We start from the raw sequence: 57,671 nt of genomic DNA, 5'->3' as shown, positions 1-57,671 counted from the left end.
GCAGGAATACGATCGATTTTCTGCACTGAACCTTCGTAGTATTTCAGGTCGTTGGTCATTACCTGATCCCATAAGCCGCGCTCTTTTAGCTCGCGAACTAGGAACGGGTTTACTACCGTAAATTCACCGGAAAGATTCGATTTTACGTAAAGGTTTTGATAAGTCGGCTCAATGGATTGAGAAACACCCGTAATATTGGCTATCGTTGCTGTGGGAGCAATGGCCATTACGTTGGAGTTACGCATACCTTGTGCTTTTACCTTTTGGCGCAAGCCATCCCAGTCTAGGGTTTGGCTACGATCCATTTGCAGGTATTTTTCGCCACGGTTTTCGGCCAACAGTTCAATAGAGTCAATCGGTAGCTTACCTTGGCTCCATAAAGAACCGTCGAAAGTAGAGTAGGCGCCACGTTCTGTTGCCAATTCGCTGGAAGCAGAGATCGCAAAATAGCTAATAGCTTCCATTGAGCGATCTGCAAATTCAACGGCTTCTGCAGAACCGTAAGCAATGTTTTGCTTATAAAGTGCGTCTTGGAAACCCATCAGGCCTAGACCTACAGGGCGGTGACGCATATTTGAAGTTCGCGCAGTCTCAACTGAGTAATAGTTAATGTCGATAACATTATCGAGCATGCGTACGGCGGTATCGACGGTGCGCTTTAATTTATCGGTATCAAGCTTGCCATCAACAATATGTTGAGCCAAGTTAACAGAGCCTAGGTTACAAACCGCAATTTCTTCGTTTGGCTTGGTGTTTAGCGTAATCTCTGTACACAAGTTAGAAGAGTGCACGACACCAGCGTGTTGTTGCGGGCTGCGAAGGTTACAGCTGTCTTTAAACGTGATCCAAGGGTGGCCTGTTTCAAACAGCATGCCCAGCATCTTACGCCATAGATCTTCCGCCTTAACTTTGCGGTACAGTTTGATCTCGCCGCGTTCAGCCATGGCTTCATACTGGGTGTAGCGTTCTTCAAAAGCGTTGCCGTATAGATCGTGCAAATCAGGAACATCATTCGGTGAGAACAACGTCCACTCTTTGCTTTCAAACACACGCTTCATAAATAGATCGGGTACCCAGTTGGCGGTATTCATATCGTGGGTACGGCGGCGATCATCGCCAGTGTTTTTACGTAGATCGACAAACTCTTCAATGTCTAAATGCCAAGTTTCCAAATAAGCACAAACGGCGCCTTTACGCTTGCCGCCTTGGTTTACGGCAACCGCAGTGTCGTTAGCAACTTTTAGGAAAGGCACAACACCTTGGGACTTACCATTGGTGCCTTTGATATAAGCACCCAGAGAACGTACTGGGGTCCAGTCATTACCTAAACCGCCAGCCCACTTGGACAGCATAGCGTTGTCTTGCATAGCGCCATAAATACCATGCAAATCATCAGGTACAGTTGTCAAATAGCAAGAAGACAGCTGTGGGCGTAGGGTGCCGGCATTAAATAGGGTTGGGGTAGAGCTCATGTAATCGAAAGAAGACAGTAAACGGTAAAACTCTACCGCTTTTTCATTCTTATCTTCTTCTTCGATAGCCAAGCCCATAGCTACACGCATAAAGAATATCTGCGGTAATTCGATGCGGGTACCTTCGGTGTGAATAAAGTAGCGGTCGTAAAGAGTTTGTAGGCCTAAATAGGTAAACTGGGCGTCACGGCTTGAGTCAATGGCTTGGCCTAGTTTTTCTAGATCGTACTCGCGTAGGTTCGGGGACAATAGATCCAGCTCGATGCCTTTTTCGATATACGCAGGCAGGGCCTTGGCGTAAAGCTCAGCCATATCAGCTTGGGTTGCAGATTCTGCGACAGCTAAATAAGACAAGGCTTCAGAGCGTAATTTATCTAAAAGTAGTCGCGCTGTTGCATAGCTGTAGTTTGGTTCTTGCTCGACCAACGTACGTGCCGTAATTACAAGAGAGGTGTTTACGTCTTCTAGAGATACACCATCATAAAGATTGCGCATGGCCTCATCTAAGATGGCCTTAGGCTCTACTTCTTCTAATCCAGCACAAGCGTCATTAACAATGGTGCGAATACGAGCAATATCTAAAGATTCGCTTTCACCTTTGTTATTGATTACTCGAATTGCTGGGTAATCTGGATCTTCAGCTGGCTCTGCTTTATCACCACGTAGACGGGCGTGCTCTTCACGATACAGAACATAATCACGAGCGACTTTTTGCTCGCCTGAGCGCATTAAGGCAAGCTCAACTTGATCTTGAATGTCTTCAATATGAATAGTACCGCCTGAAGGCATGCGGCGTTTAAAGGTCGCACTCACCTGATGACATAGGCTTGAGACGGTTTCATGAATACGCGAAGAAGCTGCTGCTGTTCCGCCTTCTACAGCCAAAAAGGCTTTTGTCATAGCGACAGCAATTTTGCTATCGTCATATGGCACAACAGTACCGTTACGCTTAATAACCCGCAATTGTCCTGGAGCGGTTGCCGAAACGGTTGAGCTGCTCTGCTCGGCAGGAGCTGGAGCGGCTGGGCTAGATTCATTCACTGAAGTGTCAGTTTGCATTTAATTCTCCGCGATAAAGCTGCAAATTCTAATGTGATATATCAGCCATTTTTTTTAATGTGGAAACGGAAAACCACTATCTAAGCTGCCAATACAATTGGCAGCTTAAAAGATAAACTGTATTAAAGTTGTGTTGATCGAAAGATCATAACGCTTTGAAAGAAAGCGCGGGCTTAGCTCAGGTTGGATGCTGTCGATTGACGGCGCCAAAACAAGACTTGGTAGACTAGGGCGCTCACTTGAACTTCCCGTCTCGTCGTTGAATCTATCTGCTGTAGAATAGCTTGCTAAGCTGCTCATTGATTTTGTATTACCCCTGACCCTTCCATTTGCCAACACCATTTACCGCTCTATTTGCTAACAAGCTTACGGTGTTGTGCGGTGATGCTTTTTATACTGCTCGCGACTAACGTGTTCGGCGTAAATTGCGGGCGTACCCCAACAAGCTCTTGCATTCATCTGTTAGCTTAATGGCGGCCAATCAGTATGAGCTGCGCTGTTGAGTCAAGCCTTACGTCTTTCCTTAACGCTGCTTTTCCTCGTTATTATTTCCGCTAGAGTCGTGTTTCATGAAACTGAAATTTCCTTCCAAAATCAGCTCATTAGCCCCTCTTCCACTTATTTAGTGAATATTTCACTTGTGGTTTGTGGGGTGTTTAAACACTAAAACCCCTACATCTAGGGGCTCAACAATCAATACACACAAGATAATGCGCTTGGCCTTGAAAATCAATAGAAAGATTTTGGGGGTATGCTGTGGATAAGTTGTGATTTTATTGCTGTGTCAGTGAGCGCTAATCCCTAGGCCTTAGTCCATCTGGGCTTGAGCCAGTTATAGACTTTATTCAGCCTTGGGGAAAAAATTTATACTTTCTCGATATCAATTTTTGAAAATTTATAATGAAAAATTAGCCTCTGCTGCAGACTTTGAACGCAAACTGAATCGCCGCGCAAATATGGCACTTAAAGTGGTCTTTCTGCAGCTTTATCCTTCCACAATTGAAAGCAGGATAGGGGCCAGTTAAAGCGTAAAGGCGATACCGTGATCGGCGCTGAGTTGGATTTTGAGTTGCTCGCCTAGCTGGCAATCAATGTGGCTACCTAAGGCGGCCTCAACTCGGCTACCCGTCGGCAGTCTTAGGGTGTACAGATTGGCCGTGCCGGTGAATACTTTATGCACAACCTCAGCCAATTGTCCCTGCTCTTGCCCCGGTACGATATCATCAGGGCGCAACAAAACATCAACTCGAGTGCCGGCCGGCTCGCCTAGGGTGCAAGGCACAGGTCCAAGTTCGGTATCTATATGCCCGTTTGAGCTTATGATGCCGGGCACAAAGGCGCCTCGACCAATAAAGTTGGCCACAAAGCGGGTTTGAGGTTGATGGTAGAGTTGGTAGGGGCTGGCCCACTGCTCGATTTTTCCTGCGTAAACTACCCCAATGTGATCGGCAAAAGCAAAGGCTTCTTCTTGATCGTGGGTCACTAGGATGGCCGTTGTTCCTTGTTGCTTTAAAATGTCTCTTACTTCGAGCGCAAGTTTTCGGCGTAACTCCACGTCCAAGTTAGAAAACGGTTCATCAAGCAGTAAAAGCTTAGGCTTAGGAGCCAAAGCTCGTGCTAGTGCAACACGCTGCTGTTGCCCCCCAGAAAGCTCATGGGGGTAGCGCTCTGCTAGACCGCTTAAATTAACTAAGTCCAGTAGCCGCTGGAGTTCTGCAGACTGTTGTTGCTGAGTTTGCCCCTTCAGGCCAAAACAAATATTTTCGCCAACCGTTAAATGTGGAAACAGCGCATAGTCCTGAAACACCATGCCGATTTCTCGTTTCTCGGGCGCTAAGCTGTGCGCGGATGAGCTTATTTGCTGACTGGCTAAGCAAACTTGGCCGTGTGCCAAGGGGTGAAAGCCGGCGATGCTGCGCAGTACCGTGGTTTTGCCGCAGCCGCTTGGGCCAAGTAGACAGGCGATGTCACCTTCTTGCATTTCAAATGATAAGCCATCGACAACAGGTTTATCTTGGTGGCCGTTGTAATAGCAACGCAGGTCTTCTACGAGAAGGTGAGGGCTCAAAGTGGTATCCAGATAAAATAAAGCGAAGGCGAATTATAAACCTATTCTCTTGGCTTAACACGAGCCAAAGTAAAGGTGTCTTCAAGTTTTTAGAGGCATACGCTGAGCGAGTTTTGTCTCAACGAATGCCTCACATGGCCCTATAGCAGGCAGCAGGCCGTGCTATAGAGCCATATTGAAATGCAGGTGTATTTAGTGCTGAGCTAATAAGAATTCCATCAGTGCCTTTTGGGCGTGCAATCGGTTTTCGGCTTCATCCCAGACTACAGAGTCGTCGGCATCGAGGATTGTTTCGCTAACTTCTAGGCCGCGATAGGCTGGCAAGCAATGCATCATAAGCGCATCGCTGTTTGCGAGACTCATAAGCTCTTCATTTACTTGGTAGCCCGCAAAGGCTTTTTCACGAGCAAGCTTTTCTTCTTCTTGCCCCATTGATGCCCAGGTATCGGTAACAACCAGATCGCTGTTGGCGACGGCTTGCTTAGGGGCGCGAAATAGCTCAATACGTTGTTTATTCTGCGCCATAAGTTCGCTATCCGGCTCAAAACCTTCTGGGCAGGCGATGTTCAGTTTGAAATCGAACTGCCTGGCTGCGTTGATATAGGATTGACACATATTATTGCCATCGCCAACCCAGCTGACGGTTTTGCCAGCGATATCACCACGATGCTCCCAATAGGTCTGCATGTCTGCCAGCAGCTGGCAGGGGTGGTAGCCATCGGTTAAGGCGTTAATCACTGGAACGGTTGAGTGTTGGGCAAAGGTTTCTACAATGTCATGTCCGAAGGTACGGATCATAACGATATCAACCATGCGTGATAATACTCGAGCAGAATCGGCAATCGGTTCGCCGCGCCCTAGCTGGGTATCATTGGAAGACAAAAAGAGGGCGCTACCACCCATTTGTGCCATGCCAGCTTCGAAGGACACGCGTGTGCGGGTAGAGGACTTTTCAAAAATCATACCTAGCACTTTGCCGGCTAAGGTTTTTTCCTCAGAGTCTTGCTTGCGAAGTGCTTTAAGTTCAACGGCGCGCTCAATAACTTGTTTCAGTTCGCTTGGGTTGAGATCCAAAAGTGTTAAAAAGTGTCTTGGCTTCATAGGGCTTCTCCGCGTAAATCTTAGTCTTCACGCACTATGTCGTTGATAATGGCGATAATATGGTCGACCTGCTCTTGATTGATAACAAGAGGTGGTAAAAGTCTTATTGTACTGCCAGCAGTAACATTAATAATAAGACCTTTCTGCCAGGCCTTTTCAACCAGCTGGCCGCAGTTTTCATTAAGCTCGATACCCACCATCAAGCCTTTGACTCTAATTTCTTTTAGTTTTTCGCAACCCTTTAGGGCAATAGTTAAGCCTGTTAATAATTGTGCGCTGCGGTCGCGCACATTATTCAAAAGCTCTTCTTTGCGAAGCTCATTGACTGTAGCTAAGGCGGTGGCGCAAACAAGTGGGTTACCACCATAAGTTGAGCCATGGCTGCCAGCTTGTAATAGCTCGGCGGCTTTACCTGCAGCTAAACAAGCTCCGATGGGGACACCGTTACCAAGGCCTTTAGCGGTAGTAAGAACATCGGGTTTTATATTGCTGTGCTGGAAGGCGAAATATTCACCAGTGCGGCCATTGCCCGTTTGGATCTCGTCTAGCATCAGCAAGCAATCATACTGATCGCAGATTTGACGCAAGTGCTGCAGATAATCTTCGTCTGGAACTCTAACGCCGCCTTCACCTTGAACGGGCTCCACCAGAATAGCGACAACATTACCGGTTTTGCATAATTCTTCAATGGCGGCTGGGTCGTTGTAAGGGACGTGATTAAATCCATCAACTAAGGGGGAAAAGCCTTCTTGAACCTTGGGATTGCCTGTGGCCGATAGTGTCGCCATCGTACGGCCGTGAAAACTACCTTGGGTGGTAATCACAACGGGCTCGGCTATACCTTTGGCTTTCGCATATAGGCGCGAGATTTTGATGGCGGCTTCATTCGCTTCAGCACCTGAATTGGAAAAAAACGCTCGCTCCATGCCGCTAATTTCGCACAAGGCCTGTGCCAGCTGCTCTTGTCGCTCGATGTTGAAAAGATTGGAGGTGTGCAGCAGCGTGCCGGCTTGCTCGGTAATTGCTTGGGTGACTGCTGGGTGGCAGTGTCCAAGGCCACATACGGCGATGCCGCTTAACGCGTCTAAATAGCGCTTATTGCTATCATCAAAAAGATAACATCCTTCGCCACGGCTCAAACTATGGTTTCTATTGCCATAGTTGTTCATTAAATATTGACTCATGATTTTTACTACTTGCTATGTTGCGATTAAGTCGCTGTTTTAATTGTTAGTGGCCGTATGAGCATAGCTTACCAGGGGGCAGTATATCTCGATAAACCAACGACCAAGCCCTCCATCATAAATGAAAATAAGTGCAAAAGCATTGAAATTACTGGTTAGTGGGCTTGGCTTTCGGGTAGAATACCGCAGCTTAGTGCTTGGGTATTAAAAGCTGGCGCAATGGGTAGTCTGATTAGATTATTCAAATAGCTAAATAAAGCCCAGCTCACACCCACAAGATATATAGATAGCGTTAAAAAGGTTAGCCCATGGATATTTTGGATACCATCAAACAGCAAATTGAAGAGAACACTGTACTGCTTTACATGAAAGGTTCTCCTAATGCCCCTCAGTGTGGTTTTTCCATGCGTACTTCACAAGCTGTAATGGCCTGCGGCCAGCGTTTTGCTTATGTCGATGTGTTGTCCAACCCAGAGATTCGTGAAAACCTGCCTAAATATGCCCAATGGCCAACATTTCCACAGTTGTGGGTAAACGGTGAGCTTATTGGCGGTTGCGATATTGTTACTGAGATGCATGAAAACGGTGAGTTAAAGCCGCTACTTGAAGAAGCGACAGCGGCCGGTGGTGAAGAGGCTTAATATTCTCACTGCATCGTATTTTATAGCTTAATAGAAGCCGGCTGAATGCCGGTTTTTGTTTATCTAGAGGCTCTTAATTAGGCTCCTACCAAGGTATTGTTCCCCTTGTTTCTCCCAATTGCTGCTGTATGATATTCCTCTTGTTCATATTTATAGAACAAATATAAATAGCGTTAATAAACGTTACTAAAGATAGTGTCATTAGGAGTAAATTATGGAATATTTTATGGACGCCCTTAAGCGATATGCAGACTTTAGCGGTCGCGCAAGGCGTAAGCAGTACTGGATGTTTGTCCTGTTCTACTTTATTTTTTCAATTGTCGTTACGATTGTTGATAGTATTTTAGGTACGGCATTCCTAGGCATGATCTTTGGCTTGGCGATGCTGGTTCCTTCGCTGGCAATCGGCGCGCGCCGTCTGCATGATACGGGCCGAACTGGCTGGTGGCAGTTGATTGCGTTAATACCGCTGATTGGGATGATTGTTTTGATCGTGTTTTACGTACAAGACAGCCACCCGGATAATGACTATGGCCCAAACCCAAAGGCGGGTGAAGCTTAATTATTATCTTGGCGATCTTCACGATGTCGTAGAAGATCGCCTTATATCTGCTGGTCTTATTGTTCTTGAAGCCAGCTTCGTATAACGAAAGCCCCTCTAATATCCCCTAAGCTGTAGCCCGTAGCGTTATCATTTGGGTATAACTCATTGAGCTTTGCAGATAAGCCTGGGGTCAACTGTGAGCTATGGCAGTTAAGACATAAACCTTGTGTTGGTATTGGACTCATAGATTCTATTGCTAATTTGCCTTTCGACTCTAAAACTCTATAGCGAACCCCAGCTTCGCGCCCTTTGCTTTTTATCCGGTCAAAAGCTTGCAGCTGTTCTGCTTGCCAGCCTGTGGCTTGGTTGTTTTCATTTCGGGTCTTTAGTGATGTTCTCCCGGCGCTAATCAGCACTTGGGGGTGTTCTTCTTGAAGCTGTTGTGAAATCTCAGGAGCTGCGATCTTGCACTGGGCGATTCCAGCTTCAAGACCGCCACTTTTTACAGCGGCCATAAGGCGTTTCTTGAGCTTTCCAGCAAGTGCTTTGCTGATGGTCTGATTAAATTCTAAGGCTTGTTCTAGCTGCTGAGGATCAATAGCGGCACTTTTCGGGCTTAGCTCTGAAGCACTAGCGCTAATAGCTTGGTTTGCTAAGGCGCTGCAAAGCAATATCTGGCGAATCACGGTGAATACCCTCTATATTTAATTTAGGGTATTCTAATATATATATTTGTCCGCAATCAATTTATTTGGCGATTTTTAGTACAGGTGGGCGTTTTACGGTTTGTTCTAATAGGCTAATAAAATCCGCTTCGGGCAAAGGGCGGCTTAATAAATAGCCCTGGATCATTTGACAGCTGTGTTGGCTTAGCCACTGAAGTTGTTGGTTTTCTTCTACACCTTCCGCTACCAGTTGGAGTTTTAACTTTTTTGCTAAGTCGACGATAAACTCAGTGACCGTGGGGTTGTCGAGCAGCTTATCGACAAATATTTTGTCGATTTTTAAGGTGTCTAAAGGTAAGCCCTCTAGCTGCCCTAAATTGGAAAAGCCCGTACCAAAATCATCCATGGCAACAGAGATGCCCATATCTCTTAAAACTTGCAATTGGTTTTTTATATCTTCTCCGTGGGCGAGGTAGCTTTCGGTAATTTCAATTTCAATTAAGCGTGGATCCAGCTTATTGTCTTCAATAATACCTTGCACCATATTTAAGAGTGATACGCCGTTTAAAAGGCTGGTGGGGGAGAAGTTAGCGGCAATCTTTATTGGTATGCCTTGTTCTTGTAATTGTTTGCCAAGCAGCCAAGATTTTTCCATGATGACCTTGTCGAGGTCGGCAATCAAATTACACTCTTCAGCAAGCTTGATGAACTCGAAAGGAGAGATGTTTTCTCCTTTATATTGCCAGCGAGCTAGAGCTTCGGCACCCACAATTTTTTCGGGTTGGTGGCAGTCATATTTAGGTTGAAAGTGAACCTGCAAAGACTTGTCGCTAATGGCTTGGCGAAGGCCCTGTTCAAGATCATTTCTTCGGTTAACACTCTCAAGTATAGATTCATTAACGAAGGCGTGATTAAGTTGTTGTGATTCTGCAAACTGTAAAGCCGCTGATGCTGACTGTAAGCACTCGCTGAAACTGTCTTTTGCCGATTCATTGAAGGCTAGACCGCAGTGTATGCCCATACTGACGTTGTGCTTGTCGATTGATTCAATGCCGCGAATGCTGCCTTCTAATTCAGCAATCAATTTATCCAGCTCGGCTTCATTGCGCTCTGTAATAATAACGAATTCCTTGGCAAAGTTACGTCCTAGAAAATCTTTATTGCCGACGGCGGAGATCATTTTACGGCTGGCTACCCAGATGGCGCTATCACCGGAGGAAAAGCCATAGGTATCGTTAATTTGTTTGATGCCATCAAGCGTAAATAATAACAACCAATAACTCTGTTCTCGGTTAGCTAAGGCTTCGGCGTGCTCATTTAGGCAGCGTCGATTCGGTAGCTGGGATAGGGGGTCGCTGTTGGCCTGCATGTAAAGCTGTCGGTTGAGCTGAACAATAATACTCGCAGCAAGAACAAGAGCGAGAGCACTGTAGGCTATTAAATGAAGCCAATAGATATTTTGACTAAAGCTCGTTAGGGCGGTGAGGGTCAATGTTAGGGCGGTACCCCAGCTATAGTAATCACGGGATTGCTCAGATCGTAATAATACTGCCGCTGTAATCAATAGGGTTGCTGCTTCGAAAAATGGTAGCCACGACATTGGAGTCGCAGCAGCGACTGCAATTAGGCAGCAAGCGCTGAGAGCTAACTTGGTATCTGATGTCTCCCATAGTTTAAGTGCGACGTTAGCCAATAAAAGAGTTAAAGCTGTACTGATGAGTAGCTGTGAAAGAAACGTATTGGCAGTTAAAAACAGGCTCAAAAAATAACTGGCAAATGCAAGCCCTGCGCCAAGCAGCAGTTTTCCTTTGAATTCTGTGTGATGTCTGCAACTAATAATTACTAGCAGCAATAGGCCGTATACCGCGATATTGCTTGCGCTTAAGAAGTGCTCTAGCACAACTTGATCTCCAATCTTTTTCGAACAGGCTGATGCCTAAAAGCTTCAGCTTCCATTTTCCCTGATTTGAGTATAGCTAGAGATTTTGTGGGGGAGGTGCGAAGGGATTGCAGTTGGTCGGAAAAAGTTGGAATGTTGAAAGGGGTGACAAGAAGGCCCGGCATTACGGCCGGGCTTACGGAGATTAGCTGGCTTTTGACTGTATGTAGTTTTGTAGGCCCATCTTGCCAATTAGGTCTAGTTGGGTTTCAAGCCAGTCTACATGCTCTTCTTCTTCACTTAGGATCTTTTCTAGCAGATCGCGACTTACGTAATCTTGTACGGATTCACAATAAGCAATGGCTTCGCGAAGGTCGGGAATGGCTTGCAGCTCAAGGCGCATATCGCACTTCAGCATTTCCTCGGTGTTTTCACCGATCATTAGTTTGCCCAGATCCTGTAGGTTGGGAATGCCTTCCAAGAACAAGATGCGCTCGATAATGTCATCGGCGTGCTTCATCTCTTCAATGGATTCTTTGTACTCGTGTTCGGCCAGCTCTTTAATGCCCCAATCTTTGAACATTCTTGAATGTAAAAAGTACTGATTAATGGCAATCAGTTCATTGGCCAAAACCTGGTTCAGGTGCTCAATTACTTTGCTGTCGCCTCTCATAGTGGGATTCCTATCTAGCTATCGGTTTATCACGGCTTGCGGTATAACGCGGTCGACTCTGCCTATCAGCTGGCAGATTAGCTTAGTGTGGCCCTCGCCACCTCGTAAGTCAAGCTTGCGCTGTCTCTAAGTTGTTGATTTTCAAGTAAAAATTAATGATATTGAATATGATTATCAGGTGCTTTTAGCTTAATGAGCTGTGCTGTTTATTTAAGTGACAGCGGCAACTCAAAACAAAATACGAGTAGTGGTGAAGGGGGGGCTATTAGGAGAGCAGTTTTAAGTCGAGTTATGAGGGTGAATGTGTTGGTAGTGCGCGCGCGAAGAGGAGTTTTATTAGTTGGCTGCGTAAAACAGAGACTCGTTGGCGTCTAGATTGCGCTGTTCTACGGTTTCCTGCACGATTTCTCTAGTCAGAATACCGCATTTTCCGCATTGGGACATAACGCCAAGCTGTTTACGTACCTGACGCAAGGAGCTGGCACCGGCGCAAACCGCATCGCGGATCTGGCTATCGGTAATTCCTTTGCAAAGGCATACGTACATGGCGGAAAAAGCTCTAAGGATCAAGTTGGCGCTATGTTATTGTTAATGATAATGAGTGTCAATTAATTTTGCATTTAATTCTGACTTGCATCAACACAAATTGATAAGCGGATCTATCGATACTATTAAAAAAAACAATGGGACAGGAAATATAAGGGGTGTATTATAGTTTTCAGCTATTACACAACCTGTGTTTGATTGTTTTTTGCGCGACAACTACTTGCTGTTTTAAAGCTGTAACAAGGCTTTTGATAACATCAGGAGGACGCTTAAGGCTAGCAGGCGATAGCACACTGTATTTTCGGGCTCAGCGTTGGCTGGGCCTTTTGTATATTTCTTTATTAAGGGAGAACGAATATGGGCGTTTTAGTTGGTAAGCAAGCTCCAGACTTTACAGCACCAGCGGTTTTGGGTTCTGGTGAAATCGTGGATAGCTATAACCTAGCTGAAGCTACTAAGGGCAAGAAAGCGGTTGTTTTCTTCTACCCACTGGACTTCACCTTTGTATGTCCTTCTGAGCTATTGGCTTTCGATCACCGTATCGCTGAGTTTGAAAAGCGTGGTGTTGAGGTTATCGGTGTTTCTATCGATTCACACTTTTCTCACAACGCATGGCGTAACACTCCAGTAAACGAAGGTGGCATTGGCCCAGTTAAGTACACCTTGGTTGCTGATATGAATCACGCTATCTGTCAGGCGTATGACGTTGAGTCTGCTGGCGGCATGGCTTTCCGTGGTTCTTTCTTGATCGACGAAGATGGCTTGGTTCGTCACCAGGTAGTTAACGATCTGCCTCTAGGCCGTAACGTTGACGAGATGCTACGTATGGTTGACGCTTTAGCATTCCACCAGGAGCACGGTGAAGTTTGTCCTGCTGGCTGGACCGAAGGTGATAAAGGTATGACTGCCTCTCCGGACGGTGTTGCTGCTTACTTGAGCGAGAATGCTGATAGCTTGTAATAAGCTCAAGCAAAACTCCTCTAAAAAGCCGCTAGCGAAAGCTAGCGGCTTTTTTATGCCTTGAAAACCACCCAAGTAGCTGCTCGTCCTGTATTAATAGAGGAGGGTTAAATTGTCCGGTGGGGGGGTAGGTTAAATTTGCCTAAATTGCGGCTGAATACGACTTGTTAAAGTAGTGATCAGTTGAAACTGCCTAATAATCAGGCGTTTGTGTGGGAAATTCGGTTTTAACTTACATATGACGACAAAAGTAGCAAAAAAGTTCCAAAATTTAATATTTTTTTTGAGGACGAGGTTTTTACTTTCGTTAAGTTTACGTTAACCCTTTATGAAATTTTTGTCATGTCATATTTGGCGAGGTTATATAAGGGGCGAATAACAACTATAAACATCGGAGAGTATGTATGATCGATCGTCATAAGACCGCAATGTGGCAGCTAAAGCCTCTAGCGGCTGGTGTATCTGTTGCAGCGTTAATCTCAGCAGTATCTTTCCCGGCTTATGCCCAGGAAATTACCCAGCAGCAGGTTGAAGCACAAGCTGAAGAGCAGGTAGAGCAAAGCTCTGGCCGCCTGGCCAAAAATCGCGACATCGAAGAAGTGGTAGTAACCGGTTCGCGTTTGAAACGTGACACTTTTAGCAGTGTATCGCCATTACAGGTGATCAACGCTGAAGGCGCTAAAGATGTGGGTTTGATTAACCCAGCTGATATTTTGCAATCCACTGGTGCTGCAGCGGGTCAGCAGATCGACTTGACCTTCTCTGGCTTCGTTTTGGATAACGGTCCTGGTGCGACTACAGTGGACCTACGTGGTCTGGGTGCTGGCCGTACTTTGGTCATGCTAAATGGTCGTCGCCTTGCACCGGCTGGTGTAGAAGGTGCGCCTGCCGCAGCTGATTTGAGCTTGGTTCCTTCTGGGCTAGTGCAGCAATATGATTTGTTGTTAGACGGTGCGTCATCTATTTATGGTTCTGATGCGGTAGCCGGTGTGGCCAACATGATCCTGAAAAAGGATTTTGATGGGTTAGAAATTAGTGGGTTTACCACTCAGCCTGAGCACGGTAATGGTGAAGAAAACACTTTAACCGTAACTTGGGGTAAAAACTGGGATCGTGGCTTTATCGGTTTCGGTTTAGATTATTTCAATGCTGACTCTACAGCGGCTGATGATCGCCCATGGACTGCTGGCTGTGATAAGCATCGTGAAATCGGCTTAGATGGAAGTATATATTCAGAAGAGCGACGCTTTACTGAAACGTTGAACATGGTAACAACTGGTGGTTGTAAAGCTACTCAAGGTTTGACAGGTCGAACCATTGTCCCATCAGCGGGAAGTATTTATTACACCCCTGGAAGTTCAAACGGTGGTTGGGGTAACTTTACTGAAACCAATTTGTTTGGTTTAGGTGTAGATCTCGATGGTGATGGAGTAGCTGATACTTCCTATCAAGACTATAGTCGCAATGGTACTCAGGGCTATCGCCATTTGTTCCCAGATCAAGAGCGTACCAGTGCTATGTTTTATGGTGAGTACACTTTTGATGGTGATATGAACTTAACACCATATTTTGAAACTTTGTACTCGAAGCGCGAGACGACTATTCGTGGCGCAGAGTTCCCTATTTTCCCTGACGTACCTGCAAACAACCCATTTAACTTGTGTAACCCAGATGGCGTTAATGGTGTTGATTGTGGTTTAGCTTATGACGAGCTGCTAACTAACCCTGCATTTGCTGAGCAGGTTCGAGTTCGATATGGCGGTACACCTGCTGACTTTGGATTGCTAGTTGGACCAATCGGTGCAGCGGAAACAACACCTGTTGTTACTGTTAGAGGTGATCGCAACTACACTCGCGTTGAGATTGAACAGTTTCGCTTCGTAGGTGGTTTGCGCGGTGATCTGCCACAGCTGAATGTTGGTAGCTTAAGTGATTGGACCTTCGATACTTACTGGTCGTATAGTAAGTCAGAGGGTGATTCAAGTCGTACCGGTATTCGTGGTGATCGTTTAGAGCACTCCTTGGCAACAACTCGTGAAGATCCAAACAATCCAGGTCAATATATCTGTGGTAATGGTTCTGACGGCTGTGTGCCCATCAACATGTACGCTCCCTCTTTGTATACAGTTGGTGTAGGCGACTTTGCTACGCAGGCTGAACGTGATTATCTTTTTGATAGTCGTGATTTTAAAACCGAGTACTACCAGTCGATATTTTCTGCCTTCATGACAGGTAATTTATTTGAGTTGCCTGCTGGTAATGTGATTGCTGGTGTTGGTGCTGAAGTTCGCTACGACCGTATTAAATCTATCCCTGATGAAGTAGCTCGTGACGGTCTATTTTTCGGCTTCTTCTCTGATGGCGGTGCTACTGGTAGTAAGTACACGCGTGAGTTGTACGGTGAAGTTGAAGTGCCTCTTCTAGCCGATAAGTTCTTGGCTACTGAGTTAACTGCTAACTTGTCTGCTCGTTATACAAAAGATCAGTTGTACGGAAGTGCCTCTACTTACTCGGGTAAAATCGCATATCGTCCAGTAGATTCATTACTGCTACGTGCCACTGTTGGTACTTCTTACCGTGCGCCAAACTTGAGAGAGAACTTCTTACGAGCTCAAACAGGGTTTAACACTGTGTTTGACCATTGTGTGGTGCCTGAAGATGCGGTTGATCCAATCCAGGGTGGTTATGATCCTTCACGTGATTCGCGCGATCCTGTTGTTTTAGCGAACTGTCGTGCGCAGGGTGTGGATCCAACAACTCTTGGTGCGAATAGTAATAGCTCTTACAGTGTTGAAGTCGCTCGTGGCGGTAACCAGGGGCTGATTGAAGAAACTTCAGATTCATTTACTGTTGGTTTCAGCTTCGAGCAGCCATTCTTTGATGAGTTTGATTTAACTCTAGGAATGACTTACTACGATATTGATATCGACAACTCGATTATTGAGCCGTCTTCTCAATTCTTGATTAATGATTGTTACGAAACCAATACAGTTAGTACGTTCTGTGGGAACATTCAACGTGATTCAGACGGCTTCCTAGACTATATCGATGCTGGTTTTATCAACCGAGATAATGAAACTGCTCGTGGTGTTGATATCAATGTTGAATGGAAACAAACAGTGACCATGTTTGACCTTCCGTTTGATCTAAGTATTGATGCACGCTTCAATCGCTTAATTGAGCGCTCTTTGACGTTCACCGGTGATAATGGTGAGACAGACTTCGAAGATTATGTAGGTGAGTTTGGTTTTGCTGAATGGCGTAGCACTACAGCGTTCCGAATCGAGTATGGTGATTATCGCTTTACTTGGGCGACTCGTTACGTAGGTTCTGTTGAGCAAGCCGTTGAAGATATCGATGAATACAGTGATGTCTTCGATACGAATGGCACTGGCTTCACATCAGACACTTGTGTAGGTGTTGCAAATGGTGGAACTGATTGTCGTGATGTAGGTTTCGCTGATAACTATTTCAAACATGATGTTTCGTTCTACTACAATGGCGATGTTTGGACCATTGGTGGTGGTATCCGCAATGTGTTTGATGAAGAGCCGCCACAAGTTGATGGTAACGAAGTTACTGCTGTAAATAACACTCCAATTGGTGTTGGTTACGACTTGCAGGGACGTACTGTCTTCTTCGAGCTAGGTCGTAAGTTCTAATCTTGACCTATAGAAAAGCCCGCTCTAGCGGGCTTTTTTTTCCTTTGCTTTCCTAAAAATGCCATTTTTGGCGTCAAAATAACAATGGTGTGATGTATGAAAACACTAAGATTGGCTCAGTTATTATTACTGTTCTTTTCTGTGGTAGGGGCTGCGCTACTGAATGCAGCAGAGCCTTATCCTTTAGATTACTTTGCTGTGCGATCAGCAGTCTCTAATGTTGAAGTGTCTCCGAACGGTAAGCATGTAGCCATGCTTTCTAACCCATCGAAAGATGGAGATCCGTATATTGAAGTTTATAAAACTGATAATTTAGACGGAAAGCCTTTTCGCTTAAATGCGGACCCAATGGAAATTACCAGCTTTTATTGGGTTACAGACGACGTGATCGTTTTTCGTGCACGTCAGCAAGTGCGCGATAAAATTGATGGCTTTAATCAGGGTGTGTATGAGTTTGTTCTGGCTTCGGTAAATATCAAAAAGAAGAAGATCAAAAAGTATGAACAAGCTGGCGCAAGTATTTCCAATATTTTGCCGGCCAAAAAGAACAAGGTTATTTACTCCTTTGTTCCTGGAAACTTCAAAAGCTCTAAGCTTTCAAGTGCGTTCCGTCCCCGCGCTTATTACGAGTTAAACCTAAAGACCGGTGCAAAGCGATTAATGTTTCGCGGCAAAATTTCTATGGGTCAAGTTGAAACCAATGGTGAAGGTAAGCCTTGGTTAGCACGCGGTTTTGACATTCAAACTGGAACCTTAAGCTGGTTTGCTCGTGTTAATGGTGAAGGAGAATGGGAAGAATTCTATAGTCAGCATGAAGATAGCTTTGAAGAGTTTAGCGTTAAAGGCTATGACACAGAGAAGCCCCACATCTATTTCGTAGTTGCAAACAACGGCAAAGATAAAGCTGGTCTGTGGGAATATGACGTTAGAGCAAAGAAATTCGGTGAGTTGATCTATGCTCGTAAAGACGTCGATATCGTTGGTACCTTATCCCATAGTAACTACTGGACTGATCCAGATAAACAGGTTGCTGTAAGCTATACAACTGATCGAACTCATCGTGAGTTCTTTGATGGTCAAGAAGCCGCTGTTTATCAACAACTCCAAGGTATTGTGCCTGATGCTTACTACATTCGAGTGAATAGCCGCTCGCGTGATGGTAATACCTTAACGGTTTATAACCAAGGCCCTCGCGATCCAGGCTCTTATTACCTTCTTCATAAAGGTAATTTCAACAAAATTGGTAGCACTTATCCTTTGTTGAAACCAGAAGGCCTGGCCGATGTTAAATATATTAAGTACAAAGCTCGTGATGGTCGAACCATTCCTGCTTACATCACGGTTCCTAATGGTAAGCCTCCTTTCCCAGCTGTGGTAATGCCGCATGGTGGTCCGTTTGTTGCCGAAGGTATCCGTTACGATGAGTGGGCCCAGATGTTAGCCAACAATGGCTACCTAGTTCTGCAGCCGCAGTATCGTGGTTCTCGTGGTCATGGCATGGAGCATTATCTATCGGCATTTAACACCGAGGCTGGTGGCCAAGGTGGTTACAAAATGCAGGATGATAAAGATGATGGCATGATGTACTTGGTCGAACAGGGCTTGGCTGATAAGGACCGCTTGGCTTTTTATGGTTGGTCATATGGTGGTTATGCGGCGCTAATTGCCGCTGCACGTGCGCAGAATATCTATCAGTGTTCTATAGCAGGTGCGGCAGTAACCGATAATCAGTATCAGGTGAATCATTACCGTGCGCGTATTCGTGGCTCGGGCAAACTGGAACAGCTTCGTTTTTGGGATGACAGTATTTCACCCATTGAAGAAGTGGATAAAGTGAATATTCCATTGTTGGTAATTCATGGTTCTGTGGACCAGCGTGTACCACCTGCCCATGCACATAAATATATGAGTGAAGTGAAAAAGCTAGGCAAAAAAGTATCTTATGTCGAACTTGATGGTGCGGATCACTTCTCTAATACTTTATTCTACAACCACCAAAAGCAGTTGTATGATTCAATCATAGGCTTCTTGAAGAACGAGTGCGGCCCAGGCGGATTATAAGCCATAGGCATCATTCTGATTAAAAGGGGCTTTTAGCCCCTTTTTTTATGTGTTCTAGATTGATACAGTGATTGTGTATAAATTCTACGATTTATCAGCAATGGAGGCTGTATGGTTAAATTTATTTCTCTATTCTGTGCTATTTGTGCAGCTATATCTTTTTCGCAGAGCTCATTCGCAAACGATCCTTACCCTTTGGACTATTTTGCCCTTCGCGAAGTGGTAATGGATGCTCGTTTATCACCTGACGGTAAGCGCCTGGCAATTCTTACTATTCCCTCAAAAGAGGGTGACCCCATAGTTGAGGTATACAAGACTGACAATATGTCGGCCAAGCCCTTTCGTTTAAATGCCGACCCAATGGAAGTGCGGAATATCTATTGGGCAACGAATGACAATATTGTGATGAGGTTGCGACAAAAGGTCCGCGACAAGATTGAAGGATTTAATCAGGGGGTTTTTGAGTCTAAGCTGGCCTCGGTTGATCTCAAGACAAAGAAGTTTAAAGAATACGATCAAATTGGTGCCTCGATTTCTCATCTCTTGCCCGAAAAGCCAAAGAAAGTCATTTATTCATTTATTCCGGGCGAATTTGAAAATAATCGCTTGTCTGAGCCGTTTAGGCCAACAGCGTATTATGAGCTAGACCTGAAAACAGGTCGTAAGCGCCTAATATTACGAGGCAAAATCTCTCTAGGGCAGGTGGAGTTTGATGGTAAGGGTAATCCTTGGTTGGGGCGTGGCTTTGATATCGCTAAGGGCGAATATGTTTGGTATTACCGTCGCCCTGGAGAGACAGACTGGAAAGAGCTGCACCGTTTAAGTGAAAATAGCTATGAAAATTTCAGTGTAGTTGGCTTTGATGTTGGTAACCCCCATTTATTTTTCGTCGTGGCCAACAATGGCAATGATAAAGAGGGATTGTGGGAATTTGACTCGAATAGCAAGAAATTCACTGAGTTAATTTACCGTCGCAATGATGTAGATGTACGTGGTGTGCGTAGCCATAGTAATTCGTGGACCTCATATGATGAGGTGGTTGCAGTTAGCTACGCGACTGATAAATTGCATTATGAGTACTTTAATGCGGAAGAGGCTGCTATTTATAAGCAGTTGGAGCAGCTTGTCCCTAATGCCTATCGCACTTCGATTTTGAGTCGCACTAAAGATAGTCAATCCTTGGTAATTTACAACACGGGGCCAAGAGATCCCGGCTCTTATTATCTGCTTCATAAGGGCAAATTTAGTAAGGTTGGTAGTGAGCAGCCATTGCTTGAAGCGGATAAATTGGCGGACCTTAAGTACATAAAGTTCAAAGCTCGCGATGGCCGTGATCTAGCTGCTTATGTAACGGTGCCAAATGGAGAGCCTCCATTCCCAGCGATAGTACTTCCACATGGTGGCCCATTTGTTCCAGAGTTAGTAGTTTATGATGAGTGGGCGCAAATGTTGGCGAACAATGGCTATATGGTTGTTCAGCCTCAATATCGTGGTTCTTTTAATTACGGAATTGATTTTCATAAAGCTTCCTTCATCAATGGAAGTGAAGCCGGCTATAAAATGCAGGATGATAAGGATGATTCTGCGCTAGAGCTGGTTAAGCGAGGTTGGGCCGATAAAGATCGGCTAGCAATGTACGGCTGGTCTTATGGTGGTTATGCTGCATTGGTCGCGGCTTCGCGAACACCGCAAATTTATCAGTGTAGTATTGCTGGCGCGGCTGTCGCAGATATGACGATGCAGATAAACTACTATCGCTCTCAGCTACGTGGTGTGCAGAAAGAACGACAGCTTAAATATCGTTTGGGTGCGGTAAATCCGGTAGATGAAACAGCAAAGGTTAATATTCCTTTGCTGATGATTCACGGCTCAGTCGATCAGAGAGTGCCTGTTGATCATGCCAAAAAATATCGCAAGGCAATTGCAGATCAAGGTAAGCCGTTCAAATATGTAGAGTTGGATGGCGCGGATCATTTCTATGATACATTAGAGTACGAGCACCAAAAGCTTCTCTATGAATCAATTGTTTCTTTCTTAAAGAATGACTGTGGTCCAGCTGGCTTGTAAGATTTTTAGTTGTTGAGCAAAAGGGGCGGTGAAAATTTCCCTTTTTGCTATGGTAGCCTAGTAATGCAAATGAAATGAGCGAGATTAATAAATGTTGATCTCGCTCACGATTTTTTTGGCAGTTGACGTGTCAATTATCTATTTGGTTGTAAAATTCTTAGTGTTGTTCATTATTTGTTTGAACTAACTCAAAAAGGAATTAAGCATGAAGAAAGCGATTGTTACATTCACCTCGGTGCTGGCGTTGATAAGCTCCGCGGGCGTTTTTGCCTTTTGCGGTGCGGAAGAGATGGAATACAATACAGCAAATGCAGCCCTTAATGCGGCGTATCAGAGTGGTGATTTGGCAGCTATAGCTGAAGCTACGGCAGCGCTTAAGCCGATACGTATTCGATATTACTCGTGTCTGAAGTCAATTGGTCAGGATGCGCCAGTAGGGCCTTAGATAAATAGTGGTTGGCAAGTGCGAAAAACGTAATTCGCACTTGCCGTTTGTTGTGTGATTGCTGATTTTAAAATTGATTATGCTGCAGGCAGCTTAAATTTTTTCGTAAGTTGATTGAGGTTGCTCGTATGTTGCCCCACTAGCTGAGCAGCAGAGTCAGTTTCGCGCATATTGGTCATCGCATTTTGTGTCTCTCGGCGAATTTCATCGATGCTTTCGTTCATGTTTTTTGGCGACGGCGTTTTGCTCTTCGGTCGCTGATGCTATTTGTGAGTTCATAGAGTTAATGGTGCTTACAGAACTGGTGATGCTCTGCAGAGATGAGCTGGTGCTTTCGGCACTTTGAACGCTCTCATTGGTTTGCTCTTGTCCTTCTTTCATAACGTTAACAGCTTGTAGAGCGCCATTTTTTAGCTTCTCCAAGAGAGAGTTGATTTCGCCAGTGGAATCGCGGGTGCGGCCGGCGAGGGTTCTAACTTCGTCGGCGACAACCGCAAAACCGCGTCCTTGTTCTCCTGCTCGCGCGGCTTCGATAGCAGCATTCAGTGCAAGAAGATTAGTCTGCTCCGCAATATCATTAATAACCTGCACGATCGCATCGACGCCTTTGGTATCTTCTTCAAGCTCGGCAATGGTGCTTGCGGCGCCTTCAATGCGTTGGGCTAGGAGGTTGATTGAGGTCATGTTTGATTCCATGATGCTGTAGCCATCACGGGATTCTTGATCGGCAGAGTTGGCTGCATCGGCTGCCATGGATGCGCTTTGAGCCATATTCTCAACAGTGCGAAACATTTCATCCATGGCGGTTACCACTTGGCCACTGATTTGCTCTTGAGATTCCATGCCTTTGCTGGTTCTCAAAGAACTACTTACCAATTGTTCTGCAGCACTGGCAAGATTATTTGTGGCATTTTGAACCTCAAATAGCAAGCCTCTTAAACTGTTTGCCATTTCATTAGTGGCATTGGCGAGCTCTCCAAGTTCGTCGTCTCCATCTAATACAAGGTTGTCAAAGTCTAGATCTCCTTTGGCGATACTCTTGTTTACATTTAGGATTTTGTTGACTTTGCTGACGATAGTTTGGCTTAGGGTTACAGCGATACCGATTCCTATGATCAGGGCTAGGCCTGTGCCGATAGCTAGCGCGACATTTGAATATTCGATATCGGCAGCGAGCACTTTTACATCGGCTTTCATTAGCTCGTTTTGATTTTTTCGCATTTCAGTCAAGTTAACTTGAACGGCGCTGGCTCTTGGTGCTGCTTTCGTGCCAAGCCAGTAATTGGCTAGGTTCCAGTCGTCTGCCTGTCGGCTATTAATGATACTGTCGGCAACGGCTTTAAAACTAGATCGGCTATCGCCATAGTTACTCCAGTTACTATTGGCTTGCAAACGATTGAGTTGATTTAAACGCTCATAGCGAGTCTGGTTCTTTTCCCATTGCGTATTAAAGGTATTTAGATCGCTACTTTGCCCGTTCTGTACATAGGCTCGCAGACTTTCCATGCTGCGATACATACTACTCATGCTGTCGCCGAGATCTTTAAGGCTTTGTGCGCTGCCCCCACTACTAGCACTGCTCTGTAGTAATTGGTTTAGCGCCAGAGTGCTGGCGTTAGCGGCAGGTTTGGCTTCTTCATCCAGCTGGGTCAAGATGGGAATGTTATCTTGAGCGTGGGCGATGTCTTCAATTTCTTTTTGCGCGGTTCGAAATTCTTTAATCTCGGCCTTCATTTCGTTTAATCGCCGAATATTTGAAGGGTCAGTCCAGCTTCTTGAGAGTGTGTTTAGCTCATTAAAGCTCTCGTCAATAAGTTTCCAGCCTTCGGCTCTGTCAGCGCGAAATTTCTCCGCCTTTTCAGGGTTGCCACCAAGAATCATGTAACCTCTTAGGCCTGCAAGTGTTATGTTAATTCCCTTGCTGAGTTTTAGGCCAGCAATAACGGTAGGCTTGCGTACTTCAGTTAGGCGAGATTCTATTTCAGAAATCTCCTTTATATTTAAAAATAAGTAAGTTGCTGTTGTTGCAACAAGAATTAGAACGGCAGCAAAACCAGCCAATAGTTTAGCGCGAATAGATAAGCGCATAGAGATCACCCTAAGTAAATAAATTTTGTTCTAATTATCACTATAGGATGGGAAATTGAATTGGACAAAATCTCTACAAGCAAAATGTAATTGAGTTGTCAGCTGTATATGGAGGGGAGGATATTAGTTTTTCTTAATGGTAGAAGCTGAGCTGACTTTGTGTTGCGGATTGAAATAAAATTTTGCGTGTAAGCAAGATTGTAGAAAGAGCTATCATCAAAGCCCTATGAGAGCTAGGGCTTTAGTTTTCAAAATTTTTATTCTTGCGGTAGAGGCCAGCCACCCATACTTTGCCATTTGTTGACTATTAAGCAAAAAAGATCGGCTGTTTTCTCGGCATCGTAAGCGGCGCTATGAGCTTCGCTGTTGCTGAATTCCATGCCGGCTGCAATGCAGGCTTTGGCAAGTACAGTTTGACCAAAGGCAAGGCCAGCCAAAGTTGCCGTGTCAAAGCAAGAGAAGGGGTGGAAAGGGTTGCGCTTTATTTGGCAGCGATCTGCAGCCGCATTGATAAACCCTAGGTCAAAATGAGCATTGTGTGCCACCATGACCGCTCGGGTACAGCCGTTTGCTTTTACTGCTTTTCGAATGGCAGAAAAAATTTCTGGCAGGGCAATCATCTCTGGTTGGGCATCGCGTTCAGGACTCTCGGGGTCAATACCAGTGAAGTCGAGAGCGGACTGTTCGATGTTTGAGCCTTCAAATGGATCAAGGTGGCAGGCGAACGTTTCGTCGCGGTGCAATAGGCCATCCTCATCCATGCGAAGAGTTACAGCAGCTACTTCGAGTAGTGCATCTGTTTCTGCGTTAAAGCCACCCGTTTCTACATCAACAATCACGGGCAAAAAGCCGCGAAAGCGTTGTGCAAAAAGAGTTTTAATGTCCGGTGTTTCTTCGGCCGGGCTCATGACTGCCACACTGGCTCCTTAAATTCTTTTACGGTTAATCGGCAACGCGCCAGCGCAAAGTCTCGCCGGCTCTTAAAGGGACAAGGTCGCTATCACCAAAATTCATGCTATCGGGTACCAGCCAGTCTTCTCTAACTAGAGTGATAGTGTCGCTATGTCTGTCAAGGCCATAAAAATCAGCGCCAAAGTGACTGGCGAAGCCTTCTAGTTTATCGAGAGCGTTAGCTTCTTCAAAAGCCTCGGCATACATTTCGATGGCTGCAAAAGCTGTATAGGCTCCAGCGCAACCACAAGCGGCTTCTTTAGCGTGTTTAGCATGCGGTGCTGAGTCAGTGCCAAGGAAGAATTTTGAGCTGCCGCTGCAAGCTGCTGCGATCAGAGCTTCTTGGTGGGTTGATCGTTTTAGAATGGGTAGGCAGTAATAATGTGGTCGAATGCCACCAGCTAACATATGGTTGCGATTGTACAGCAGGTGGTGAGCGGTAATGGTAGCTGCCATATTATCACCCGCGGCGTTTACGAAGTCGGCCGCATCTTTGGTAGTAATATGCTCTAAAATCATTTTCAGCTCAGGGAAATCTTGATTGAGCTGCTTTAATGTTGAATCAATAAAGCGCTGCTCTCTATCAAAAATGTCGATACTGCTATCGGTCACCTCTCCGTGTAGGCAAAAGCGAATGCCGTGCTTTTGCATGGCCTCTAAAGCTGGATAGATGTTTTTAATATCGGTAACGCCTGAGTCGGAGTTCGTGGTGGCCCCAGCAGGATAAAGCTTGCATGCGACAATACCAGCGGCCTTCGCTGCCGCAATGTCTTCTGCGCTAGTGTTATCAGTGAGGTATAGCACCATTAATGGATCGAATTGGGAGCCCTCTGGGCGATGAGCCTGGATGCGCTCTTTATAGGCAAGCGCTTGTTCTGCATTTAGAACCGGGGGAACCAAGTTGGGCATGACAATCGCACGACCAAAGTAGCGCGAGGCATCCCTTACGGTGTGTTCTAATGCGACTCCATCTCGTAGGTGGATATGCCAGTCGTCTGGGCGGCAGATGGTTAAGCGTTGGCTCATTAAGGTTCCTTGCAAGCAGTATTCAGGCTAATGGTGATAACTATAGTTCTTTGTCGCGGCATCCTACCAAAATTGGGCCTAAAGCACATCCGCTGTGTGCCGATATTCTTAGTCTAAGCTTCAGTTATTGAATGTATATTAGGGGTGTGGGCTAATGTCGCAGTCGTTTAAATCTAATCGTCGCCTTGATTTGCTGCAGCCGGTGCTATGCTTGACACTATTTTTGTGTTTCCTGCTTGTCTCAAATGCTGAAGCAATGCGCTTTGAGGCTGGCTTTGACCAGTCTAGTTGGGAGAGTGAGTCCTCTATTTTTGAATGCCGGATGAGTCAAATGGTGCCTCAATATGGGCAGGTGGTGTTTTACCGCAGGGCAGGGGAGCGGCAGCAATTTTTCCTAGATACAAAGAGTGTATTCTTTAAGCGCGGGCGCGGTTCTTTACAAATAACAGGGCCTGTCTGGAAGCCGCGCTCTGCGGTGACGAATCTTGGCTATATAGATGTTGTTGAATCCAAGCGGCCGGTAACTCTGGGGCCTAAGCTTGCTGAGCGTATTATGGCTGAACTGGGTAAAGGCCAGCAGGTAGTGATTACCCGTAAGCCATGGTACGGGGATAGTGAATCACTGTCTGTAGCTTTTAATTCGTTGAATTACCGCCCGGTTTATGATGACTATATTGGCTGCGTATCCAGCCTTTTGCCTGTGAATTTCGATCAAGTTGAGCGTACTACGCTGTTTTTTGGCGGTTCCAAAGAGACGCTGAGCAAACAGCAGCGGGCGTCCTTAGATAAGGTGGTTGTATATGCCAAGGCCGACTCGGAGGTGACCACTTACTATATTGATGGGCATACCGATAGCCGCGGTATCATGGCCGAAAATCTAGAGCTGTCTAAAAAGCGGGCAGAGCAGGTAGCAGAGTACTTGCTACGCGCAGGCTTAGATAAAAATAAAATTCAGATTCGTTGGCATGGCGAGCGCTACCCCGTAGCGAGCAATAGTACCGCTAAAGGACGTGCTGTAAATCGTCGTGTAACCGTTCGCCTCGAAAAAGGCGAAGTCTCCTTGGATGTGGCTTCACGTTAGCGCTTTGCTTTTCCCGTTGCGCTGTTTCTAGTGACGTTTGAACTTAGATAACCCAAAAAGTGTAGTTGTTTTGCGCTAAATTTAGGGATAGTTCTGTGAAATATTTGTCCCTCTATGTATAATACGTGCGCCAAATTTTAGGCGCGAAAACCTTCTTTTACGGTAATTTCGTTCAAAATTTGACTAGCAGGTAGAGACTGCATAATAAAATGGCGAGTAACAGCCATAGGCCTCTGGCAATCACAGGGCTATTAAGCAAGGCTTGTTATTAATGGCGAGCCAAAGTTATCGATCCATAGCGGGAGACAATTATGTCCTCAGTAAAAAAAGTAGTGTTGGCCTATTCCGGTGGTTTAGATACCTCGGTTATCGTGCGCTGGTTGCAAGAAACTTATAACTGCGAAGTGGTAACGTTTACCGCTGATATCGGTCAGGGCGAAGAAGTTGAGCCAGCACGAGCCAAAGCGGAAGCGCTAGGCGTAAAAGAGATCTACATTGACGATTTGCGTGAAGAGTTTGCCCGCGATTTCGTTTTCCCAATGTTCCGAGCCAACACTATTTATGAAGGTGAGTACCTGCTGGGTACTTCAATTGCCCGCCCGCTAATTGCTAAACGCTTGATTGAAATCGCTAATGAAACCGGCGCTGATGCTATCTCGCATGGTGCGACCGGTAAAGGTAATGACCAGGTTCGTTTCGAGCTGGGCGCTTACGCCCTTAAGCCGGGTATTCAGGTAATTGCGCCTTGGCGTGAGTGGGATCTAACTTCCCGCGAAACCCTTATGAAATATTGCGAAGATCACAACATCCCCGTGGACTTCGCCAGCAGTAAGAAAAAATCTCCCTACTCAATGGATGCTAACTTGCTACATATCTCTTATGAGGGTGGCAATTTGGAAGATCCTTGGTGGGAAGCTAACGATGCCGAAATGTGGCGTTGGAGTGTCTCTCCAGAAGAGGCACCGGACGAGCCTACTTACCTAGAGCTGACCTACGAGAAGGGCGATATTGTTGCTATTAATGGCGAAGCTATGAGCCCGGCGACAGTTTTGGAGTATCTAAACAAAGTGGGCGGCGAGAACGGTGTTGGCCGTTTGGATATCGTAGAGAATCGCTATGTGGGCATGAAGTCACGTGGTTGTTATGAAACTCCAGGTGGCACCATAATGTTGAAGGCACACCGTGGTATTGAATCGCTAACCCTAGATCGCGAAGCGGCTCACCTTAAAGATGAGTTGATGCCGAAATATGCTGATCTAATCTATAACGGTTACTGGTGGAGCCCTGAGCGCAAAATGTTGCAAGCCGCTATCGATGATAGCCAGCAGCATGTGAATGGTGATGTTCGTGTAAAACTATACAAAGGCAGTGTGTCGGTTGTTGGTCGCCGCAGTGCTGATAGTCTGTTCGATGAGGCAATTGCGACCTTTGAGGATGATGCAGGCGCCTATGACCAGAAAGATGCTGAGGGCTTTATTCGTCTGAACTCTTTGCGTTTACGAATTGCGGCCGATAAAGGTCGAAATAACCTATAAAAGCTGGCAACAGCAAATAATTAGCCCATACTCCATGGACGGTAGGGCAGACTGTGTTCAGCCAATTTCATTGCCTAGACTGGCTTTTTTAAGCTGGCTGACTGGTCTTATTGATCGGAATCAAGTGATAAAAACCTGACATCGTAGATAATTTGCGGTGCATTGGGGTAATTAAAGAAGTATCCAATGACAGCCGAAAACACTCCCTAGGAGTTTTGAGGCGTTGTTAGGTCGAAAAAAGAATCCTCAATTCTTAAAATCAATTAGGAAAGTCGCTATGAGTAGTAACTTGGCAACCGCTGGTGAACAGCCGGCATATAACTACGATATAGTACGTAAATTCGCCGTGATGACCGTCGTTTGGGGCGTGGTCGGAATGACGGTGGGCGTACTGATCGCGTCGCAGCTAGCCTGGCCGCAACTGAATGACATTATGCAACCTTTCTCACACTTTGGTCGCTTGCGTCCATTGCACACTAATGCGGTTATCTTCGCATTTGGTGGTTGTGCCTTGTTTGCAACGTCATACTATGTGGTACAGCGTACCTGTCAGGCAACCTTGTTTGGTGGGTTCTTAGTCCCATTCACCTTCTGGGGTTGGCAATTGGTTATTCTATTGGCTGCAATTACGCTGCCTTTGGGTATGACCTCTTCAAAAGAATACGCTGAGCTAGAATGGCCAATCGATATCTTGATCACCTTGGTATGGGTGTCTTACGGTATCGTGTTCTTCGGCACTATTATTAAGCGTAAGACTTCGCACATTTATGTAGCGAACTGGTTTTTCGGTGCCTTTATTCTAACGGTTGCGATATTACACGTAGTTAACTCTGCGGCTATCCCAGTAACCTTGACCAAGTCATACTCTGCTTATGCAGGTGCCATGGATGCGATGATCCAGTGGTGGTACGGTCACAATGCGGTAGGTTTCTTCCTAACTGCAGGTTTCTTGGGCATTATGTACTACTTCGTGCCTAAGCAGGCTGAGCGTCCTGTTTACTCATACCGTCTATCCATCATCCACTTCTGGGCTTTGATCTCCCTATACATTTGGGCTGGTCCTCACCACTTGCACTACACTGCATTGCCAGATTGGACCCAGGGTGTTGGTATGGTGATGTCTTTGATTCTATTGGCTCCATCTTGGGGTGGTATGATCAACGGTATCATGACTTTGTCTGGCGCATGGCACAAATTGCGCACTGACCCAACTCTTCGTTTCTTGGTGGTATCTCTGTCTTTCTACGGTATGTCTACCTTCGAAGGCCCAATGATGTCTATCAAGACTGTAAACGCTTTGTCTCACTACACTGACTGGACTGTTGGTCACGTACACTCTGGTGCACTTGGCTGGGTTGCCATGGTATCTATCGGTGCTCTTTACCACTTGATTCCTGCTTTGCTAGGTCGCAAAGAGATGTGGAGCGTGAAGTTGGTTAACTTGCACTTCTGGATGGCGACTATCGGTACTGTTTTGTACATCGCCTCTATGTGGGTGAACGGCATCATGCAAGGTTTGATGTGGCGTGCATTTAACGCTGACGGTACCTTGACCTATAGCTTCGTAGAATCTGTAGAAGCCAGTTACCCAGGTCACTATGTGCGTGTACTAGGTGGTGCAATCTTCTTAGGTGGCATGCTGTTTATGGCCTACAACACCTACCGTACATTCCAAGCTGAATCTGATAACGCTGCTGCTGCGCAGCCTCAGTCGGCTTAAGGTAGAGGAGAGATAACCGTGAAGAATCACGATAAAGTAGAAAAGAATATCGGCCTGATGATGATTCTGATGGTCGTTGCCATCAGCTTCGGTGCGTTGGTAGAAATTGTGCCTCAGTTTTTTAACAAGGCAACTACCGAGCCTATCGAAGGCCTGAAGCCTTACACTGCTATGCAGTTGGAAGGTCGTGACATTTACATCCGTGAAGGTTGTAACGTATGTCACTCCCAGATGGTTCGCCCATTCCGTTCTGAAACTGAGCGTTATGGTCACTACTCTGTTGCAGGCGAGTCTGTTTACGATTACCCATTCTTGTGGGGCTCTAAGCGTACTGGTCCTGACTTGGCTCGTGTAGGTGGTCGTTACTCTGATGAGTGGCACCGCGCGCACTTATACAACCCACGAAATGTAGTACCTGAATCCAATATGCCTGCTTTCCCTTGGCTGTTTGACAATGTGTTAGATCACACTGTGACTCCTAAGAAAATGGAAGCATTGCGTACCTTGGGTGTTCCTTACACCGATGAAGATATTGCCGGTGCCGAGGAAGCTGTAAAAGGTAAGACTGAAGTTCAAGCTTTGGTTGCCTACTTGCAGAACCTGGGTTTGTTGTTGAAACAGAAGCGTTAATCACTGGGTAGAGCGTTATGGATATTAACGATTGGCGTGGCATCTCAACGGTTTTTTTGATGATTTGCTTTATCGCAACTTGGATTTGGTTGTGGAGCAGCAAGCGCAAAAAAGGCTTTGATGAGGCTGCAAACTTACCGTTTGCCGACGAAGTTGATCACCAACAGGCGTCGACCGAGAAAGACGCCCGGTCCAGCAACGCTGAATAAAGGTATTTGAATATGTTGACTACATTTTGGAGTTGGTGGGTAATTTTATTAACCTTAACCAACTTAGTATTGATCTGCTGGGTCTTGTTCGCGAACAAGAAAGTTGCTGTTAGCGATGATGACGATCCAGAAAACGAAACCACTGGCCACGAGTACGACGGCATTCAGGAATACGATAACCCGCTTCCAAAGTGGTGGTTCCAGATGTTTGTTATTACTTTGGTGTTCGGTGCTATCTATTTTGTAATGTACCCAGCTCTAGGTAACTGGAAAGGTGTTTTAGGTTGGACTTCTGTCGGTCAGTGGGAAGCTGAGATGGAAAAAGCCAATGCAAAATATTCTGAGACTTTCGGTCAGTATAAAGACATGAAAATCGAAGATATTGCTGCAGATCCTAAGGCCATGAAGATTGGTACTCGTTTGTTCGCCAACAACTGTGCTGTATGTCACGGTGCTGATGGTGGCGGTAACGTGGGCTTCCCTAACCTAACCGATAAAGATTGGTTGTACGGTGGAACGCCTGCTGAAATTGAAATGAGTATTACTCACGGTCGTAACGGTGCAATGCCTCCTTGGGGTGATGTAATCGGTGAGGATGGTGTAGTAGCTGTTGCTGAGTACGTTCTGAAGATGTCTGGCCAAGAGCACGACGCTTCTAAGCTAGAAAAAGGTATGCAGGTTTACAACACGACTTGTGTAGCTTGTCACGGTCCTGATGGTACTGGTAACAAGATGTTGGGTGCGCCTAACTTGACTGATAGCATCTGGCTATACGAAGGAACTGGCGAAGGTATCCGTCACTCTGTTCGTGCCGGTCGCGCTAACGTAATGCCAGCTCAGGCTGACAAACTACGTGAAGACAAGATTCGCATGTTGACCGCTTATGTATACAGCTTGTCTCAAGATTAATTTTTAATTAATTAATCAAGCAAGCTTAAAACGCCACCCTGGGAAACCAGTGTGGCGTTTTTTATTTTTTATCGGCAGTGTTTATTAATATCCCTATGTTTATAAACTCGTCGCTTTCAATCAGCTGGTGCAATTGTGCGAAACTTCCTTTGTTATAATTAGTAGTTGGCTGTACTTTGGCCTGATCTCTCATTATTAAGGAGGGAGTTTTAAATTTTGATTGGGGTGATGACTGACCAGACTCTGGGTTGGGGGAGTGATTCTCCGTTCCGAATGCTGCATCCATGCAGCCACCCGTTCCATCCAGGAGCTTAGTCACTCCAAATCACTCCCCCAACCTAGATTCTTACATTTATGGGTCGATCAAGATTGATATAATTTTGACTAGGTCTAGGGTGTTAGATTAAAAAGAAATTTATTGCAGGGTGTTCCAGTGCTAAGCAGCCGTCTCAGGGCTTGTCCGAATCGGATGAGGACGAGAGCTGGCACGGATGCCGCTTTTTGCGCCCCTGAGACGGCTGCTTAGCACTGGAATAGCCGGTCAAGATGCCACTGAGCTATGTGCATACAATGTTAAATGAATCTCACTATTACCGAGTAAATGCCGATAGAGAAGGGGATAGGCGTTTAATTGATCCAGTGCAAGTAAATGGACTTATATAAGCTAGAGTTAAAGTAATAAAAGGTTTAACATTCGCGCCATAAAAGATTGTGGCATATCCTTAGTGTAAGGCGTTATTTAAGCCATCGTTTTTAAAGGGCTAAAGCCCAACCTAGATTGCTCGTCCGGGCGATCAACTAAAAAGAACCGCTAAAGCGGCACGAGCGATTGATGGAAACATGTAAAGCATGTGAATAGCCGTGATACCCAGATAAATACTGGGAAAACCTGAAGAGGTCTCATTGTGACTGATAAGATTCCTACCACGGAAGTGGAAAGCAAGCCCAAAAAGCAATATATCGACTTATATGAAGCGGGCTCCAACAAAATATACACCCGAAAAGTAAAAGGCTTCTACCAGCGCTTGCGCCGTTATACCGGTATACCGCTGCTGCTGGGCTTTATGTTATTGCCTTGGTTTAACATCGAAGGACGCCAAGCTGTACTGTTCGATTTACCAGAGCGTAAATTCCACATTCTTTGGACAACCTTCTGGCCCCAAGATTTTATGTTACTGGCCTGGTTGTTAATTATTGCCGCATTTACCCTATTTACCGTGACCGTACTGGTAGGCCGAGTTTGGTGTGGATTTACCTGCCCGCAAACTGTTTGGACATTAATGTTCATCTGGGCAGAAGATAAGTGCGAAGGTGACCGCAATGCGCGAATTAAACTGGATAAGGCCCCATGGAGCTTTACCAAGTTTCGCAAAAAAGCCGCCAAGCATGGCTTATGGTTCTTAATCTCATTTATTACCGGTCTGACATTCATTGGGTATTTTTACGGAGTAAAAGACTTAACCGTAGATTTATTTACTTTTAATGCGCATCCAGCCGGTGCATTCTGGGTCTTCTTCTTTGCTGCAGCGACTTATGGCAACGCAGGCTTTTTACGCGAGCAGGTGTGTAAATACATGTGTCCATATGCTCGCTTCCAGTCTGTAATGTATGACCGCGATACAATGTTAGTAACCTATGACGAGGCACGAGGCGAATCTCGCGGTAAGCGCAAAGCTCGTGAAGATTATAAAGCCAAAGGCTTGGGTGACTGTATCGATTGCGGTTGGTGTGTGCAGGTTTGCCCCGTGGATATCGATATTCGAGATGGCCTGCAGTATGAGTGCATTGACTGCGGTTTGTGTGCTGACGCCTGTGACAGCGTAATGGATCGAATGAAGTATCCGCGCGGCTTGATTAGATTTACGACGCAAGACTCCATGGAAACTGGCGAGACTCATGTACTTCGTCCTCGATTCATTGGCTATGTTGTTGCCGTATGTTTAATGATCGGCTTATTTGCTTATACCGTTGGCACCCGTACTCCATTGGGGGTAGACGTTATCCGAGATCGCGGTGCCAAACTGTTCCGCGAAACGCCTGAATACATCGAAAACGTCTATATGGTTAAGATTAACAATATGGGGCGTGGTGAAAGTTATTTCAGCGTGGACGTTCAGGCTGATGAAACGGGCGAGTCACCAAGTGACTACCGCATGAAGAAGAAATATCGCGCCTACTTGGAAGAGGGTGAGATCTTCTCCTTACCAGTGAGTGTAAGAATCGATCGAGACAAACTGAACTCCACCAAGTCGACCATTTATTTCGTGGTCGAAGCTGAAGACGATGAAACTGTGCACGCCATTCAAAAGGCAAGCTTTATTGGGCCAGCACCGAAGTAATCCATTCCAAGAACAGCTTGAAGTAAGCAAAAGGCAGCCTAATGGCTGCCTTTTTATTTAGGCCGTAGAATTCTTAACAGGTAAAGAACTCGTATCTACTTGATCCAGATACAGCACTTTGGGGGGGCTTAGTTTATAATGCTCCGGATTAAAGGGCCCTGTTAAAAGCCCTTAGTTTCTAGCCAGTTATAAGTTTTAGCGAATAGGATGCTGATATGCCTGCACCCATTGAAGATACTGTACCTTGGTACAAGCAGTTTTACCCTTGGTTACTCATTGCCTTACCAGGCTCTGTTGTTATTGCCTGTGCCTATACCATTTACTTGGCGGTTAATGCTGATGACTCAGTGGTCAGTGATAACTATTACAAAGATGGCTTAATGATCAACCAGCGTTTAGAGCAGGATGAGCGAGCCAAAGAATTGGGCTTGGCCGCTCAGGTTGAATTTGATCTTGAAGTTGGCGATATCCTGATGGATGTAACGGGTCTAGTGAATGATCCAGAGCAGCTCCAGCTAGAGATTATTCACCCAACCAATCATGAATATGACCGAATTGTGCTTATGCATCAGCTACAAGGGAATCGCTATCGCGGCGATTTAGAGCATCAGCTTACTTTCCGTCAGTATCTTCGCCTGTCTCCAGTAGGTGATATCAATGAAGTGGAATGGCGTCTCAATGGTGACATTAACTTCAAAGATAGCAAGATCGCCAAAATGGGTGGCCAGTGAGTCAAGCAGCCGAAGAGCGCTGTTTTCACTGTCAGTTAGAAATCCCGGCCGGCGCTGATTTCCCAGTGGAAATTGAAGGTGTCTCTCAGCCCATGTGTTGCGTGGGCTGTCAGGCCGTGGCCAGTGCTATTGTGAATGGCGGGCTAACTCAGTTTTACCAGTATCGCAGCGAAAGCGCTGATCGTCCTGACGAAGACTCCCAACACAGTTGGACCGTTTATGACCTGCCTGAAGTCCAACAGGACTTCGTATTACAGTTGGACGGTAGTGACCGACAAGCACAATTACTGCTAGGTGGAATTACTTGCGCGGCCTGTGTTTGGTTAATCGAGCAGCATGTTCAACGTTTGCCTCAGGTTAGCAAAGTGCGCGTTAACGCTAGCACCCATCGCTGTTGGATTAGTTACGATGAGTCGGAAGGCTCACTTAGCGAAATCTTTGCCAGCCTAAGCGATGTTGGCTTTAGGCCTCAGCCTGCGACTGATGAAAATCAAAATCGCCTACTCGATGATGAAAACCGCAAGGCCCTACGTCGCCTAAGCATCGCCGGCCTAGGCATGATGCAGGTCGGTATGGTTGCTATCGCACTTTATGGCGGTGAGCTATTTGGCATCAGTGATCAATGGCAAGGCTATTTACGTTTTATCAGCTTTCTTTTTGCTACACCGGTAGTTTTCTACAGTGCCGTGCCTTTTTATCAAGCGGCATGGCGCGCTATAAAAACTCGCCATCTGGTTATGGATGTGCCGGTTTCCATTGCCATTATCCTGGCGTATTCAGCCAGTGTGTGGGCCACACTAAGTAGCGGCCCCGACGTCTATTTCGATTCTGTTTCGATGTTTACCTTCCTGCTCTTAATTGGTCGCTATCTAGAGATGCGGGCAAGACATAGGGCCGGTTTTGCCGCGGGTAATTTGGCGCAATTGTTGCCACCTACCGCGCATCGCTGCGATAGCGATAAAAATGTAGAGACAGTGCCTTTAAAATTAATCAATGCTGGCGACACTGTGATGGTGATGTCTGGGGAAACGATTCCCTGTGATGGCCATGTTTTGGAAGGGCGTAGCCAAGTTGATGAATCCTTGTTGACGGGTGAATCAATGGCGGTAGCGAAAACTGTTGGCCAAAATGTTGCGGCAGGTACTGTCAATGGCGAAAGCCCGCTTTGGATTAAAGTTACGGCCCTAGGAAATAACACTCGTTTATCTTCTATTTCGCGTTTAGTGGCCCAAGCGGAGCAGGAAAAGCCCGCCCAGGTGGCGATAGCCGATAGGGTGGCAGCTTATTTTGTAGCGGCGGTTTTAATTATCGCGGCCGCTGTGTTTTTATTCTGGTGGCAATATAAACCAGAAGATGCGCTTTGGATCACCTTATCGGTATTGGTGGTTACCTGTCCTTGTGCATTGTCTTTAGCAACACCCGTGGCTTTAACGGCGGCGACTAATCGCCTGCGTCGACAAGGCTTATTGATTGTAAAAGGTCATGTGATTGAAACGCTAACTAAGCTTTCCAGAGTGGTCTTTGATAAAACCGGAACCTTAACCGAAGGACAGCCAACGGTTGCGAAGGTGATATGCCATCAAAACGATCTAAGTGAAGAAAAGGTTCTTTCCTTGGCGGCAGCGCTTGAACGAGGTAACAGTCATCCGATTGCCAAGGCGTTTCGGGGCTTTGAACAACAGTTAGAGATAGAGAATATTCAATCCCATACCGGAGCGGGTGTGAGCGGCTTGTGGCAGGGCAAAGAGCTTCGACTGGGCCGTGCGGCATTTGTGTTGGTGAATAACCCTATCGATACGCAAGCTATTGTGCTGGCCGTCGATGGCGAGCTTACTGCGGAGATATTTTTACAAGATCCACTTCGCGAGAGTGCAGAGCCAGCTATTTCGCATTTAGGTGATAAGCAAGTACAGATAGAGCTCTTATCAGGCGATGCTACTGCGACGGTATGTCACATTGCCGAGAAATTAAATATCGGCGAAGCTAGCGCCCTGGTTTCCCCTGAACAGAAACTCTCGAAGGTTCGATCGTATCAGGAGCAGGGTGAAACGGTAATGATGGTAGGGGACGGGATTAACGACGTGCCGGTACTTTCAGGTGCCGATGTTTCAGTCGCTATGTCTGGTGCCAGCGATATTGCACAAACCCATGCCGATAGCTTGTTATTAAGTGGCGACCTCCGAGCATTGCCAAATGCCATAGACAGTAGCTTTTTTGCCCGAAAAATTATTTCTCAAAATATGGCTTGGGCAATTGGCTATAATGTCTGTGCATTGCCTTTGGCAGCTGCGGGCTTGGTGCCTCCATATGCGGCGGCTATTGGTATGTCGGCCAGCTCATTAATTGTGGTGCTTAATGCGCTGCGTTTAAACAAGCTATGAGTCAGCCTTAACGCTGAGGTGCAAAATGGACAGTCTATATATTTTAATCCCTATCGCCATTGTCTTTGTGATTGTCGCTGCCAAGGTATTTTTTTGGGCAGTTGATAACCATCAGTTTGACGACTTGGATACCGAAGGACAGCGCATTTTATTCGATGAAGAAAAGCCTGCTCCAAAACAAGAGAAACGCCAAGCTGAAAGTAGCGAAAGCAGCAACCCAGATTAACGACAGATAAGTTGAAGTATGGCGGATATTGTTTCTCTTTGGCCAGTTTTTCTAGCCACGTTTAGTGTTGGCCTATTAGGTAGCGGTCACTGTTTAGGAATGTGTGGCGGAATTGCCTCGGCTTTGGGCTTTGCTATAGGCCCGGAAAAGCGGGGTAAGCGTTATGGCATTCTGCTGAGTTATAACCTTGGACGCATAAGCAGCTATGCATTGCTAGGGCTTGTCGCCGGTACCGTCGGCAACCAAATAGGAGCTAACTCTGTACTGCGCATTATTGCAGGACTTTTGTTGATTGCTATGGGGCTCTACCTTGCTAATTGGTGGCGCGGTTTGAGTTATCTCGAACGAGTTGGGTCCTATATCTGGAGATATATTCAACCTTTAACGAAGCCCCTTTTACCCGTCAATAATTCTGGCCAAGCTGTATTACTAGGCCTGGCCTGGGGATTTCTTCCCTGTGGTATGGTTTACAGTGCTCTAGCTTATGCTGTTGCACAAGGTAGTTCCTATGGTGGCGCTATCGCTATGTTGGGCTTTGGTCTAGGAACACTTCCCGCGGTGTTAGCAAGTGGCTGGGCCGCAGAAAGCTTCAAATCTTTGTTTCAAAATATTATCGTTCGACGTTTCTTCGCGCTGAGCATTATTGCTTTTGGTGTTTGGACACTTTGGATGCCTCTGTCTCATTCTGGGCATGGCGCACATGCTGGACATGGTGCGAGTCATCAAGGTATGAATCACGAAGGTATGAACCACGAAGGCATGAACCACGAGGGCATGAACCACGAAGGCATGAACCACGAGGGCATGAACCACGAAGGCATGAACCACGAGGGCATGAACCACGAAGTCACAACTGACGACTCAGGGAAAAAACAGTAGCTGCTTTGCTTAGACCCGTCGCGACACGACTTGATAGATTAAAAGGCCGGTGAACCTTTTCCGTCACTGAGTAGCTCTTCTCTATGCTTTGTTGGGGATCGTCCATCCCACCAGCTGCGGTGCCAAGATGTGAAGGCACTGTTGTCTGAAAAACCTAATAGTAGTGCCACATCTAATATTGATAGACTGCTATCTTTTAAGTATTGCTCACAAAGTTCCTTTCTTAGATTGTTCAGTACAGCCCTAAAGTTTGTTTGTTCCTGCTCAAGTTTACGCTGCAATGTTCTACGATTAACCGTCATTGCAAGAGCGACACTTTCAATGTTTGCTTCTCCTTTGGGGAGTAGTCTATAGAGGTGATGGCGAATGCTGGCCGTAGTAGAGCTTTGGGAATTAAGTTTATCCAAAAAGTTGCAGGCTTGCTTATTCAGCGCTTCAAAAATTTCGCTGTTGGCTTGTGGTGATGGGCGCTTTACATCTTCGCTTCGCACATAGATGCGATTGTGCGGGCAAGAAAACTCGACTTCGCAACCAAAAAGCTGTTGATGCTCTTTGCTACTAACAGGTGCTTCATAGCTGAGTTCTACTTTTTTGACAAGCCCCTGCATGGACGTGCTCAAGGCAGTAAAATGAACCCAGCCCGAAAAGATCGCATCTACTAAATAACGCTGCTTGGAATATTCTTCTTTTATCGCACTCCAGGTATAGACCGTCATATCGCCTTCTTCGTGCATATTGGTATCACCTGCATCGAAAACGATTCGTTTGAACTTGATCATTAACTGGCTGGCTTCTAAAACGCTTGCACTGCATTGATTCAGGTAGCCCAGAAGGCCAAACGAACCAGCTTTAATATGTTGCCCTACATAGAGACCAATGTCTGGGTTTCCAGATAGCTTGGCAGCTAGCTCCAATAATTGCACAGCCTTATCCATAGGAACACGGCCATTGGGTTCGGCAATTGAATCTGCAGAGATATCTAATGTTCCAAGCAGGGAGGCTTTTTCAAGACCTAGTGAAACCGCGGTATCTAAGACGGCTCTGAAATAGGCATTAGAGCAACTGTAATTGTGCTGGGGCACTGGCTTGTTAAATGTCATTGCCCACCAATTGTTGTGTCATGTTTGATAAAGAGCTAAAGCAAAAAATCTATAAAATTCGAGAGTCATAGTAGCGATAAACACGCAAGCTTTTCACTATGCCTCTATCGCCTAAATTGAGGGCAAAAAGGCATCGAAATATTAGTGGGACTTATTTAGTGATATTTAAAATGCAAATACTAAGCTCTAATAAAGTAGCAGTTACCTTAACTGTCATAGGCATCATAGCAGTTAGTATACTCTTGTCTCAAGATTGGCAAGACAAAGAGGTCGTGGGGCCTGCGGATCAAATTTATACTAATGCCGAAGTAGTAACCATAAATCCAATGCAAGCTGAAGCCCAAGCTGTGGCGGTAAAGAACGGAAGAATCATAGCCGTTGGCAGTAATGAGGAGGTTAGTCGATATCAAGGTTCTTCGACAGAGCAATACGATTTATCTGGTTATACCTTAATGCCAGGCTTTATAGAGCCTCACACGCATCCAATAGCGTCGGCTATATTAACTGAGCCAAAATACGAACGCTTCAATAGGCGATTTTTAACGCCCTTGATTGACTTGAGTGGATTCAGTCACCCAAACCCAGAAAGTTTGTTTCAGCGTTTAAAACTAGCAGTTGAAGCTGCCGAGCCTGGAGAGTGGATACTGGCATTTGGTCTTGATCCATTATTGACCAAAGGGTTAATTCCACCTGATCGCCATAAGCTAGATAAAATTGCACCCAACAACCCTGTTTTTATTCTGTCTCAGGTCATGCACACCGCCTATGTAAATAGCTTAGCTTTGGAAAAGTCAGGCTTGAATAAAAGCACTGTCGACCCAAATGGAGGGCATTTCGAACGTGAGGCCGATGGAAATCTATCGGGGATTCTACATGAGTCAGCGATCGCCACTATTAAGTATCAAGATGAGGCTGGCCTGATAGACAAGCTTTCACAGGCTTGGGCCGCTCGCACTGCTTTAATCGATCAATATCAGACGTTTGCTGATGCAGGATACACCACCATAGGAGTTCCAGGGCCGGTTGCCATGTTTGAAGGTTATCTAGATCTATTGGAGCACGTAGCGAGCCGAGAGAGCAGCCCGCTGCGCAGCTATGTTTATCCGATGGCGGATGAAATGCCCAAGACAGACTATACGCCGGGGTACCAGAATGGTCGCTTTCACGTTTTGGGGGTTAAAATTTATCTTGATGGTTCACCTTGGACGGGAGCAATGGCGACAGCGGAACCTTATTTGGAAAACACTTTTACCCAAGACATTATTAAAATGAAAAAGGGGAATCGTGGCCTGTTAAAGGAAAGCCGTCGCTCTTTGCAGCAGAAAGTAAGAGATGCTCACGAAGCTGGTTGGCAGATCGCCATTCACAGTCATGGAGAAAGAGCTCACACTGAGGCTTTGGATGCACTAGAAAATGCGCAAAAACAATTCGGCAAGAAAGCACTGCGACATCGCCTAGAGCATCTGGGACTGATTCGTTACGAAGATCTAAAGCGAGCTGCCGAATTAGGCGCTACTCCAAGTTTTTTCATTGATCATGTCTATTACTTTGGCGAGGCTGTTAAAAACTTATTGCTAGGCCCCGAAAGGGCAGAGCGCTTTATGCCGCTTCGCTGGGCAACAGAGCTGCATGATCGCGTGAGTATTCATACCGATAACCCAGCGACACCTATAGACCCAATGAGAGCCTTAAAAACATCAGTTACACGTGTGCCCAGATTTTCGAGTGAAAGCATGAGCGCTTCTCAAAAAATGTCTGTTGAAGATGCCTTAGAGGCGATAACTATCGACGCTGCATGGCAAATGCACGCTGAAAAAGATATTGGAAGTATTGAGGTTTCTAAACGAGCTGATTTTACCTTGTTATCCGCCAACCCTAGAACAACAGCGCCAGAAAGTTGGCATAAAATTAAAGTGTTAGGAACTTGGTTGGAGGGTGAACAGGTTTCTGGGGCATCACTTTGATTGATAATTAAGCGCTTTTTAAAAGGCGTCACTAATTCGCAAATATGCTGTCACCGTAGAACAATGAAGCTTATCTAGCTTGAACTATTATTGCGCGCCGGAATTCGGCCTTAGATAACAACAATAGCAATTTGAACTAGAGAGCGACAAACATGCGAAGTGAATTTTTACCCAAGCAATTGGCTCAGGCCATTGCATTGACTGCTTTATCAAGCGGTATAGCCATCGCACAAGAGAGTAGTTTTGCCTTAGAAGAAGTGGTAGTAACCGCCCAGAAGCGCAGCGAAAATATTCAAGATGTACCCATTTCTATTTCGGCGGTTAGCGGTGCCAAGATTGCTGAGGCCGGCATTAAAGATATGGATGATTTGGCCGCTTATGTGCCAAATCTCGATATTAGTACGGGCAACAATACCCAGATTAGGATGCGTGGTTTAGGCTCAGGTTTAAACAAAGGCTTCGAGCAGTCTGTCGGTATGTACATCGATGGTGTATACCACGGCCGAGATCGCTCTTATCGTGGCAGCTTATTGGATCTGGAGCGAGTAGAAGTTTTGCGTGGCCCTCAAGGCATTTTATTTGGTAAAAATACGATTGCCGGCGCTATCAATATTGCCACAGCAAAACCAAGTAGCGATTTCTCTGGCGAGCTTGGGTTTTCACTCGGTTCGGATGAATTACGCAAGGCCCATGCTGTCATTAACGGTGCGTTAAGTGAAACTGTCTATGGTCGTGTAGCGTTAATGGGAAGCAGCCAAGGCGCTCAAATTGATAATAGTTTAACGGCGCCAGGTGGTGTCGAGACTGATGACAGAATGATTCGAGCATCGCTTTTATGGGATGCTAGCGAAGATCTAGAAGTTAGTCTGAAATTAGAGCAAGGGCGTTTTGAACGTGCAGGTACCACTTATCAGGTAACGGACAGTGGCGTTTATACCGATGCCTACTTTGCACAGTTTGCTCCGTCTTTTGAAAGCAACTTTGATGAGCTAACCCATATCGATAACACTTTGGGTGAGCAGGGCGAGAACACAGAGAGCGATAACCTGACCTTAAATGCAGTTTATAGCCTGGGTAGCCACAGTTTAACATCGACTACCGCGTATATTGGTTTTGAAAGTCAGGATGGTCTAGATACGGATTTCTCTCCAGTACCTTTGTTGTTCAATGAGACCAGTCAGGATTTCAGTCAGTTCAGCCAAGAGATTCGCTTGGCCTCTGAAGGTGGTGAGCTACTGGACTACATCATTGGTTTTTACTACCAAAATAGCGATCTGAGTTATCGCGATCATGGGCGCTACAACTTGCAGCCTATTGCTGTGCCAGCTCAAGCGGGCAGCGTTAAGACCTTTAATCAAGACAGTGAAAGCTTTGCGGTATTCTCTGAAGCCACTTGGAATGTCAGTGAAGCCTTCTCCGTCACGGCTGGCTTGCGTTACGCAAGCGAAACTAAGGAAGCCAGCTCCGAGCTGAGCATTATTGAATTTAATGGTCAGCCAGCTTCACTGGCAACGGCTGGCTTGATGCAGGCTTTTGGCTACTTCGCTCACCAGCAAGAGGCCAAACGCAGTGAGTCAAACATTACTCCATTGATTAAATTCTCATATTTCCTGACTGATGATGTGATGTTTTATGGTACCGCTTCTACAGGCTTTAAAGGCGGTGGTTTCAATACAGAGGTGCTCAATCCCGCCACATCGCCGTTAGAATTTGATAATGAAAAGTCCAAAGCGGTTGAGTTTGGTGTAAAAAGCACCTTACTGGATGGCGCGGCCCAATTTAACGTAGCTGTGTTTCGAACCGAGTTTGAAGATCTGCAAGTATCAGGTTATGACGGCTTAGCATTTATTGTAGGTAATGCCGCCGAGGCTACCTCTCAAGGTATTGAGATGGATGGTATGTGGCGAATTAATGAGAATCTGACAGTAGGCGGTAGTTACGCCTATTTGGATTCTAGCTACGGTAGCTATGCCAATGCTCCGTGTACCTTTTTGCAGAAAGCCCAAAGCCAAGGCCTATGTGAGCAAGATTTGAGCGGGCAAACTCTGCATTATGCGCCTGAAAACACAGCCAATATTAATATCAGCTACGAGTTCGATCTTAATGATGATTATTCATTGGAGCTGGCTGCGGATGCAAATTACAGTGATGATTTCCTGCTGCAAACCGATTTAGACCCAGAAGACAGCCAAGAAGCTTTCACTAAGTTTAATGCGCGAATTGTATTGCGAAATACTGCAAGCGATTGGGAGTTGTCGCTGCTGGGTAAGAACTTGAGTAATGAGTACACCGCTAATAATGGTGTTGATATTCCTTTATTGGAAGGTGGCACTCATATTAAGAACACTCTACCGCTTCGATCTCTTGCTTTGCAGTTCCTGTCCAGGTTCTAGAGCAATTGTTGTATCGCTCGGCCCTCGTGGCCGAGCGCTTTTTCCCTTTACAATCTGTATTCAACCACTTAATGGTAGCTAGACCTAGCTCTTCGCTAAGTTAACACTCTTCAAATTTGTCTATTTCTCAGGCCGCTACTTGCTTTCAAAGTCTTTGGGCCTGAAGTCGTTTTAAGTCGTTTATCTCAAAAGCAATATAGTACTTTATGACCAATTGATTGAATCGTGATCGATCAATAATCTAGTCAAAAATGCTTATTTTTAATGTGGATTTTTAAGCGTATTTTAGTTTTCAAATGTGGCGTGTAATTCCTCATATAAAAATGATTCATATGAGTGCTAGCCTCGACCTTATACTTTTAGTGGGTATTTAAGTTATTGATTTAAAAGAAAAATAACTGAGAGTTAATGATCATTTTGAACTATTTTGGTGCGCTCAAAAATCAATCAAAAAAACTGTGCTAATTTGAATAAAGAAGTTTTTTTTCTGCCGATAGAAGGAATACGAAGGTACGTAAGACAGTGGGCATTGAAGCCAAATAAAAATGAATCCGTTGCTATTGAAGTGATTAGGAAATAACAGCGCCATGAGAAAAAATTTACCAATTAATGATAATGAAATTGTTCTGGATGAGTCATCGAATATTTTGTCGACGACGGATTTTCAGGGCAAGATTAGATACGTAAATGATGATTTTATTAAAATCAGCGGTTTTGAAAAAGAAGAGCTGATCGGTGAAGACCACAATATTGTTCGCCACCCAGAAATGCCTCCAGCGGCATTTGCCGGACTTTGGTCTAGCCTCAAGGCCAATAGGTCTTGGAAGGGTATCGTGAAAAATCGCTGCAAGGATGGCAGTTACTATTGGGTCGATGCCTATGCTATACCGATTGTTAACGGCGATGACATTGAATACCAGTCGGTGAGGCAAAAGGCAAAGCCCGAGGTTATTGCCCGAGCTAAGGAAACCTATGCCACAATCAACAACGGCGGTACCTTACCCTTTTCTCTATCAACTAAGACTAAGAACTTAGCCACGTTAAGCATAGTTAGTTTACTTTGTGCAGCAATAGCTGGCTTGCTCTTTCCTATCTCTATGGTACAGGCACTTATGCTAGCTGTACTAACTATGTTGAGCTTTTCCGTAGGTTTATATATCTGTAATAAACCGGTTATTGATGCGATTGAAGAGTGTAGGGCGGTCTCTGAGGATGAGCTTGCCCGCTATATTTATACGGGAAGGCAAGACGATGCTGGGGCAATATCTTTTGCCTTGCAAATGTTGCGTTCGGAAGCTTCCGGCTTAATTGGGCGAATGCAGGCAACCTCGAAAGATTTCCAAAAGAAATCGAGCTATGTAAGTGATTTGCTCAAACAGAGTAAGGATGAAACTCGCAAGCAGTTTTCGGAAACAGACTCTGTTGCTACGGCGGCTAATCAAATGAGTGCCAGCATTCAGGAGGTCGCAAGCAATGCCCAATTGGCGGCAGATTCTGCTATGGATGCTAGGGAGTCGGCCTTATCTGGTAAGTCGGTGGTAGAAGATACCCAATCTCTCATTGAGTCCTTTAAAAACGAGATGGAGAGCGTGTCAAGCTCGCTAAACAAGGTGGAGCAAGACGGGAATAATATCAGTTCAATATTGGATGTTATTAAGAACGTTGCTGAGCAAACCAATTTGCTGGCTCTAAATGCTGCCATTGAAGCTGCTAGGGCGGGTGAAATGGGGCGTGGTTTTGCTGTTGTGGCTGAAGAAGTGCGTACATTGGCCAATCGAACACAAGACTCTACGGCGCAAATTGAGTCTATGATTGTTGCTCTTCAGAGTAGTACAAAAGAGTCGGTTAATATGATGGGGCAAGGAATTGCGCAGGCCAGTGAGTGTATGGAAAAAGGTATGCAAGCGGTACAGTCTTTGGAAGCCATTGAAAAGTCCATTAATAGTATTAACGGTATGAATCAGCAAATTTCGTCAGCTGTTGAGCAGCAATCCAATGTTTCTGATGACATTAGTCGCAGCGTAACTCACATTCGGGATATCTCAGAAACCAATTTGAAAGGTGCTGAAACATCCGATAATGAAAGCAAAGAGATCGATCAGTCGGCTAGAGGTTTACATTATCTATCGGAGTTCTTCTGGGAGCGTAATCGTCGCCTGAGTCGTTAGATAGGTAAGTTGCATGGGTGTGGCTTCTAATGCCACCCCCTTGTCATTTTTACAATTGAACGCACAAATTCAAAATTCCTGATGCTTTAGTTTGATTTTTTCTTATCCCTTGCAGTTCTGCTTGCTCCTCCACAATAACCCTATAGTTTTCTTCTTACGCAATGAACTTTCTTACATAATGCGTACTGAATATTTGTATCTATACTAAATCTACTCACTGAGTTCGGGGTTTCCCAGAGTGAAATGAATATTTCTGGGGACTTTAGAATGCTAAAAAAATCTCTAAGCCTGGGCTTAGCCGCCAGCATCACTTTTCAAATCTCGTCTGCAAGCGATACCCTTGAAGAAGTCATTGTGACCGCCCAAAAGCGTGAGCAATCCCTGCAAGATGTCCCTGTTTCTGTATTGGCTTTAAACAGCACTAAGCTTGAGGCTCATGGGATTTTCGACATGACATCGCTTTCCGCTTATGTGCCGAATCTGACCATAGGTGAGGGCGTTGTCCATACCAATATCTTTATGCGAGGTGTCGGTTCCGGAAACAATCAGGCCTTTGAGCAATCTGTTGGCATGTATATTGACTCGGTTTATATGGGGCGCGGCCGACAATATCGAGCCCCCTTGTTTGATATCGAGAGGATTGAGGTGCTTCGCGGCCCACAGGGTGCCTTGTTTGGTAAAAATACGATTGCCGGTGCAGTTAATATAATTACGGCGTCGGCTTATTATGGCGAAGAATTCAATGGAAAGCTGTCGCTTAGCTATGAAGACCCAAAGGGCTATAGTGGAGACGTAATTCTTAGCGGTGCCATATCTGATGATCTATCGATGAGATTCGCAGCTAGGGTTAAGCAAAGTGATGGCTTCATTGAAAACAAATTTTTGAATCGAGATGAGCCTGAAACTGAAGAAAGCTATATTCGCTGGACGACAAATTGGAGAGTGAGTAAGGAGCTAGAGGTTCAGTTTAAATACAGCTATGCGGATTTTTCTAGGGTAGGGGCTAAAGGCTATATCTATGAATATTTAAGCCCCGAAGATTTGCCTGTAAAGTTTCCAAACTCCAACGGCTTTGCGCTGACCGCCTACGGTGTAGCCAATGTTTTTTTTCCTGAGTTGGCATCTTTTGCTGAAGAAGAATTTACCGCCTATCGAGATTCTGGTTTGGGCAACGATAAGAGCAGTTTGTCTCTTGGCAACAACCCAGACGGCAGCGAAAATAATATTCATAATGCACAACTCAAATTCCGTTACGATAGTGTGCAGCACCAGCTCGTTTCGATTAGCGCTTTTTCAGCCTACGACTACTTAGATGGAATGGATGCCGACTGGCTCCCTTTTACTTTTATCAATCGTGATGATGACCAAGATTTTCAGCAGCTTTCTCAAGAGTTTCGTCTCTTAAGTAAGAGCGGTGGCCCGTTTAATTATCTTGTCGGAGCTTACTTCGAAAAACAAAAAATGGAATACCAGCGCCATATTGGGGTTGATTTTACCTTAGGTGGTTTTTATCAGCCCTTAACCGGCAGTCCTAATCGTTCTTTGATGACCGATATTACCGGGGGGGCTTACAGTCCTGACGTTACCGCGAGAAATACGGATTATCGTTTAGATTCTCAGGCTTGGGCTTTTTTCACTCAGCTTAGCTGGCAACTTGCTGAACAGTGGGTGCTCAATATTGGTTTGAGATATACCAATGAGGACAAAGATGTTCGCGCCATCACTTTTTTAAATGACAGCATAGATGGCTTAAATACACCAAGCAGTAATCCTGTCGGTGCGGCAATTCAAGGAGCTTTCTTTGACGGTTGGGCGAGGAACTTTAATGAATCAAGATCTACTGATAAGTGGTTACCTTCGGCTCAGCTGCAGTGGCAAGTAAGCGATCAGAATATGTTGTATTTGTCGGCATCTGAAGGCTTTAAAAGCGGAGGTTTTAGTGCTTCCGATAACGGCAAACCAGCTGACGCCGGTACTGATAATTGTGTAAGTGTCTGTACTGTGCCAAATGATGATTTTGAATTCGACGATGAAGAGGTGCTAGCTTTCGAGTTTGGTGGTAAGCACGAATTAATGGAGGGGCGTCTCAGAGCCAATTGGGCCTTGTTCAGAAGTCAGTATGAGAATCAGCAGGTCTCAGTTTTTAAGGGGCTCTCATTTGCTGTAAGTAATGCCGCCGAGTCGACCATCCAAGGCCTCGAATTGGATTTGGCCTGGCAAATAAATCCAGCTTGGAGAATGGATTTATCGATGGCCATGCTTGATGCTCAATATGACAGCTTTGTTGATGCACCTTGTACAGCCCTGCAAATTGATCGTGTCGGCGCCGCCTGTGGTTTGAATGGTGAAAACGATCAGTCTGGTCAAACGACGAATTATGCCCCTGATCAATCTGCCAGCTTAAGTCTGAACTATCAAAATCAATTAAGTGCCGAATGGGAACTTTTCTGGACAGCCAATATAAATTATTCCGCTGAATATTCCCTAGATGGCGATAACGACCCAGTCGATATTCAAGAGAGCTACAGCAAAGTAAACAGTAGGGTGAGCTTAAAGGGGCAGAGCAATGGTTGGGAGTTGAGTTTGTATGGGCACAACCTAACAGATGAGGAAGTTGCGATGTTTAAGTTTGATGTTCCTATCTTGGGGGGAACGCATGGCCATACTCCTGAGCCAGGCCGCACAATTGGCCTGCAAGGCGCCTATCATTTTTAGTTTGGTGCAGCTTTGGCAGATTGTTCAAGTTCTAGTCGAGCGCTCCTTATGGGGCTGCCTAACAGGCAGTGCTGGCCTGTTGGCTGATCGAGTTTTGGCTCGACTTTGGTCACTTTACAGGTAAAGTGACTAGACCCGAAGGCGTCATTCTGACAGTATTAACGCTATATAATAAAAGTTTCACAACGCTGAAGCTTATAATAGCTCGCGAGTCAGCTGTATCTGAGTCGGCGAGCTCTAGCGTGAGAAAGCCCTATGTCCACACATATCGAAACCCTAGAAAGCTTCGATAGCTTCCAAAATCATGTCAGCACGACCTTTTGCGACATGAGCTGTGTGCCTGTTGAGCAAAGCAGTGTGAATGGCTTTCAAAGTAGAATTCAAGCCCGTGAAATGAGCAAGCTGGGTGTTGTGGATATTACCAGCAGCGCTATAAATGTGTTCCGCCGCAAGGCCCATATGTCCACCATTGACAGTCCTCAGTACCTTGTAAAATTCCAGTCATCTGGAGAGGGTTTAGTTAGGCAGCGTGGACAAGAAGCCCACCTTCGCCCCGGCGACTTTGTGCTGTGCAGCAATACAGAACCCTACGAATTACACTTTCCCGATCACTATCGACAGATCGTGTTGGCGGTTCCCCAGGATGCGCTTCGCCAAGCGGTGCGTGAGCCTGATAGCTTTCTCGGGCAGCGTATGGCAGCCAATGTGGGGGCTAATGGCTTGCTCAGCCAGATGGTACACAGCATGGGCCCGATGCTCGATAATATGGACCCGTTACTGGCTTCTAAGTTGGAAAACAATGTCTTTGATCTGTTGGCGACGGCTTTAGAGCATGGTCAAACCAACCCTCGCCTCGATAATGATGGCGTTAAAACCGAGCACCTATTTCGAATCAAGGCCTTTATCCGTAAGCACCTTGGGGACTCTCGCCTGTGTCCTGATTGGATAGCCAAGGCCCATGATATCAGTACACGCTATCTGCACATGCTCTTCAATGATGAAAACACCTCTGTTTCGCGTTATATCCAGCGCGAAAGGGTAGAAGCTTGTAAGAGCTGTCTTGATGACCCCGCCATGGATATCTACACCATTACTGAGATTGCCTTTCGCTGGGGTTTCAATGATGCCTCGCACTTCAATAGGGTGTTTAAATCCAGTTTTGGCCTCACACCTAGGCAGTATCGCCAGCGACATCAGTTGAAAAACGACTAAGGCAGCAAATACCCCCTTGCCCATTCTATGTGGTTTTGTTGCCTAAAGTGATACGTAAAAAATAATATGCCTATCATTTTCGTATCTTTATGTGTAATCTAAGTGCCTAGCTAATTTGGCCGCCTTGTGGCTGTCTTGTCAGAAGAATAATGAGGAGTGAGCATGAGCTTTGAAACCATTGAATTCTCCATCAACGATGGTGTTGCGGTACTAAAACTGAATCGCCCAGATAACCTAAATAGCTTCAATACCCAAATGCATGAAGAGGTGCGCCAAGCCATAACTGAGGTGCGCACCGGTGGTGAGGCACGTTGCTTATTGATTACAGCTAACGGTCGTGGCTTTTGTGCGGGTCAAGATCTAGGCGATCGTTCTGTTTCGGCTGATGGTCAGATGCCTGATCTTGGCGATTCGGTAGAGAAAAACTACAACCCTCTTATTCGCTCAATACACAACCTAGAAATGCCGGTAGTTTGTGCCGTTAATGGCGTTGCCGCCGGTGCAGGTGCAAGCATTGCACTGGCCTGCGATATCGTTCTGGCAGGCAAGAGCGCAAGCTTTATTCAGGCCTTCTGCAAGATTGGCTTGATTCCAGATTCTGGTGGTACTTGGGCGTTGCCACGTTTGGTAGGCTTGGCACGAGCAAAAGGCTTAGCGTTATTAGGTGACAAGCTATCGGCTGAGCAAGCTGAGAAATGGGGTCTAATTTGGGAGTGTGTGGAAGATGATGCTCTCATGGAAAAAGCCATGGGCTTAGCTACCCATTTCGCAAGCCAACCGACTAAGGGTTTGGCGATGACCAAGCGCGCCTTGCGTGAGTCTACCTCTAACGGTTTGCATGAGCAGCTAGAGTTAGAAAAAGAATATATGCGTATTGGTGGACGTACCGAAGATTACAAAGAAGGCGTAGCGGCTTTTAAAGAAAAGCGTAAGCCAGAATTCAAAGGTTGTTAGTATGGCTGATCAATATTCAGCAGCAGATGTAGCAGCAATGAATCCTGATGAATTGGCTTGGGCATCGGCTAAAACATTGTTTGACCGCGAGCCTGCTGCGCAAGATATGGGAATAGAAATTATCGCTATGTCAGCGGGTAAGGCCGAGCTAAAAATGATCGTGCAGCATCGTATGCTAAATGGCCATGCGACTTGCCATGGTGGTTATTTGTTTGCGCTAGCCGATACCGCCTTTGCTTATGCTTGCAATAGTCGTAATCAAAATACTGTGGCCGCAGGTTGTTCAATTGAGTATTTGGCTCCTGGGCGTGAAGGCGATGTACTGCGAGCCGTAGCTGAAGAACGTTCCCTAGCAGGGCGTACGGGCTGCTACGATATTTCTGTGTTTAATCAAGACGAAACGTTGCTAGCATTGTTTCGTGGCAAATCATACAAAATTCGCGGCGCCGTTATTGAAGGCAGCGAAGACTGATAAAAGCAATAGCTCTAGTTTGAGGATATTATGAAAGACGCATTTATTTGTGACGCGATTCGAACCCCCATTGGCCGCTATGGTGGCAGCCTTTCCAAAGTTCGCACTGATGACTTGGGTGCGGTACCGATGCAGGCCTTAATGGAAAGAAACCCGTCCGTTGATTGGACCCAGTTGGACGAAGTATTTTACGGCTGTGCCAACCAGGCTGGTGAAGACAACCGAAATGTTGCTCGCATGTCAGCCTTATTGGCAGGTTTGCCGATTGAAGCTCCTGGTTCAACCATCAATCGCCTGTGTGGCTCCGGTATGGATGCTGTCGGTATGGCCGCTCGTAGTATCAAGGCCGGTGAAGCTGATTTGATCGTTGCTGGTGGAGTTGAATCTATGTCACGTGCACCCATGGTAATGGGTAAAGCCGAAACCGCCTTTAGCCGTAACGCTGAAATTTTTGATACCACTATTGGCTGGCGCTTTGTTAATAAGCAGATGAAATCCCAGTACGGCATCGACTCAATGCCGGAAACCGCTGAGAACGTGGCGGAAGATTTTAAGATCAGCCGTGAAGATCAGGATAAGATGGCGCTGGCGAGTCAGACAAAAGCGGCTGCAGCGCAGCGTGAAGGTCGCTTTGATGATGAAATCGTTTCGGTGACCATTCCGCAGCGTAAAGGCGATCCCATCGTAGTCGATAAAGACGAGCATCCGCGTGAAACCAGTATTGAAGCTTTAGCAAAATTGCGTGCGCCGTTTCGCGAAGGCGGCAGTGTCACTGCGGGTAATGCTTCAGGTGTTAACGACGGTGCCTGTGCTTTGTTAGTGGCCTCAGAAGACGCTGTAAAACAACATGGTCTGACACCAAAGGCGAAAGTTATTGCGATGGCGACGGCCGGTGTTGAGCCTCGCATTATGGGTATCGGGCCTGCGCCAGCTTCTAAAAAAGTTTTAGAGAAAGCCGGCTTGAGTATCGATGATATGGATGTGATTGAGCTTAACGAAGCCTTCGCTGCTCAAGGTTTGGCGACCTTACGTGAGTTGGGAGTTGCAGACGATGATGCTCGTGTTAACCCTAATGGTGGTGCAATTGCACTAGGTCACCCGCTGGGCATGTCTGGCGCTCGTTTGGTGACAACGGCCATGTATCAGCTGCATCGTACTGGCGGTCGATATGCCTTGTGCACTATGTGTATTGGTGTGGGGCAGGGGATTGCTTTGATTATTGAGCGGGTTTGATCGCTTTCTCTGGTGGCCGGACTTGCGACTTTGGTTTCGATGACTTTGACATAGAAATAAGTTGCAGGCTTTGGCCTCTGCTGAAATTATCGGCATTTGGCTGAGTTTGTCTGCGTTTGGGTAAAACCTGATATTAGCCGTGGTTTTTATATGAGTTTTTTATATGGGCCCTTTGGGGCCTGATGTTGCTAGACAGGGAAGCTTGTTAATCCTAATATTGTTCTAGGTTAACAATACAGGGAAGAGGCAACTATGATTAACAAAAAACTAATCTGCGCGGCTGCGCTTTGTGCATCAGTCTTCACCTCGGCGAGTTCCGCCAATGAATATTCGGATTTAAAACTTTCTGTAGATGAATCGCGCTTATTGGCCAGAATGAACCTGGAAGGACAAAAGGATAGATTTGTTGTTGTTGAGCGCGCGTCCAAGAAGGTTCTAGCGGAAGTCCCAGAAACCCGTAGGCAGGCCATTGATTGGTGTGAATGGATCAGTAAAACCCAGTTTGCCTGCCAGTTTCGCTCGAACTCTCACCACGTAGGTGTTTTGCAAGGCCTTACCAGTCTCCATGTTTACGATGTAAATGATCAAAAGGAAAGGGTTATTTTTGGCAATCGAAACTACATTTCTTCCGCTCCAGGAAAACGCTTCGCCAATGCGCGCTGGTTAGAGGAAAAGAAAGCGGCAATCAAAATCGTAGATCGCCTGCCCCAGGATCAACGTAAAATCTTAGTGTTAGAATACCCATTAGAGCGCAAAGGGTTGTATAACTATATCCCCAGCAAAATGCGCAGCGTGAGTTTGAGTACGTTAAATATCTACACCGGCCGTCGTGAGCTGATTAAACGTATGAGTTATGCTGAAGCGGAGAAGTACGATAGCTAAAAAAGGTAATTACTAATTTAATCAAGGGGCGTCAGCCCCTTTTTATTAGCTTAGTTAAATGGCGCTAGTATAGAAAAGGTCAGTCCAAACAAACTGCTCATCCGCAAGGTTTCACGTCGGAACAAGCCGGGTTTATTTTCCAGTGAAACACCTATCCAGTAGACGTTCAAAGCGAAAATCGAGGTAGCCAGAGTATTGAATAAAATACTCTGTTGATCTGCCACAGATAGAAAAAGCATTAGCACTAGGATGAGAGCAAAAAACTGGGCTGTGAAATACCACTGCATTCGCGAGCTAGGCTTAACATCAAACTTCTGATAATTATCGCCACGTTTGTTCAGCGGATAGCGGTCAACTACATCACTGGGACGCCATCCTGTGGGCTTAATCCAGATTAGTAGCTTGTCTTTCCAAGAATTGCAGCGCCAAGCATCCATGGCAAGTTGCTGGTAAAAAACCACGTTAGCCCACAGAGGGTTCCAGCTGCGGATGGGGGTGGAAATTCCGTATTCGACGGGCTCTTTGTCGAGCTCTTCTTGGTAAGTGCCAAATAGACGATCCCAGATAATAAATACACCACCATAGTTTCTATCCATATAGCAGGCATTGCAGCCATGATGCACTCGATGTGAAGATGGGGTTACTAGCAATTTTTCTAGCCAGCCGAGCTTGGGGATATGTCGAGTGTGAATCCAGAATTGATAGAGCAGGTCGAGTGTGCCCGCAAAAATAAAAACATATAGGGGAATGCCGGCCAACGCCATAGGCACATAAAACATCCAGCTAAAAACCCAGCTAAAACTGGTTTGTCGAAATGATGTGGCTAAATTGTAGTCTTCGCTTTGGTGGTGAACAGAATGCGCAGCCCAGAGGATATTTCGTTCGTGCCCAAGGCGATGGTTCCAGTAATAGCAAAAGTCGTAGGCGATAAAGCCTAATACCCATGTCCAGATGGACTCGCTAGGTAGCTCCGTAGGGGCGAACTGCAAGAAGAAGCTGTAAATGGCAATGGTGGCAAATTTACTTACCGTGTTACTGCTAATGTTTAATACGCCGGTAGAAAGGGTGTTGATGGTGTCTGTTATGCGATACCAGTCTTTTTTGCGAAGTAGGGTAGCGATAATTTCTATCAAAAACAGCAGCATGAATATGGGGATACCCATGGCGAATAGGTCAGGTGCTTGATCCATAAGTCTTATTATCTTTGTTTTGGGCTAAGTGTAATAGAGATCTGCTGACTTAGCGGCAGTTAAAAGCGATAGCTTTTGTGCACTAAAGACCCTTTTCAGCCTAAAAGTTTGCTGGCTAGAGTTAGAATCACGTACTTCATGCTAATCCCCTTGCGTGTAACTATCTGTTTTATATAGATATATCTACTTTTACCTTGAAATGATACAAAAATATTGACTGTTTCTGCTAAAAACGTATCATAAACATATAAAGTAAATTCGACTGGTCTAATTAATGGCCTGCTCTCTAAAGTGTTTGCTTTAGAAGTAGAACAATAATTAGCCAGAGCTAACGCAGTGATAAGCCCCAGGAGGAACGACAATAATGACTCCGCAAGATCAAGTCGTCGACATCGACGCATTAGAAACAGAGTTTCAGGAGCGCATCGACGCTGAAAAGAAGATCGAGCCTAAAGATTGGATGCCTGAGGCTTACCGCCGTACGCTCATTCGCCAAATCTCCCAGCATGCCCACTCCGAGGTAGTTGGTCAGCTGCCAGAAGGTAATTGGATTACTCGTGCGCCTTCGCTACGCCGTAAAGCCATATTATTGGCCAAAGTGCAAGACGAAGCGGGCCATGGCTTGTATCTCTACAGCGCCGCAGAAACCCTTGGGTCTTCTCGTGAGCAAATGGTAGATGACCTGCATGCAGGTAAGGCGAAATATTCCAGTATCTTTAACTATCCAACCCTAAGCTGGGCCGATGTTCCCGCAATTGGTTGGTTGGTTGATGGTGCGGCTATCGTAAACCAAGTTGCCTTATGCCGTACTTCTTACGGTCCTTATTCACGCGCCATGATTCGTGTTTGTAAGGAAGAGAGCTTCCACGCTCGTCAAGGTTTTGAAGGCATGTTGGCGCTAGCTCGCGGTAACGAAGCCCAAAAGAAAATGTGTCAGGATGCGATCAATCGCTACTGGTGGCCTGCCTTGATGATGTTTGGCCCAAGTGATGCCGACTCACCAAATTCTGCACAGTCCATGAAGTGGAAAATCAAACGTTTCTCTAACGATGAGCTTCGTCAGAAGTTTGTTGATCAGACTGTTCCTCAAATCGAGTACTTGGGTATGGAAGTGCCTGATGCCGACTGTAAGTGGAACGAAGAACGTGGCCACTATGATATTGGTGAAATGCCTTGGGAAGAGTTCTTTGCTGTCATTAAAGGCCATGGTCCTTGCAATCATGAACGTTTGCAGGCTCGCCAAAAGGCTCATGACGAAGGCAACTGGGTGCGTGAAGCTGCCCTTGCTTATCAAAAGAAACAGGCCGATAAAAAACAATCCGTCGCTTAAGGCGGCGCGATTAGATAATCACAGTTTACGCCATCACTGGCGACTGAAGGAGAAGAATAATGGTTGATCAATATTTACCTCTATGGGAAGTTTTTGTACGCAGTAAGCGTGGTATGGACCACAAACATTGCGGCAGTGTTCACGCTGCCGATGCAGAGCAAGCATTGCAATATGCTCGTGATGTTTATACTCGCCGTAGCGAAGGCAATAGCATTTGGGTTGTAGAAGCCAAGCACATTGTGGCGAGCCAGCCTGATGATCAAGAAGCATTTTTCGAGCCAGCGGACGATAAAGTATATCGCCACGCCACATTTTATGATGTGCCCGCTGACGTAAAACACATGTAAGCCAACCCATAACATTAGGTAAAATCAATGAGTGAATTAACACAGCAAGATGCTTTGTTCACCTATACCTTAAGGTTGGCGGACAATGCATTGATTTTAGGGCATCGCTTATCAGAGTGGTGTGGTCACGGTCCTTTTTTGGAAGAAGATATCGGTGTAATTAACACCGCTTTGGATCTCTTAGGGCGTTGCCGCATGCTATATAGCTATGCTGGTGAAGTAGAAGGTAAAGGTCGTGACGAAGACGATTTGGCTTATCATCGTGATGAGCGTGAATTTACCAACTACCTGTTAATGGAGCAGCCAAAAGGTGATTTCGCCTACACCACGATTCGCCAGTTTTATGCGGATGTTTGGAATCTGCACTTTTATACTGAGCTGTGCAACTCCAAGGACGAGACCCTTGCCGCTATTGCGAAGAAGGTAGTTAAAGAGTGCCGCTACCACTTCCGCCATAACGCTGAATGGGTTAAGCGCTTAGGTGACGGTACAGAAGAAAGTATCCAGCGCATGAATGAAGCCATCGCTGAAGCTTCTCGCTTCGTTAATGAAATGTTCGAGATGGATAACGTTGACCAGATGATGGTAGATGCTGGTATCGGTGTTGACCTGAACGAAGTGAAAGCCAAGTGGATCGCTAGTGTCGATGAGGTGTTTGCCGAAGCGACATTGCAACGTCCAGAGCCTGAGTATGATCGCAGTGGTGGCCGACTAGGTTTGCATACTGAACAATTGGGCTTTTTGTTGGCTGAAATGCAGTATGTTCAACGTTGTCACCCAGGCTTGCAGTGGTAAGCATTTAGCTAGTGACTGTTGAACTCTAAAGCGTAAAAAGCAAACGGCGTTTAGCCTAGGAGCTTAAGGTGGATTACAACCCAGTTGGCAGTTTTATTGGTAGTAACTTAATCAGCAGCGATAAGCCTATGGCCTTGAGCGTTGCTGAGGCACAGGCTATTCCCATGACTGAAATTGAGGAAGCCTTAAGCTCAGTGGTCGACCCTGAGATTCCTGTTTTATCGGCAAGGGAATTGGGTGTTCTGCGTGATGTTCAATGGCAAGAAGATACCCTTGTTGCCACTATCACGCCGACTTACTCTGGTTGCCCAGCGATGGGGCACTTTGAGGATGACATTCGAGTATGCCTTGAAAAGCTGGGCATACCGAATATTAAGGTAGAGACCCGTTTGTCCCCGGCTTGGACCAGCGATTGGCTGAGTGATGCGGCAAAAGAAAAACTGCGTGACTATGGCATCGCGCCTCCAGTGGAGTCGACCAATAGTTTAAAAGTTATGTTAGGACATGCGCCTGAAGTCAGTTGCCCAAAGTGCCACTCTCATGAGGTGAAAGAAATTTCAAGGCACGGTTCAACGGCTTGTAAAGCACTATATCAATGCAATAGTTGCCAAGAACCTTTTGACTATTTTAAGTGCATTTAGCAAGTCAGCGGTTTTTAATTAAACAATAAGCGGCCATATGGCCATAGCGGCACCTGTAAAAAGTGTCGTCAATAAAAAGACGAGTGATTAACCATGACCGATCATCATTTTCACGATTTAACGGTTGCTAAGATTCAGCAAGAAACCAATGATGCGGTATCCATCGTATTTAATGTACCTAGTGAGCTTCAAGATCTCTACCTTGGCTTTACTCAAGGTCAGCACTTGGTAATGAAGGCTGATATTCAAGGTCAAGAAATTCGCCGTAACTACTCAATTTGTAGTGGTGTACACGATGACGAATTACGTGTTGGTATCAAAAAAATTGAGGGCGGCTTATTTTCAAGTTTCGCCAATGATGAGCTTAAAGAAGGTGATACCTTAGCGGTAATGCCACCTGAAGGTAGTTTTAACACGCCATTAGACCCCGCTGCTCGTAAGCACTATTTAGGCTTTGCCGCTGGCTCTGGAATTACACCCATTTTATCTATTCTAAAAACCACTCTAGAATCTGAGCCAAACAGTGTTTTTACGCTGGTATAC

46 protein-coding genes (2 of these 46 only partly in view) are annotated in these 57,671 nt (G+C 45.8%); 32 read left to right on the top strand and 14 right to left on the bottom strand.

Annotated elements, in window-relative coordinates:
• The 4 genes from Q1A08_RS16465 to Q1A08_RS16450 form a co-directional block, all read right to left on the bottom strand.
• Positions 1–2,531, bottom strand: partial view of a ribonucleoside-diphosphate reductase subunit alpha gene (locus Q1A08_RS16465; protein ID WP_299774897.1) — the 5' portion only. The gene continues 349 nt to the left of window position 1, outside the view; only the first 2,531 of its 2,880 coding nucleotides appear in the window; its start codon is at positions 2,529–2,531; its stop codon lies off the left edge, out of view.
• Between the two features lie 1,021 nt (positions 2,532–3,552).
• Entirely contained in the window at positions 3,553–4,599 is a 1,047-nt protein-coding gene (locus Q1A08_RS16460; protein WP_299774895.1) for an ABC transporter ATP-binding protein, read from the bottom strand.
• A 192-nt stretch (positions 4,600–4,791) separates the two neighbouring features.
• The gene (gene argF / locus Q1A08_RS16455; RefSeq protein WP_299774893.1) at positions 4,792–5,700 is read right to left on the bottom strand and encodes an ornithine carbamoyltransferase; all 909 of its coding nucleotides are present in this window, start codon (positions 5,698–5,700) and stop codon (positions 4,792–4,794) included.
• A gap of 20 nt (positions 5,701–5,720) precedes the next feature.
• Complete coding sequence (locus tag Q1A08_RS16450) at positions 5,721–6,884, bottom strand: acetylornithine transaminase (RefSeq protein ID WP_299774891.1); 1,164 nt, start codon at positions 6,882–6,884, stop codon at positions 5,721–5,723.
• Positions 6,885–7,192: 308 nt separating this feature from the next.
• Between Q1A08_RS16450 and grxD the strand changes: the two genes are divergently transcribed.
• Both grxD and Q1A08_RS16440 read left to right on the top strand, forming a co-directional pair.
• Positions 7,193–7,525, top strand: a complete 333-nt coding sequence (gene grxD, locus Q1A08_RS16445; protein WP_299774889.1) for a Grx4 family monothiol glutaredoxin — start codon at positions 7,193–7,195, stop codon at positions 7,523–7,525.
• A gap of 214 nt (positions 7,526–7,739) precedes the next feature.
• Positions 7,740–8,087, top strand: coding sequence for a DUF805 domain-containing protein (locus Q1A08_RS16440; protein WP_299774887.1), 348 nt, complete (start codon positions 7,740–7,742; stop codon positions 8,085–8,087).
• Positions 8,088–8,143: 56 nt separating this feature from the next.
• Here the strand turns inward: Q1A08_RS16440 and Q1A08_RS16435 are convergent, their stop codons facing one another.
• From Q1A08_RS16435 to Q1A08_RS16420, 4 genes are all read right to left on the bottom strand, one after another.
• On the bottom strand, positions 8,144–8,755 hold the full coding sequence (locus tag Q1A08_RS16435; RefSeq protein WP_299774885.1) for a DUF3365 domain-containing protein: 612 nt from the start codon (positions 8,753–8,755) through the stop codon (positions 8,144–8,146).
• Between the two features lie 61 nt (positions 8,756–8,816).
• A complete protein-coding gene (locus tag Q1A08_RS16430) occupies positions 8,817–10,634 on the bottom strand; it encodes a bifunctional diguanylate cyclase/phosphodiesterase (protein WP_299774883.1) in 1,818 nt (605 codons plus the stop codon).
• Between the two features lie 184 nt (positions 10,635–10,818).
• Positions 10,819–11,286, bottom strand: coding sequence for a bacterioferritin (gene bfr / locus Q1A08_RS16425; protein WP_299774882.1), 468 nt, complete (start codon positions 11,284–11,286; stop codon positions 10,819–10,821).
• A 336-nt stretch (positions 11,287–11,622) separates the two neighbouring features.
• Positions 11,623–11,832: a bacterioferritin-associated ferredoxin gene (locus Q1A08_RS16420; protein ID WP_299774880.1), complete on the bottom strand. Its 210-nt coding sequence runs from the start codon at positions 11,830–11,832 to the stop codon at positions 11,623–11,625.
• A gap of 357 nt (positions 11,833–12,189) precedes the next feature.
• Between Q1A08_RS16420 and Q1A08_RS16415 the strand changes: the two genes are divergently transcribed.
• The 5 genes from Q1A08_RS16415 (at position 12,190) to Q1A08_RS16395 (ending at position 21,027) form a co-directional block, all read left to right on the top strand.
• Positions 12,190–12,792, top strand: a complete 603-nt coding sequence (locus Q1A08_RS16415) for a peroxiredoxin C (RefSeq protein WP_299774878.1) — start codon at positions 12,190–12,192, stop codon at positions 12,790–12,792.
• A gap of 404 nt (positions 12,793–13,196) precedes the next feature.
• On the top strand, positions 13,197–16,454 hold the full coding sequence (locus tag Q1A08_RS16410) for a TonB-dependent receptor (RefSeq protein WP_299774876.1): 3,258 nt from the start codon (positions 13,197–13,199) through the stop codon (positions 16,452–16,454).
• Positions 16,455–16,550: 96 nt separating this feature from the next.
• Positions 16,551–18,515 carry a prolyl oligopeptidase family serine peptidase gene (locus tag Q1A08_RS16405; protein WP_299774874.1) on the top strand — a complete coding sequence of 655 codons (1,965 nt, stop codon included), beginning with the start codon at positions 16,551–16,553 and terminating at the stop codon, positions 18,513–18,515.
• Between the two features lie 111 nt (positions 18,516–18,626).
• Positions 18,627–20,582: a prolyl oligopeptidase family serine peptidase gene (locus Q1A08_RS16400; RefSeq protein WP_299774872.1), complete on the top strand. Its 1,956-nt coding sequence runs from the start codon at positions 18,627–18,629 to the stop codon at positions 20,580–20,582.
• Between the two features lie 205 nt (positions 20,583–20,787).
• Positions 20,788–21,027 (top strand): hypothetical protein, encoded by a 240-nt coding sequence (locus Q1A08_RS16395; RefSeq protein WP_299774870.1) that lies wholly within the window; start codon positions 20,788–20,790, stop codon positions 21,025–21,027.
• 204 nt (positions 21,028–21,231) lie between these two features.
• Here the strand turns inward: Q1A08_RS16395 and Q1A08_RS16390 are convergent, their stop codons facing one another.
• The 3 genes from Q1A08_RS16390 to pyrC all read right to left on the bottom strand — a co-directional run bounded on the left by Q1A08_RS16390 (position 21,232) and on the right by pyrC (position 25,092).
• On the bottom strand, positions 21,232–23,115 hold the full coding sequence (locus Q1A08_RS16390; RefSeq protein WP_299774868.1) for a methyl-accepting chemotaxis protein: 1,884 nt from the start codon (positions 23,113–23,115) through the stop codon (positions 21,232–21,234).
• Between the two features lie 257 nt (positions 23,116–23,372).
• On the bottom strand, positions 23,373–24,023 hold the full coding sequence (gene rnt, locus Q1A08_RS16385; protein WP_299774924.1) for a ribonuclease T: 651 nt from the start codon (positions 24,021–24,023) through the stop codon (positions 23,373–23,375).
• A 34-nt stretch (positions 24,024–24,057) separates the two neighbouring features.
• On the bottom strand, positions 24,058–25,092 hold the full coding sequence (gene pyrC / locus Q1A08_RS16380) for a dihydroorotase (RefSeq protein ID WP_299774866.1): 1,035 nt from the start codon (positions 25,090–25,092) through the stop codon (positions 24,058–24,060).
• 154 nt (positions 25,093–25,246) lie between these two features.
• Here pyrC and Q1A08_RS16375 point away from each other — a divergent pair, with 154 nt between their 5' ends.
• From Q1A08_RS16375 to ccoP, 6 genes are all read left to right on the top strand, one after another.
• Entirely contained in the window at positions 25,247–26,173 is a 927-nt protein-coding gene (locus Q1A08_RS16375) for an OmpA family protein (RefSeq protein WP_299774864.1), read from the top strand.
• A gap of 311 nt (positions 26,174–26,484) precedes the next feature.
• A complete protein-coding gene (locus Q1A08_RS16370; protein ID WP_299774862.1) occupies positions 26,485–27,708 on the top strand; it encodes an argininosuccinate synthase in 1,224 nt (407 codons plus the stop codon).
• Positions 27,709–27,985: 277 nt separating this feature from the next.
• Positions 27,986–29,428: a cytochrome-c oxidase, cbb3-type subunit I gene (ccoN, locus tag Q1A08_RS16365; RefSeq protein WP_299774860.1), complete on the top strand. Its 1,443-nt coding sequence runs from the start codon at positions 27,986–27,988 to the stop codon at positions 29,426–29,428.
• 18 nt (positions 29,429–29,446) lie between these two features.
• Entirely contained in the window at positions 29,447–30,058 is a 612-nt protein-coding gene (ccoO, locus tag Q1A08_RS16360) for a cytochrome-c oxidase, cbb3-type subunit II (protein ID WP_299774858.1), read from the top strand.
• 17 nt (positions 30,059–30,075) lie between these two features.
• Positions 30,076–30,267: a cbb3-type cytochrome c oxidase subunit 3 gene (locus tag Q1A08_RS16355; RefSeq protein WP_299774856.1), complete on the top strand. Its 192-nt coding sequence runs from the start codon at positions 30,076–30,078 to the stop codon at positions 30,265–30,267.
• 15 nt (positions 30,268–30,282) lie between these two features.
• Entirely contained in the window at positions 30,283–31,176 is an 894-nt protein-coding gene (gene ccoP / locus Q1A08_RS16350; protein WP_363323547.1) for a cytochrome-c oxidase, cbb3-type subunit III, read from the top strand.
• A gap of 61 nt (positions 31,177–31,237) precedes the next feature.
• On the opposite strand, the gene Q1A08_RS16345 is transcribed toward ccoP, so the two are convergent.
• Positions 31,238–31,462 carry a hypothetical protein gene (locus Q1A08_RS16345; RefSeq protein WP_299774852.1) on the bottom strand — a complete coding sequence of 75 codons (225 nt, stop codon included), beginning with the start codon at positions 31,460–31,462 and terminating at the stop codon, positions 31,238–31,240.
• 619 nt (positions 31,463–32,081) lie between these two features.
• Between Q1A08_RS16345 and ccoG the strand changes: the two genes are divergently transcribed.
• The 5 genes from ccoG to Q1A08_RS16320 all read left to right on the top strand — a co-directional run bounded on the left by ccoG (position 32,082) and on the right by Q1A08_RS16320 (position 37,732).
• Entirely contained in the window at positions 32,082–33,515 is a 1,434-nt protein-coding gene (gene ccoG, locus Q1A08_RS16340) for a cytochrome c oxidase accessory protein CcoG (protein ID WP_299774851.1), read from the top strand.
• A 215-nt stretch (positions 33,516–33,730) separates the two neighbouring features.
• Positions 33,731–34,246, top strand: coding sequence for a FixH family protein (locus Q1A08_RS16335; RefSeq protein WP_299774849.1), 516 nt, complete (start codon positions 33,731–33,733; stop codon positions 34,244–34,246).
• A complete protein-coding gene (locus Q1A08_RS16330) occupies positions 34,243–36,627 on the top strand; it encodes a heavy metal translocating P-type ATPase (protein ID WP_299774847.1) in 2,385 nt (794 codons plus the stop codon). Before Q1A08_RS16335 ends, Q1A08_RS16330 begins: the two co-directional genes overlap by 4 nt.
• A 25-nt stretch (positions 36,628–36,652) precedes the next feature.
• Positions 36,653–36,853 carry a cbb3-type cytochrome oxidase assembly protein CcoS gene (ccoS, locus tag Q1A08_RS16325; protein ID WP_299774845.1) on the top strand — a complete coding sequence of 67 codons (201 nt, stop codon included), beginning with the start codon at positions 36,653–36,655 and terminating at the stop codon, positions 36,851–36,853.
• An 18-nt stretch (positions 36,854–36,871) separates the two neighbouring features.
• Positions 36,872–37,732, top strand: coding sequence for a sulfite exporter TauE/SafE family protein (locus Q1A08_RS16320; RefSeq protein WP_299774843.1), 861 nt, complete (start codon positions 36,872–36,874; stop codon positions 37,730–37,732).
• A 38-nt stretch (positions 37,733–37,770) separates the two neighbouring features.
• On the opposite strand, the gene Q1A08_RS16315 is transcribed toward Q1A08_RS16320, so the two are convergent.
• Positions 37,771–38,832 (bottom strand): AraC family transcriptional regulator, encoded by a 1,062-nt coding sequence (locus Q1A08_RS16315; RefSeq protein ID WP_299774841.1) that lies wholly within the window; start codon positions 38,830–38,832, stop codon positions 37,771–37,773.
• 242 nt (positions 38,833–39,074) lie between these two features.
• On the opposite strand from Q1A08_RS16315, the gene Q1A08_RS16310 reads away from it, so the two are divergent.
• The 9 genes from Q1A08_RS16310 (at position 39,075) to Q1A08_RS16270 (ending at position 52,825) form a co-directional block, all read left to right on the top strand.
• On the top strand, positions 39,075–40,796 hold the full coding sequence (locus tag Q1A08_RS16310) for an amidohydrolase (protein WP_299774839.1): 1,722 nt from the start codon (positions 39,075–39,077) through the stop codon (positions 40,794–40,796).
• A 152-nt stretch (positions 40,797–40,948) separates the two neighbouring features.
• Positions 40,949–43,189, top strand: a complete 2,241-nt coding sequence (locus tag Q1A08_RS16305) for a TonB-dependent receptor (RefSeq protein ID WP_299774837.1) — start codon at positions 40,949–40,951, stop codon at positions 43,187–43,189.
• A gap of 587 nt (positions 43,190–43,776) precedes the next feature.
• Positions 43,777–45,357 (top strand): methyl-accepting chemotaxis protein, encoded by a 1,581-nt coding sequence (locus Q1A08_RS16300; protein ID WP_299774835.1) that lies wholly within the window; start codon positions 43,777–43,779, stop codon positions 45,355–45,357.
• 267 nt (positions 45,358–45,624) lie between these two features.
• Positions 45,625–48,072, top strand: a complete 2,448-nt coding sequence (locus Q1A08_RS16295) for a TonB-dependent receptor (protein WP_299774833.1) — start codon at positions 45,625–45,627, stop codon at positions 48,070–48,072.
• Positions 48,073–48,327: 255 nt separating this feature from the next.
• Positions 48,328–49,284, top strand: coding sequence for a helix-turn-helix domain-containing protein (locus Q1A08_RS16290; protein WP_299774831.1), 957 nt, complete (start codon positions 48,328–48,330; stop codon positions 49,282–49,284).
• A 162-nt stretch (positions 49,285–49,446) separates the two neighbouring features.
• Positions 49,447–50,238, top strand: coding sequence for a 2-(1,2-epoxy-1,2-dihydrophenyl)acetyl-CoA isomerase PaaG (gene paaG, locus Q1A08_RS16285; protein ID WP_299774829.1), 792 nt, complete (start codon positions 49,447–49,449; stop codon positions 50,236–50,238).
• A 1-nt stretch (position 50,239) separates the two neighbouring features.
• A complete protein-coding gene (gene paaI / locus Q1A08_RS16280) occupies positions 50,240–50,710 on the top strand; it encodes a hydroxyphenylacetyl-CoA thioesterase PaaI (RefSeq protein ID WP_299774827.1) in 471 nt (156 codons plus the stop codon).
• Positions 50,711–50,740: 30 nt separating this feature from the next.
• Positions 50,741–51,943, top strand: a complete 1,203-nt coding sequence (gene pcaF, locus Q1A08_RS16275) for a 3-oxoadipyl-CoA thiolase (protein ID WP_299774825.1) — start codon at positions 50,741–50,743, stop codon at positions 51,941–51,943.
• A 252-nt stretch (positions 51,944–52,195) separates the two neighbouring features.
• On the top strand, positions 52,196–52,825 hold the full coding sequence (locus Q1A08_RS16270; protein WP_299774823.1) for a hypothetical protein: 630 nt from the start codon (positions 52,196–52,198) through the stop codon (positions 52,823–52,825).
• A gap of 50 nt (positions 52,826–52,875) precedes the next feature.
• On the opposite strand, the gene Q1A08_RS16265 is transcribed toward Q1A08_RS16270, so the two are convergent.
• Entirely contained in the window at positions 52,876–54,015 is a 1,140-nt protein-coding gene (locus Q1A08_RS16265; RefSeq protein WP_299774821.1) for a sterol desaturase family protein, read from the bottom strand.
• 364 nt (positions 54,016–54,379) lie between these two features.
• Between Q1A08_RS16265 and paaA the strand changes: the two genes are divergently transcribed.
• The 5 genes from paaA to paaE form a co-directional block, all read left to right on the top strand.
• Positions 54,380–55,345 (top strand): 1,2-phenylacetyl-CoA epoxidase subunit PaaA, encoded by a 966-nt coding sequence (gene paaA / locus Q1A08_RS16260; protein WP_299774819.1) that lies wholly within the window; start codon positions 54,380–54,382, stop codon positions 55,343–55,345.
• A 59-nt stretch (positions 55,346–55,404) separates the two neighbouring features.
• A complete protein-coding gene (gene paaB, locus Q1A08_RS16255) occupies positions 55,405–55,692 on the top strand; it encodes a 1,2-phenylacetyl-CoA epoxidase subunit PaaB (RefSeq protein WP_299774817.1) in 288 nt (95 codons plus the stop codon).
• Between the two features lie 27 nt (positions 55,693–55,719).
• On the top strand, positions 55,720–56,487 hold the full coding sequence (paaC, locus tag Q1A08_RS16250) for a 1,2-phenylacetyl-CoA epoxidase subunit PaaC (protein WP_299774814.1): 768 nt from the start codon (positions 55,720–55,722) through the stop codon (positions 56,485–56,487).
• Positions 56,488–56,555: 68 nt separating this feature from the next.
• Positions 56,556–57,128, top strand: coding sequence for a 1,2-phenylacetyl-CoA epoxidase subunit PaaD (gene paaD / locus Q1A08_RS16245; protein ID WP_299774812.1), 573 nt, complete (start codon positions 56,556–56,558; stop codon positions 57,126–57,128).
• A 93-nt stretch (positions 57,129–57,221) separates the two neighbouring features.
• Positions 57,222–57,671, top strand: partial view of a 1,2-phenylacetyl-CoA epoxidase subunit PaaE gene (gene paaE / locus Q1A08_RS16240; RefSeq protein ID WP_299774810.1) — the beginning only. Its footprint extends 630 nt past the window's final position; 450 of the gene's 1,080 nt are visible here — the first part of the coding sequence; it begins with the start codon at positions 57,222–57,224; its stop codon lies beyond the right edge, outside the window.

Source organism: uncultured Pseudoteredinibacter sp. (assembly GCF_947500695.1).
In the GTDB taxonomy this organism is placed as follows: domain Bacteria; phylum Pseudomonadota; class Gammaproteobacteria; order Pseudomonadales; family Cellvibrionaceae; genus Pseudoteredinibacter.
Note: the sequence above shows the minus strand (reverse complement) of the source record. Positions and strands in the feature narration are given on the sequence as shown.

What these genes read in the sequence shown, in the direction of transcription:
- argF (WP_299774893.1), bottom strand. Translation starts at nt 5,700, where the DNA reads ATGAAGCCAAGACACTTTTTAACACTTTTGGATCTCAACCCAAGCGAA.
- Q1A08_RS16450 (WP_299774891.1), bottom strand. Translation starts at nt 6,884, where the DNA reads ATGAGTCAATATTTAATGAACAACTATGGCAATAGAAACCATAGTTTG.
- grxD (WP_299774889.1), top strand. Translation starts at nt 7,193, where the DNA reads ATGGATATTTTGGATACCATCAAACAGCAAATTGAAGAGAACACTGTA.
- Q1A08_RS16440 (WP_299774887.1), top strand. Translation starts at nt 7,740, where the DNA reads ATGGAATATTTTATGGACGCCCTTAAGCGATATGCAGACTTTAGCGGT.
- bfr (WP_299774882.1), bottom strand. Translation starts at nt 11,286, where the DNA reads ATGAGAGGCGACAGCAAAGTAATTGAGCACCTGAACCAGGTTTTGGCC.
- Q1A08_RS16420 (WP_299774880.1), bottom strand. Translation starts at nt 11,832, where the DNA reads ATGTACGTATGCCTTTGCAAAGGAATTACCGATAGCCAGATCCGCGAT.
- Q1A08_RS16415 (WP_299774878.1), top strand. Translation starts at nt 12,190, where the DNA reads ATGGGCGTTTTAGTTGGTAAGCAAGCTCCAGACTTTACAGCACCAGCG.
- Q1A08_RS16410 (WP_299774876.1), top strand. Translation starts at nt 13,197, where the DNA reads ATGATCGATCGTCATAAGACCGCAATGTGGCAGCTAAAGCCTCTAGCG.
- Q1A08_RS16405 (WP_299774874.1), top strand. Translation starts at nt 16,551, where the DNA reads ATGAAAACACTAAGATTGGCTCAGTTATTATTACTGTTCTTTTCTGTG.
- Q1A08_RS16400 (WP_299774872.1), top strand. Translation starts at nt 18,627, where the DNA reads ATGGTTAAATTTATTTCTCTATTCTGTGCTATTTGTGCAGCTATATCT.
- Q1A08_RS16395 (WP_299774870.1), top strand. Translation starts at nt 20,788, where the DNA reads ATGAAGAAAGCGATTGTTACATTCACCTCGGTGCTGGCGTTGATAAGC.
- Q1A08_RS16390 (WP_299774868.1), bottom strand. Translation starts at nt 23,115, where the DNA reads ATGCGCTTATCTATTCGCGCTAAACTATTGGCTGGTTTTGCTGCCGTT.
- rnt (WP_299774924.1), bottom strand. Translation starts at nt 24,023, where the DNA reads ATGAGCCCGGCCGAAGAAACACCGGACATTAAAACTCTTTTTGCACAA.
- pyrC (WP_299774866.1), bottom strand. Translation starts at nt 25,092, where the DNA reads ATGAGCCAACGCTTAACCATCTGCCGCCCAGACGACTGGCATATCCAC.
- Q1A08_RS16375 (WP_299774864.1), top strand. Translation starts at nt 25,247, where the DNA reads ATGTCGCAGTCGTTTAAATCTAATCGTCGCCTTGATTTGCTGCAGCCG.
- Q1A08_RS16370 (WP_299774862.1), top strand. Translation starts at nt 26,485, where the DNA reads ATGTCCTCAGTAAAAAAAGTAGTGTTGGCCTATTCCGGTGGTTTAGAT.
- ccoN (WP_299774860.1), top strand. Translation starts at nt 27,986, where the DNA reads ATGAGTAGTAACTTGGCAACCGCTGGTGAACAGCCGGCATATAACTAC.
- Q1A08_RS16355 (WP_299774856.1), top strand. Translation starts at nt 30,076, where the DNA reads ATGGATATTAACGATTGGCGTGGCATCTCAACGGTTTTTTTGATGATT.
- Q1A08_RS16345 (WP_299774852.1), bottom strand. Translation starts at nt 31,462, where the DNA reads ATGGATGCAGCATTCGGAACGGAGAATCACTCCCCCAACCCAGAGTCT.
- Q1A08_RS16335 (WP_299774849.1), top strand. Translation starts at nt 33,731, where the DNA reads ATGCCTGCACCCATTGAAGATACTGTACCTTGGTACAAGCAGTTTTAC.
- ccoS (WP_299774845.1), top strand. Translation starts at nt 36,653, where the DNA reads ATGGACAGTCTATATATTTTAATCCCTATCGCCATTGTCTTTGTGATT.
- Q1A08_RS16320 (WP_299774843.1), top strand. Translation starts at nt 36,872, where the DNA reads ATGGCGGATATTGTTTCTCTTTGGCCAGTTTTTCTAGCCACGTTTAGT.
- Q1A08_RS16315 (WP_299774841.1), bottom strand. Translation starts at nt 38,832, where the DNA reads ATGACATTTAACAAGCCAGTGCCCCAGCACAATTACAGTTGCTCTAAT.
- Q1A08_RS16305 (WP_299774837.1), top strand. Translation starts at nt 40,949, where the DNA reads ATGCGAAGTGAATTTTTACCCAAGCAATTGGCTCAGGCCATTGCATTG.
- Q1A08_RS16300 (WP_299774835.1), top strand. Translation starts at nt 43,777, where the DNA reads ATGAGAAAAAATTTACCAATTAATGATAATGAAATTGTTCTGGATGAG.
- Q1A08_RS16295 (WP_299774833.1), top strand. Translation starts at nt 45,625, where the DNA reads ATGCTAAAAAAATCTCTAAGCCTGGGCTTAGCCGCCAGCATCACTTTT.
- Q1A08_RS16290 (WP_299774831.1), top strand. Translation starts at nt 48,328, where the DNA reads ATGTCCACACATATCGAAACCCTAGAAAGCTTCGATAGCTTCCAAAAT.
- paaG (WP_299774829.1), top strand. Translation starts at nt 49,447, where the DNA reads ATGAGCTTTGAAACCATTGAATTCTCCATCAACGATGGTGTTGCGGTA.
- paaI (WP_299774827.1), top strand. Translation starts at nt 50,240, where the DNA reads ATGGCTGATCAATATTCAGCAGCAGATGTAGCAGCAATGAATCCTGAT.
- pcaF (WP_299774825.1), top strand. Translation starts at nt 50,741, where the DNA reads ATGAAAGACGCATTTATTTGTGACGCGATTCGAACCCCCATTGGCCGC.
- Q1A08_RS16270 (WP_299774823.1), top strand. Translation starts at nt 52,196, where the DNA reads ATGATTAACAAAAAACTAATCTGCGCGGCTGCGCTTTGTGCATCAGTC.
- Q1A08_RS16265 (WP_299774821.1), bottom strand. Translation starts at nt 54,015, where the DNA reads ATGGATCAAGCACCTGACCTATTCGCCATGGGTATCCCCATATTCATG.
- paaA (WP_299774819.1), top strand. Translation starts at nt 54,380, where the DNA reads ATGACTCCGCAAGATCAAGTCGTCGACATCGACGCATTAGAAACAGAG.
- paaB (WP_299774817.1), top strand. Translation starts at nt 55,405, where the DNA reads ATGGTTGATCAATATTTACCTCTATGGGAAGTTTTTGTACGCAGTAAG.
- paaC (WP_299774814.1), top strand. Translation starts at nt 55,720, where the DNA reads ATGAGTGAATTAACACAGCAAGATGCTTTGTTCACCTATACCTTAAGG.